Raw genomic sequence first — 57,671 nt, forward strand, 5'->3', positions numbered from 1 at the left:
CTCCCTGCAGAAAGCTGTCTTCGCCTTCCTGCATCGTACGTGATCGTAAATCGGCTTGTTGTAAACTCATGATGCTCCCCTTCGCAGCTATAAAGAGTGATTTCAAGGTGTTATAGTACTAACGACTATGAAAACGACAAAGAAAATACGGTTCAACTTACTTGAACCGTTTTCCCGTCACCACATGTACCAAGTCAGGTTTACTGCTCCAGAACGCTTCGATCTTTTCGGGACCGAAGGCATGGGCTACTTGCGCAAACATGATGTCATGCCGCAAGTATTCCATCGCGACGAGGACGAGTGCCGTGTCCTGCGTCTTGACCGCCCACGCCGCGCCGCCCGCGGTGGAGGCAAAATTGGCGATGAGCACCTCTTCGTTGTCCCGCGCGACAATGGTCAAATGCCCCCGTATACGCTCCTCGGCGACCTCCGGAGCCATATAATCGTGATGGGTGGTTACGCCCAATTGGGTGCCCGGGGAACCGAACAGACAGGAGAATACCTGAACGCCTTCTTTGACGCGACGGTCCACTTCATTTTTAATAAAGGGAACTTGAGGCGACCAAATGGATAACCATAGTTCCTCTTGCGCTTTACCGATCATATCGTTCATTTCCGCTATAACATGCTCGTCGCTGCTGATGCGCCGAATGACGTCCACTTCCTGTTCGCTTTCCAAAGCGGACAGCTTCTTCTCCAGGTAGTCGAAGGATTGCTCGAACGTGCTGCGCAGCCGGCCGATCAGCTCTTTTGCAGGCAACGGCGCATAGGTCACCGGCTCCGAGGGCACGGTGTAGACGGCTCCCTTATCCAGCAGCTTTCCCAGCACTTCATAGATCATGGACCGGGGAACGCCCGATCGTTTGCTGATCTCGTATCCGGTGATGGGAGAGTTTTTCAGCAGCCCGATATAGGCTTTGCACTCATACTGGGAGAAGCCTAATTTCTGAAGTTCCCTATAGATGTCCTCCATACAAGCTCCTTGTAGTAGTTAGTTGTATACTTACTATAGGACTGCGCTATTCATCTGTCAATCGATCGATAGGCAAAAACAGCCGGGGCGGAGAACAAACACCGGAAAATGGATCTCTAACCCTGACATACAGTTGTCAGTAAGGAGGGGTATGATAGAGCTATCCCCCGATGAAAGGGAAACAAATACACATACCTTGGAGGTACTTCGATGACTCATCATGCCGTACGCATGTACGATTTTAACGTATGGGCAACCAGAACGATCATTAACCGGTTAAAGGAGCTGCCGGAGTCCGTGTACACCCGGGAAATGCAAAGCGCGTTTACATCCCTTTCCAAGGCAATCTCTCATATTTATGTTGTTGAACGCGGCTGGCTGGCCATCCTCTCCGGTCAAGACATGAGCGAAGCGATGAAACATGCCGAGCCTTTGCAGAAGGAAATGGAGGCGCTAAGCTTGGAGCAGCTGGAAGCCAAGTATGAGTGCTTGTTCGAGGATTTCAAAACGGCATTGGCGCAGCATGAGGATTTGGACGCGTCGGTTACCCTGAACAACCCCTATGCGGGCGTGCGGGAAACGCGCCTATCGGAAATGGTCATCCAGGTGGTCAACCACGGAACCTATCATCGCGGGAATATAACCGCCATGCTGCGCCAGATGGGCTTCCCGTCCGTCATGACGGAGTACGCTTTATTCTGGTATTCGGAGTAAGCACGGCCGCGCGGGCAAGGCTTAGGACACCTGTAAGACCCCATAATGTTCCCCCGTCAAGGCCGCCGGCCTGGATGCGTTCCCTGCTTTTTCCCGGAATAATTCCTGCTTTATAAATACCGCGTATTTCGGTATGCTAGATTTCAGTGACCCTAAGCTGTCATGGAATCGGGGAAAAGGTGGTATCTTTCATGGATGCAAAGTTTTGTATGTCGTGCGGAACGGCTTTGGAAGTGCGGGAGGTTGACGGGGTATCCAGGAAAGCTTGCCCTGCATGCAGCTTCGTCCATTGGGGAAATTACAGCGTCGGCGTCGGCGCTTTGATTGAAAGAGACGGCAAGTTTCTGCTGGTCAGAAGAGCGATGGAACCGGGAAAAGGCAATTGGACGAATCCCGGCGGCTATATCGAGCAAACCGAGCTGATGCACAATACGATTAAACGCGAAGTGCTGGAGGAATGCGGAATCCGCGCGGAGGTCAAGCGCATTGTGGCCGTCCGCGACCAGCCGAGAAGCATTCATAACGTTTACGTCGCTTTCGCGATGGAGTACGTGTCGGGAGAACCGGTGCCCGACGGCGTGGAGGTGGATGCGGCAGGCTTCTACAGCCTGGAGCAAATGGCGGACATGAAGGTGGCCGGCTTTACGAAATGGCTGATCGACGTCGCGCTGAAAGGCGAAACGCGCGGATTGTCGGAGGACGAGGATCCGATCGTGCCGATGGAAGGCAGCGGCTTGTTCCGGGTGTAACGCCTGCGTCTTCGGATTGCCGCAATCGCATATTTGCGAGGATGGGACCGTACCTAACGAAAGCGAAAAGAGATCAAGCCCGTCGTGGGAATCGACAGAGCGTGATCTCTTTTATTATCTATCGTTACCTGTCTTGTTCAGACAGTAGGCTTCCGTGCGGACAAGTCCGTTCCTCATTCCATATGACGCGTTCCCCGTAGTCTTTGCCCCAGTTATACATCATTTTCAATACGGGCATCAGACTCTCGCCGTGCTCCGTCAAAGAGTATTCGACGCGAGGCGGTACCTCTGGGTACACCTTCCGGTGAAGCAGCCGGTCCTCCTCCAATTCGCGGAGCTGGTTGGTCAACATTTTCTGCGTGATGTGGGGAATCCGTTTCTTCAGTTCGCTGAATCGCTTGGTTCCTTCCAGACCCAAATGCCACAGGATGATCAGCTTCCATTTACCGCCTATGACCGCTAAGGTGAGTTCCTTCTCGCAATTGATTTCTTTAAGGTTGATTCGTTCCTTTACCTCGCTTGCCATGATCATCCTCCTTCTCTCGATAGTATACCATAGGAAACTACATAGCCAAAAAGAATGTACTCTCTCAAAGGATACTTAGAGGAAATGAAGGTACCGGCTGCCTGGCTTTATTTAAAAGGTCGTCCCAAACCGTACGAATGTTGCCGATTCCATCCTGTTTTACCTCCTGCAGCCGCATTTATGTGAAAAGCCCTCACTTATAAGCGTGAGGACTTTCAAAGGTTATTCGAGGGTGCGACTATTCCAGATTGGCATGTCTGCCGTACATCCGGCCGGAATCCAATCCCCGTTTATCCATCAGACCGAGAATAACGGCATCGTAAAAGATCAATAACGTCTGCTCGAATAAAGACGCCATGGGCTGGATCGTCGTTTTGGCGGAGCCTTCCCGATCCTTCGGAGAGCCGGGCAGTTTAACGGCGGCATCCGCTAAACGCCCGATCGTCGACTCGGGAGCGGTCGTGACGGCAACGACCGCCGCCCCGAGCCCCTTCGCCTTCTGAGCCATCGAGACGAGGCTTTTCGTTTCTCCCGAACCCGAACCGATGATCAGCAGATCGTTTTCGCCGATACCGGGGGTTACCGTTTCGCCGACCACATAAGCGTCAATTCCCGAATGCATCAGGCGCATGGCGAAAGCGCGGCCCATAAGACCCGACCTTCCGGCGCCCGCGACAAATACTTTCCCGGACCGCAGGATGCCATCGGCCAATTTCTCGGCATCTTCCTCGGCGATCCGTTCGATAGAGTCGTGGAGCTCCTTCACGATTTCGGCTGCATAAGCGGTTGTTTTCATCGGCCGTTACGCCCGTTCGATCAAACTTTTCATTTCGGCGGCCGTCGCTTTTTTATCCGCTTGGCCGGTAATGCCGCCCCCCACAATGACGAGATCGGGATTTGCTTTAATGACTTCCGGCAAGGTGTTCATCTTGATGCCGCCTGCAATAGCCGTTTTCGCATGCTTGACGACGCGTTTAATGGCCGTTAGCTCCTCGAAGGAGTTTTTGCCTGCCGCTTGGTGATCGTAGCCGGAATGGACGCAGATGTAATCAACGCCGAGCGCGTCGATTTCCTTCGCTCTTCCCTCGATGTCCTTTACGTTTATCATGTCCACCATAATTTTATTGCCTTGCTTCTTGGCTTCTTCTACGGCTCCCTTGATCGTCGAATCATCGGAAGCTCCGAGAACGGTAATGATATCCGCTCCCGCCTCGGATGCTTTCATGACCTCATAGCCGCCGGCATCCATAATTTTCAGGTCGGCGAGGACACGCAGAGACGGGAACGCCGCTTTGATTTCTTTGACGGCTCTCAGTCCTTCGTTGATCACGACCGGCGTACCGATTTCGACGATATCGATGTATGCCGCCACCTCCGCCACCACTTTTTTTGCTTCGGGAATATCTACAAGGTCCAAGGCCAATTGAAGTTCCATATGATTATCGCTCCTTTAGAAGGGTTCGTTGTTGTTGTTGTCGACACACGCTCATTGTAGAACCTAACTATCAGCTTAGGAAGTACGCACTTCAAAGTGGCGTAGTTACCTGGACGGTACTATTGGAGGACAACTGCTTGACCGAGTATGTACAAAAAAGTCAAAAAAAGCCGAAGGACAGCGCTCATTCGCTATCCTTCAGCCGTCTTTTGCCGCCTGCGATGCTTATAGATTCGAACGCTCGCGGCATTGCTCGCCAGAACGTTGCCCTGTTTGGCTTTGGCGGTTGCCGTCTGGTAAATTTTCACGATAAGGTAAGTATGTTTGCCGACACGATGCTTGTATGTTTGCACATGTGTCCGAATCATGCTTCGCCCTCCTGTTATCGCTGCCATCTTACGTTATGTAGGGGATGCTTCGATTGTCGCGGCGGTCGATAGGAGGGGCAGCAGCCGCTCGGGGCGGGCATTTCCGGGAGGGGTGAATAAAAATCATCCTACTCAAGGCTGGGGGATGGTCCTATAATCGCTTAGTAAGTTTCGATTCCGGCTTGTCCCAGACTAGCGGAACGGGAACGAAGCTTTTATTGAGATCGAGAGGAGAATCCATACCATGTTTATTTCTACGCAGCGAAGAACGGTCCGGCTGCTCGTTTGGGCGTTGGCCGGAATCCTTATGATGAACGGGTTTTCTTTGCTTGGCATACCCAAAAACGCGGCTGCGGCGGCTTCCGTAGAGACCGCGGTCGACGTGCAGGCTTCGCCTGTCGCGCCGGGCTCGGCGGCTTCGCTTCTTGCGAAGGTGACGGCTTCGGAGGATGCCTCCCTATTGGTCGATTTGGAAATATTCGACCCCTCCTTGAAGAAGGTTCACCAGGCGTTCGCCGATCGCATCGACGTGAAGGCCGGCGAGACAAGAACGGTTCCTTTCGTCTGGAACGTGCCCCCGGGGCTCAGCGAAGGCGAGTATATCGTCAGCTTGGGCGTTTTCGGCGCCGGCTGGAACGGCATGTATGATTGGCATGCCGGAGCCGCAACGCTGACGGTTTCCCTGGAAGAGGTGGCTTTCACCGGCAGCGTGAAGGCTGCTCCGGAGACCGTTCGGCCGGGCGGTACGGTGAATGTCGGCGTTACGGTAACATCGCGGGTATACGGCGATGCTCTCATAGAAGCCGTCATTATCGGGCCGGATGGAGCGAAATCGACGGCGGAGATCGCGAAGAGCCGGTTCGAGGCCGGGCAGGAGCGTCATTTCGCCGCAGACTGGACGGTGCCGCAGGACGCGAAACCGGGAGATTACCGCGTCGAGCTCGGCGCATACAGTCCGGACCGCAGCCAAACGAAGCGCGTAAGCGCCGAAGCCGGCAGGTTCGCCGTACTGCCGGACGAAACGCAAGCGTTGCCGGCACCGGAGTCCGTCAAAGCCGTGCCTGAGCTGCGCGCGATTAAAGTGACTTGGAATGAAGTTAACGGGGCGTCGGGCTACGATGTGGAGGCGGACGGCATCGTTGTGCCGGATGTCCGGGGAACCTCCTATGTTCATCAAGAGCTGCTTGCGAATACGCCTCACACATACCGCGTCAGAGCGAAGCGGGCCGGCGCAGCGGGGGTCTGGAGCGAGGCGGTAACCGCCCAAACCTCCGCGCCATCCGGTACGGCAGCCGTCAAAATTTTTTCGAAGACGGGAACGAGCAGCTGGTCGCAAATGCCGAGCCCGGGCTTCGAAATCGAAAGTGCGAGCGGTGAGCCGATCGATCTTAGCGAGCTGGCGCTGCGTTATTATTTTACGATCGAAGAGGAAAGTCCGTTGTCGATCGGCTTCTGGTCGACGGTTGCGAACCGGAACGTGACGACGAAGTTTGTCAAAATGCCGATTCCGTCCGAGACGGCGGATCATTACCTGGAAATCGGGTTCACGGCCGATGCCGGGCCGCTTAATCCGGGTGCGAAGGCGGGCGTTTACACCTGGATGAACAAAGAGAATTGGTCGATCTTCGATCATACGAACGATTACTCGTTTCTTTCGTCCTCGGATTATACCGATAACGGCAAAGTGACGGGCTACCGGTCCGGAGCTCTGGTGTGGGGAACGGAGCCTGCGCTGTTCGACATCCCTTCGTATCCGCAAGAGGTGACGGCGGTCCCTGCCGATGACGCGATCACCGTATCGTGGCAGCCGGTTGCAGGCGCAACGGGTTATGACGTCGAGGCGGACGGACGGCTGGTCGAGAGCATTACGGGAACGTCCTATAAGCACGACTGGCTAAGCCCGGGCACCCGGCATTCGTATAAAGTGAGAGCGAGAGCCGGAGACAAGCTCAGCATCTGGAGCTCCAAGCTGTCGCTCAAGACGACGGGGGAACAGGCGCTTCCGGCTCCCTCGGGCGTGAGAGCGAAACCGGCGGAAAGCTCGGTTGCGGTGAGCTGGAGCAAGCTTGCCGAAACGGTAACCGGCTACGAAATCGAGGTTGACGGCGTCATCACGGACGCGGGGATGCAAACGTCCTATATGCATGAAGGACTTGCTTCCGGCTCCCAGCATACGTACAGAGTGCGCGCCAAGGACGGGGTAACGCGCGGCATATGGAGCGCATTGCTGCGGGCGAATGCGAAGTTCGTCCCTGAGGGCAAGTTCGACGTGACCTTCTCGGTCGATCCATCCGCGGACCGGGCACCGATCAGCCCGTACATTTACGGCACGAACGAAGATTTGACGGGGACCGAGAATTGGACCGCGCGGCGGATGGGCGGCAACCGGTTGTCCACCTACAACTGGGAGACGAATGCGTCCAATGCGGGCGACGACTACTTTTTCCTAAGCGACAATTATGTGCCTTGGTTCTACGGAGGCGTCCCGTGGGGCGGCAACATGCAGGAGCCGGGCATCGGCATTGCGGGCTTTCACCAAAAGTCGCTCGACAAGGGCATGTTCTCCCTCGTTACGCTTCAGTCGGCAGGCTTTGTGGCTAACGATAGTAACGGAGAGGTAACGGCTGCGCAAACGGCGCCATCCTCCCGCTGGGTCGAAGTGAAGCCGTCCAAGGGCGCTCCGTTCAGCCTCGTTCCGAATTTGACGGACAACGCCGTCTATATGGACGAGTTCGTGCATTACCTGGTGAACAAGTTCGGCGGCGCCAAAACGGCGACGGGCATCAAGGCCTACCAGCTCGACAACGAGCCCGGCCTGTGGGGCAAAACGCATATGTACATGCATCCTCAGGCTCCGGGCAGCGCGGAGGTGGCGGATAAAGGCATCGCGCTCGCCAAGGCGGTCAAAAGCGTCGATCCGGACGCCGAGCTGTACGGTCCGGTTTCCTACGGCTTCGACGAAATGTACAACATGCACGAGGCCGCCGATTGGAACGCCGTTAAAGGTACGTACGACTGGTACATGGATTACTATTTGGACCGCTTCCGCGTGGCGTCGCTGCAGGAAGGCAAGCGGCTGCTCGATGCGCTCGACATTCACTGGTATCCGGAGAATACGGCGGGCGGCTACCGGATTACCGACAGCAACTCTAACGGCAATCTGGAAGCGAACAAGGAGCGCATGCAGGCGCCCAGATCGCTGTGGGATCCGAGCTACACGGAGAACACTTGGATCGGACAGTGGTTCAGCGGCTTCCTGCCGGTCATTCCGAGACTGCAGCAATCGATCGATACGTACAATCCGGGTACGAAAATCGCGATCTCGGAATACAATTACGGCGGCGAAAACAATGTGTACGGCGGCATCGCTCAAGCGGACGTTCTCGGCATTTTCGGCAAATACGGCGTTCATTTCGCCAGCTTCTGGAAAATGGTTAACGGGCTTAAAGAAGCGCCGTATATTACAGCGGCGGCGAAGCTGTACCGGAACTACGACGGGAACGACTCGGGCTTCGGCGACACGAAGGTAAAGGCGGAGACGTCCGATATCGAGAACAGCTCGATATACGGCTCCGTGTACGAGGATAGCGACAACAAGCTGCATCTGATCGTATTGAACAAAAACAACGATCATGCGATGAATGCCGTGTTCGACCTCGCCGGAGCAAATGGCTATACGTCGGCGCGCGTCTGGGCGTTCGACGGCCAAAGCTCCGCGATAACGGAACGGGAGCCGGTTGCGGCCATTTCCGGCAATACATTCACCTACGAGATTCCGAAGCTGACGGCCTGTCACATCGTGCTTAGCGCGGAATAGCTTCAGGGCAAAGCGTCCATTCGCAGCCGCTATCGGCGGCGGACGGACGCTTTTTCGATTGGCAAGTTGCCGATCAAGTCTCGCTTCAAGGCGCAGCTTTCCCTTCGCCGGGCAAATTCAAGAGGGGCGTTCGCTCCGGACGCGCAGGTGTGATACGATAGCGGAATAGCGTTGGATAAGGAACGAACCGGAGGAGAGACGATGAATCGTACAAACGGGCCGGAGACGGAGCGTCTGCTGGCCGAGCTGCTGCAGCGGCTTCGAGCCGCAGGCCATGAGGATGCGGAGCTGCTGGGCATGGTCGGAGACGCGATCGGGCATGCCGGCGAGCTGGCGGCGGAGAACGAGCGGCTGAAGCAGGAGGTCAAGCGGCTGCGCGGACAGCTGCAAATGAAAGCGGCCGGCTCCATGTCCAGCCGGTTGAAGGATGCGCTCCGGGAGTAGCTGCCGGGGGATTTCGGCAATGGACGGCGACAAGAGCCGAAGCTTCGGTCATCGTTTACAGACTGCTAGCCCTTCTCACGCTCAAGGAATGACTAGGCATCAGCAGGGTTAGCGGGTCGCGTTAACCAAAAAAAGGCTCTTCCGCACGGGTTTCCCGTTCATTGGAAGAGTCTTTCATTTATGCCTTTATTCCGGGTCGCTATCCGAGCCGGCTTGTCCGTTTACAACTTCCTTCAGCTCCGGAATCGCGTCGACCAGCCATTCCCTGCGGCGTATCGCCGTACCGCTGAGGGCCGGCTGCTTGCCGTATTCCCATTCGATGTCCGCATGCTTCGTGTAGGCCTTGATCAAGTCGATCAGCGCGTAGCCCCACTCGCTGACTTGATAGCCCGTATAAGGGATATCCGGGTAATAGTGCAAGTAGGCTTCCTTCAGCATGAAGCCGGCGGACATCATGACGATCTGCGGCAGCGGCTTCTCGCCGATTTTCTCCATAATGGCGGCGGCGTTGATTTGCGTAGGCTCGGCGGCAAGCTTAGCGAAGGAAGGACCGTCGATGACGCCGTTTTCCTTGGCCAGCCATGCGGCGACCCAGTTCATGATCGGCTCGAAAGCGTCCGGCAGCTTGTCCTCAAGCGGCGTTTCCGGGTTGTCGAGATCGACCGTCCAGGTTTTGCCGTTCTTGGCCACGCGGATGTTGCCCGAAATGCCGGCCTTGCGCAGCGTAATGAGAGCATGCGTCTGCAGCTTCGTGGACAGCTGCTCGTCGCGGCAGCATTTGCGCAAGATCGTCTCGGTGCGCGGCAGCGGGAACAGCGCCAGCGTTTGCAGCGCCTCGAGCGCGTTGGCGTACTCCATCGTAGCGATCGCTTCTTCGATACGGCTCAGCACGCCGTCGTCCGGCTGCTCCGCCCATAATTCCAGCGGCGTTTTGTAGGCGGCGATCCGCAGCAGCGGCATGATGCCCTTCTCTTCGAGCTGCTCGGCGTCGAGCTGTTCCGTAAGCTGAACGCAAGCATTGTCGACGTCCGCCTTCAGCGCGTCGAACATCTCCTTGCTGTCTTTATCCGCAACGCCGTTCGTTCGGGTCGTTTCGAGCCAGTCGCGCAGCGCCAGCGGGTTATTGCGGTATACGGTAGCTGCTGCCGCCGCGAACGGCGGGGCGAACGGAAGACCAAGCTGCGCGTAGCGCGCCAGCAGGATTTGCAAGTCGATTTGGCGATCCAGCTGCTGCAGGGAGACGAATAAATTCATCCATGCTTCAAGCTGGGCCGGATTCGTTTTGGCAGCTCCGAAAAAATAAAAAGCAGCCGCACCGAACGCTCCTTTATTAATCATCTCTGTGCCATTGCGCATCAGCTCGTTACCGGCGGTTGTATTCAAAGGGATATACCTCCAATCGTTGATAGACCCATTATACTACATCCGACATGTGGGCGCGATTGTAGGATTTTCTGGATTTCATTAGAGGAATCGGCCCTTCGACAAGAATCGCCGCTTTGTCGAATTATGAAAACTAATGCTGGACGGCAAACCTCTGCGGGCTGTATCATTTTAGGTAGATAAAGGAAATGTGGCGGAGTAGGTGGGACAGATGGACGAGCAATGGAGAAGGCAGGCGAAGTTCCTGATCGTGGACGATCAGGAATACAACATTTCGCTTCTGCAGCGGATGTTAGGCCGGTCGGGCTTCACGAACTTACATACGACGACGGACCCTCTTCGGCTTAGCGGGCTGTTTCAGGAAATTGAGCCGGATATCGTCCTGCTCGATTTGCATATGCCGGGCATGGACGGGTTCGCCGCCCTGAGGCTGCTGAAGGAGCTGATCGCGGAAGGCAATTACCTTCCGGTTCTAGTGCTGACGGCGGATGTTACGCAGGAGGCGAAGCAGCGTGCGCTGCAGGAAGGCGCGAACGACTTCTTGACGAAACCGTTCGATAAGACGGAAGTCATTCTCCGGATCGACAATTTGCTCAAGAGCCGGTACCTGCATCTGCAGCTGCAAAATCAAAACGTATTGCTGGAGGAAAGAGTCAGCAAGCGGACCTGGGAGCTGGAGAAGGCCAAGCTGGAAATTCTCGAGCTGCTTGCGCGCGCGTCGGAATATCGCGACGACATGACCGGTCAGCATACGCAGCGGGTAGGACAAATGGCGGGAAACATCGCCCGCGAATTAGGGCTGCAAGAGCAAGAAGCGGACCTCATCCGGAAGGCGGCGCCGCTTCACGACTTGGGCAAGATCGGCATTCCCGACGGCCTGCTGCTCAAGCCCGGGAAATTTACGCCCGAGGAGTTCGAGCAGATGAAGACGCATACGACGATCGGCGCGAGTATTTTGGCAGGCAGCTCGTTCTCGGTGCTGGAGGTGGCGGGGACGATCGCCTTGTCGCATCACGAGAAATGGGACGGCACCGGCTATCCGGAAGGGCGCAGAGGCGAGGACATCCCGCTGTCGGCGCGAATCGTCGCAATCGCCGATTTTTACGATGCGTTGACCCACGAACGGCCATATAAGGCGGCATGGAGCTCGGAAGAGGCGGTAGCGGAAATCCTGAGGCAGAAGGGCCTTCATTTCGACCCGCAGGTGGTCGAGGCGTTCCTAGCGGTATTGGAGCAAACGGCCGGCAAGCTCAAGACAGTCGATATATAAAGAACGTGCAAGCAGATAAAGAAGGGGTGTCTGGATGAAAGGCATGGTATTTACGGCTTTTCTGGAAATGGTAGAAAGCAAATTTTCGCTCAAAATCGCCGATGATATCATTGAGGCGTCCGATTTGCCGTCCGGCGGAAGCTATACGGCGGTCGGAACCTACGATCACGGCGAAATCATCAAGCTTGTCGTCCAGTTGAGCGAACGCTCCGGCATCCCGGCGAATGCGCTCGTAAAGACATTCGGCGAATACTTGTTCGGCGAGCTGGTCGGCATGCATCCGCGGTTTGCGGAAGAAAACGAAACCGTCTTCGAATTCCTGCAGAAGGTGGACGGTTACATCCATGTCGAAGTGTTGAAGCTGTATCCCGGAGCGGAGCTTCCGGGGTTCGAATACGACGCGTCGACGCCCGGAACGCTGGTCATGACGTACCGTTCCTCGCGGCCCTTCGCGGATCTGGCGGAAGGGCTCATTGCAGGCTGCATCAGCCATTACGGCGAAAATATCGAAGTAAAACGGGAAGATTTGAACGGCGCTTCCGGCACCTCCGCCCGGTTTACCTTGAAACGGATGTGACGGGCGATGCCGGAAAGAGCCGAGGAGCTTGAGCTGCTCCGCAGGCAGCTGGAGCGCGAGAAGAAGGCGCGCAAGGCCGCAGAGGAAATCGCAGAGCAGAAGACGCGCGAAATATACTATGTCAACCAGGAGCTTCGGCATCTGAACGATCAGCTGGAGGAGCTCGTCAAGGAACGGACCGCGGAGCTGTCGAGAGCGCGAGACGAAGCGATCGAGGCGAACCAGATCAAGAGCCAGTTTCTCGCCAATATGAGCCATGAGCTGCGGACGCCGCTCAACGCGATTATCGGATACAGCGAAATGCTGAAGGAAGAAGCGGAGGAGCTCGGCGAGCAAAGCTTTATCGATGATCTCGGCAAAATTCATACGTCCGGCAAGCATTTGCTGACGCTGATCAACGATATTTTGGATTTGTCCAAAATCGAAGCGGGCAAAATGGACCTTTATATGGAAACCTGCGACGTTTCGCATGTTCTTCAGGATGCGATCGCCACGGTCAAGCCGCTCTTGGAGAAGGGCGGCAATCGCCTAGAGGCGGATATTGCAGGCGGCGAGATGCGGACGGATATAACCAAGCTGCGGCAAATCATATTGAATTTGCTCAGCAACGCCGCCAAATTTACGTCGGGCGGAACGATTCGGATAACGACGGAGGAGCGGGCGTTCGCAGGCAAGAAGGGGATTGCCGTTCGCGTCAGCGATACGGGCATCGGCATGACGGAGGAACAGGTGGCGAGCCTGTTTCAGGCGTTTACGCAGGCGGATTCGTCGACGACCCGCAAATTCGGGGGAACGGGGCTTGGGCTTGCGATCAGCCAGCGTTTTGCCCAAATGCTGGGCGGCTCCATTACGGTCGAGAGCGAGCTCGGACAAGGCACATCGTTTGCCGTTTGGCTTCCTCTCCAGGAGGAGGTCATGCACCGCATGTCAGAGGCGGGGGCGGAAGGAGCGGAAGGCGCGGCGGAAGGCGCCTGTACCGTGCTCATCATCGACGACGACCCGGCTATGCTGGGCTTGCTGCAGCGCTTCTTAAGCAAGGAGAATTGGACGGTCGCGATCGCTCCTAACGGACCGGAAGGGCTGCGCCTCGCCAAAGAGCTGCGTCCGACGGTCATCTCGCTTGATGTGCTCATGCCGGGCATGGACGGCTGGAACGTGCTGACCGCGCTCAAGAACGATCCGGAGACGGCCGCGATCCCGGTCATTATGCTGACGATGACGGACGACAGAAGTCTCGGTTACGCGCTTGGCGCATCGGAGTTTCTGATGAAGCCCATTCAGCGCGAACGGCTTATTTCGGTCATGGACAAGTACATTCCCGAGCGGATGTCGGATTCCGTTCTGGTCATCGAAGACGATGTAACGACTAGCGAAATGATGACGAAGATGCTGGAGAAGGAAGGATTTCGCGTCACGCGGGCCGGCAACGGCCGCATCGCTCTGGACTGCGTTGCGAGAGCGGTGCCGAGGCTTATTTTGCTCGACTTGATGATGCCCGAAATGGACGGCTTCGAATTTGTCGCCGAACTGCGCAAACGCGAAGAGTGGTGCTCCATCCCGATTGTCGTAGTGACGGCCAAGACGATTACGGGAGAGGATCGCAGCCGGCTAAACGGTTATGTGGAGAACATCGTCCAGAAAGGGTCTTTTGACCGTGACGCTTTGCTTAGGGAAGTTCGCGATTTGATGGCCGCTCGCATCGATGAACGGAAATAATGGAGGCTGAGAACGTGCATACGATATTGCTTGTCGAAGACAACGAGATGAACCGCGATATGCTTTCCCGCCGTTTGATCCGCAAAGGCTTCGAGGTTGTGATGGCCGTAGACGGCGAACAAGGGGTGGCTGCCGCGAAATCGGCTTCACCGGACCTAATCCTGATGGATTTGAGCCTGCCCGTGCTGGACGGCTGGGAGGCGACGCGCCAATTGAAGGCGGATGAGACGACGCGGCATATCCCGGTCATCGTCCTAACCGCTCATGCGATGTCGGGCGACCGCGAGCGGGCGTTCCAAGCCGGCTGCGACGAGTTCGACACGAAGCCTGTGGAATGGGCCAGACTGCTCGGCAAAATGGAAGCCTTTTTGAACCGCTAAGACGTATGGATCGACGAAAAGCGCCTTTAGGGGCGCTTTTTCCGTTTTTTCGGCTGTGACTGGGCATTGCCTGTATCGGCCTTGCGTATCGGGTACGATTTTGACGAATACGACAGCGGTACCGCTCCATCAACGCTTCGTCCGTCTTCGATTGGAGGCTGCGAAGGATTTTCGGTCGATGTCCGGAGCTGTTGTTCCGGCTCGATAACCTTTTGCCGCCTCCTTAGGATGCAGCTTTTTCTAATAGACTATACGGCTGTCTCGAAAGCTGCACAGACAAGGGATTGATAGTCCGACATATGAGCCGCCCCAGACCGCAGGATTATTTTGCATGATGCCGGCAAGGGTCCCTTTGCTTGTGAAAAGAAGCTTTCCCGCTATAATAAGAGAATAACGGACAGCGTTTTCAACAGGAAACGGCGCAAGGATCGGAGGAGTCGGAGGATGGCGGAACGCAAAAGCTCGCTGCAGTCATGGAACACGATTCGCAATCGAATCTTCTTCTCCATTTTGCTGTTTCTGATCGTTCCTTTTTCGCTAACGTTCTACTACATCGACAAGCCGCTGGAAAGCGCCATCGAGCGTAAAATCGGCGATTCGGCAAGAGAAGCGCTGTACCAGGTCAATTTTAACGTCGGCCTGTTCCTTGATGACATGCTGAAATCGGTGGCCGGTATTTCGATGAATGCCAGCATAACCGCTATGCTCCAAAGACCGGAGGATTTCAGCGAGTATGACAAGCTGCGGCTACAGGATACGATTACGAACAAGCTGTACAGCTCGTATTTTACCGATACTTACGTGACGCTGATGGACATGCGCGGCAACTGGTACAGCTCCCGTTATATCGACAAAAATATGTACAACGAATATGTAAACGCTTCATGGTACGGCGATATGCTCAAAAGCCCGTATCAAATCAAATGGATGATCAACAACAAAAGCTTCACCTATGCGGACAAAGAGTCGATCATTACGATGGTCAAAACGGTAACCGACTTCCAGACGAGCCAAAATATCGGGATGCTCGTATTCAGCGTGCCGGAGAAAGATATCCGTAAATATTTTACGAATCTGGAGGGAGAGCTGTACTTGCTTGACGAAACTGGTACCGTCGTTTCCGGTTCGCATGCTTCCAAAGCGGGCGCCAGCTTCGCTTATCCGGCATATCTTTCCCAAATTTTCAGCGGCAAACGCGGGCAGATCATCATGGAGAAGGACCGGACCAAGTGGATCGCCAATTACGATACGGTAAGCCAGACCGGCTGGAAGCTCGTGCAGGTTACGAAGTATGACACGGTGTTCAAGGAAATCTTCGACATACGCCGGGCCAATATCGCCATTTTTGCGCTTATTTTCATTGTGTTTATCGGCATCACGTACTCGATTTCGTACAGTATCTCGAGGCCGGTCAAGCTGCTGAACAAACGGATGCAGGAGCTGGAGGAAAAGCAGTTCAATAGCGGGTTGTCCGAATCCGGTCCTCAGGAGATCGTGACGCTGATCGGTTCTTACAACAAGATGGTGAAGCAGATTCGCGAGCTCATTCAACGGCAGAAAGAGCAGTTTCAACAAAAAGAGGATATGCGGTTCCGGGCGCTGCAGGCGCAAATCAACCCGCATTTTATCCTGAACACGCTGAACAACATCAAGTGGATGGCGTACATCCGCAACAACCATGACGTCGGCGAAATGCTCTCCAGCCTCGGCAGTATTATGGAAGCGAGCATCGGGCGGGAGGGAAGCCTCATCACGCTGCGGCAGGAAATCGCTTATATCGAGAACTATATCGCACTGATGAAGCTGAAATACAACGAAAAGCTGTCCGTCCGTTATGAGATACCGGAAGAACTGTACGACTGCGAGGCGATCAAATTCATGCTGCAGCCGATCGTCGAGAACAGCATCGTGCACGGCATCGACCAGAGCAACGGGCTTGGTGAGATTACGATCGAAGCGATGCGGGAGCACGACAGGCTGATCGTCGTCGTCCACGACAATGGAGCCGGTATAGAACCGGACAAGCTGGCGGAATTCCGCCGTTCGCTGAGCGAACCGTCCGACGACAGGCCGCTGCAGCGGATCGGCATCCGGAACGTTCATGACCGGATCCGGCTGCAATATGGGGAAGCGTACGGTTTGGAAATCGAAAGCGACGGGGAAGCGGGGACAACGGTGAAGCTTGTCGTACCGTTCAAAACGCACATGGGAGGTGACGGCTATGCGGCTGAAGGTCATGCTGGTCGATGACGAAATATTGGTGCGGCTAGGCATTAAGTCGCTGATCGATTGGGATAAGCACGGCTTCGACTATGTCGGCGACGCCCCGGACGGCAAGCAGGCGCTGGAGGCGATGGAACGGTCCGCGCCGGACATCCTGCTGACGGACATCGTGATGCCGAATATGAACGGCCTGGAGCTGATCGAAGCGGTTCGCAAACGCTACCCGTACACCCGGATCATTGTGCTGAGCAGCCACAACGAATACGAATATGTGCGCACCGCCATGAAAAGGGGGGTCGACGACTATATATTGAAGGCTTCGATGAAGCCGGACGAGCTGCTCGCCCTGCTTGTCGAGACGGCGGATAAAATAGCGGCCGGGCGCCGGGAGGTTGAGCGTCGGCTCGGGGGCGAGACGCAGGAGAGCGGCGGGTCGGACGCCGAGGGAAGAGAAGCGGCCAAGCTTCGGCTGCTGCATGACTGGCTGGAAGGGCGCCGGCCTCAGGCTGGTACTGAGACTGGAGGCAGCGCGGGCACGGACGCGGCCGCTGGCTTGGAGTCGGGCGATAGGGCGCTGGCTATCGCGCTTGCCGCCAGCAATGCGGTTATGCTGCTGCAAGTTCATGGCGGCCAGCCGAGCTCGCCGAACGGCGGTCCGTCCATGCGGACGCTGCTCAATTTGCTCGAGCTGGAGCTGCAGAAATGGACGCCGGGCTGCGTCCTGCCCTATCGGGAGCATGAGGTCGTCCTGCTCATTCCATTCTCCTCCGCCCCTGCCAACGCGCAGGACATGCTCATGGCGATCGGCAGCGATCTTGCCAGCGCGGCTAAACGTTTTTTGAGCGTGACGGTCAGCGTCGGCATCAGCGGGGTGTTCGCGCAAGCCGAAGAGGTGCGAGCCGCTTACGGACAGGCGAAGCGGGCACTGCAGGCTTATTTCTACAACGGCAAGGGCAGCGTTTCGGTCAGTGCGGCAGCTGCGGCTGCTGCTGAAGGAGCCTTACCCGTTCCGATCTCGAAAGAGGACGAACAGAAGCTGAAGCTGGCAGTCGGCAGTATGGACGAGCAGGCGATGAAGGATATCGTTTCCGGCGTATTCGACAGGTTGTACGAGAGGAAGGAGCCTGTCGAAAGCGCGATCCGGATTTGCTTGGAACTGCTTCATTTTTTGCAGACGGAATGGCGGAAATACGACGAGCTTATGCTGGAGGGCTTGGAGGAGAAGGAGCCGCTATACAAGAAGGTACTTGCCTTCGAGGAGCTGGGGGAAGCGAGGGGCTGGTTCGACTGGCTGATTGCCGTATGCGGCAATCGTGCGCGCGAAGTGAGCCGCGGGACGTACCGCGAGGAAATCGGGCGGCTGCTCGCTTACGTCAAGGAGCATATTGCCGATGACTGGTCGCTGCGCAAGGCGGCGGAGGTCGTGAACATGAACGAAAGCTATTTGAGCTACTTGTTCAAGAAAGAGACGAACACCGGCTTCGTCGAGTACGTCAACCAGATCCGCGCGGATAAAGCGGCCGAGCTCCTGCTCGAGACGAATCTGCCGAGCTACGCGATCGCGGAACAGGTCGGCTACGACAATATCAACTATTTCGGCCGTGTGTTCAAAAAAATAAAAGGCGTCAGCCCGCAGCAGTACCGCGCCCAATTCCAGCCGAGGACGCCGACGTCATGAGGCTGCGGCCGGCAGGGGATGGCCTCCTTGACATCGCTGGGGCTAACCCGGCTGAGCGGATACTTGACTGCAACATGCCGCCTGATTCGAAACTATAAAAGCCGTCACCCTCACTCTGTGCGGGTTTGACGGCTTTTTCCGTTTAATAGCGGCGGGCTTATACAACGCCCCATATTCGAAGGAGTTTTGGCAGCTAGTCACTGCAACTAAGTACTCCTAGCTCCTCTGGAAACACGGGAACCCAGCCGCAGTGACTAAAGCATAGCACCCCCGGCAAGCCCGACCACCACAATAACCAAGTAACCAGATTGGCAAAAGTAACAACAAGGGAGAAGCCATGGTTGATAACCGGAGTAACTAAACTTGCATAGCATCCCCGGCAAGCCCGACCACCACAATAACCAAGTAACCAAAGTAGCCAAAAGTAACAACAAAGGAGAAGCCATGGCTGCTAGCCGGAGTAGCTAAACTCGCATAGCATCCTTGGCAAGCCCGACCACCACAATAACCAAGTAACCAGATTAGCCAATTCAATTAAAGAAATGCAAGTTTGTTGAAGGTTAGAGTGTTCTAGCCCATGTCGGCGGAAATAGTGAAGCTGGGTTCACTCCCTCTGTTCGTAGTGATTATCTCACGAATACTCGCTCATTCGCAGGATTTCACCATTCTTTGAAGCAGGCTTTCCGTAGAGGCAAGGACCTGACCCGTTGGGAGCATCATTTTGGGTATGCGGGAATAGAGGAAAGGCCTCAATCCCCAATCATTTCCGTTATGATGCACGTATACTCCACAATCGTCTTGGTGGTTTACCCTCCCAATTCTCAACGGGTCTTCGCCCTTACATTCCTTCGTTATACCTATCCAAGAGGTGGAGGCCGAAATGCTAGTGTAACGGGTCAGTGCCCTTTGTGAACCCACATTCGGTACTCCGTGCTTATGTGTTTTCCATCCTGCGAATGAGCCAAAATACGTACGCTAACCTTTGTGTTCCCATGCTACTTTCCTCTTGTGAAACATGTTGCCCAAGTGGGAGCCTCCTAGGCTGCAGCCTCTTGTACATCGTTCGCCCGAAAGGCTTCCCCTCGTTTTACCATACCTATCATGATCCGTGTTAGTTTACCGATCAGTTTAAAGACGGAGCGATGCTTTTTCATCTTCTTTTCTTTTACGTTTTGCTCGTGCCACCGTTTAAACTGCGGGTTATTTGTAATCAAGGACAAGGTTCCCAAATACAGATATTTGCGCAGCTGTCGCCTGCCTCGTTTTGAGATTCCTACTTTGCCTTCGTATTTCCCCGAGCTGTTATCCGTTAAGTTGAGACCCGCTTGGGAAAGGATCTGTTGTCCATGTGCATACTTGCTTATCTCTCCGCATCCGGCCAATAAAGCGGCTATGAACAGCGTGCTCAGCCCCTTTATGGTGCGAAGTAGGTTCACCACATCCGGTACCTGGGCAAGTAGGATGTCGAGCTCATGCTCCATCTCCTTTAGCCTTTCGGTTAACCGTTCATAGTCCTCTACAAGCCGCGCAATTTCTTTACGCGCTTCTTCACATCCAACCTTACTCCCAACAGAACTACGGGCTACAGCGAGGAGCCTGGCGGCCGTTTCTAGTCCTGTCTTCCCGCCTGCACGCTTCATGCCGCCTTCTTCCTTCCAGCCGGTAATCATCTGCTCAGCTGTCATCGGTGCGATATCTTCGGGCAGCGGGAAAGCCTTCAGCGTGGCGACTGACCGCGCAATCTCCCAGTCGGAAAATACCAGTCTGTACTCAGGAAAGTGAATATCCAGCCAGCGGTGAAGTCGGCCCTTCAAGCTTGTCAGTTGCTTGACCCAGTATTCGCGGTCGTTCATTACCATGCGCAACCGCCGATAGATGGCTGCGTGCCGATTGTAAGTGGTGTAATATCCACGGCTTACGGCATCGGCAATGACCAGCGCGTCTTTGATGTCGTTCTTGGATTGGCTGTTATCTCGGTTTTCCTTGTTACGTTTTGTGGTCAGGGGGTTAACGAGAACGACCTCATGGCCAAGGTCCATCAACCAATCGGCCAAGCTGAACCAATAATGTCCGGTCGGTTCAAGGCCGATGATGAGTGAGGAGAGGCCTTTCTGTTGTTGGAGTTGTCCGATCCATCGTAAAAGTTTCCCAAAGCCCTCTCCTTGATTCTCGAACGTGACAGGTCGGCCTATCTCTAATCCACGGTAAGTAACGGCACGAGCCACATGCCGCTCCTTGGCAATGTCGATACCGATAATGAGATGATTCGTAGAAATTCGTTCAATCCGTTGATTTTGTACGTCTCTTTGTTTAAACTTCATAGTAGAGCACCCTCCCATGTGGATCTGTTAGTCACTGCCCGTGACATGATCTACTATACAGAGGGTGCTCGTGCTTTACAAAGCCGATTTCTTAGCATCTACAGGAATGCTAATAATGAATGTAAGTTCACTAAAGACCCGGAAAAACAAGTGCACCGATCAAATAGTGAATCCAGCTTCACTATTAGTGAACAAAACGGCCAAATAGCGACATCTGATTCACTATTCACAGGAAAGCTCATTTTTGCACACAAATAGTGAAGTTTGCTTCACTATTTGTGAATCTAGGTTCATTATTTCTCCGTAAACCCCGAATGAGGGGCGTCATCCCCAGCCTTTGCGCAGCGGCTCAGCTCTCCCGGCCACAGCCAGTCTGCCTCCCGGCAAGTCCGCCGGCTTGCGCACCGGTCAAGCGCCAGCGCTGACGTTCTGCTCCCGGCCGCTGCCAATCTGCCTCCCGGCAAGTCCGCCGGCTTGCGCACCGGTCAAGCGCCAGCGCTGACGTACAGCACCCGGCCACAGCCAGTCTGCCTCGCAGCAGGCCCGCTTGCCTGTACACCGGTCAAGCGCCAGCGCTGACGTCCTGCGCCCGGCCGCTGCCGGTCCGAGGGGCGAGAACGCGCTTGAGCAGCACGTGGCCGAGCAGCGCGGTTGCGCAGCCGAGGACTCCGACGATGACGAAGCCTTCGCGCAGCGTCAGCCAGTCTCCGGCGATCCCCATGAACAGGGGACCGACAAACATGCCCAGCCCGTATATCGCCTGGTAGAAACCCATGGCCGTCGCGCGCTTCTCCGGGCTGATATGCTTGATGCTGAGCGCCATCAGCACCGGCGAGGTGAAGCCTCTGCCGAAGCCTGCGATCGATTGCGTGACGATCAGCAGCCACAGCGAATGGGTGAACGGAATAAGCACCGTAAAGGCGCCGCTGAGCGCCAGCCCGAGGATAATGACGTTGCGCTCTCCAAGCTTTTGCGCCAAATACCGTCCCCCGATCCAGGCGGCGATCGCCGTCGGCAGCGTCGAGCAGAAGGTGAGCAGCCCCATATCCAGCTTGCTGGCGCCGAGCGTCTGCGCATATAGCGGCGTGAAGCCGAACACCGTAGCGAACGTAAGCAGCTGGAATAGTATCGATAAGGACGACACCACCAGCAAAATACGGTCGCTAGCGACCTCGGCGATACCCTGCATCGTAATTTTCTGCTCGTTGTCCTCGAATTTCTCGACGATGAAGAAAGCCCCGACCATGCCGGCCAGACCGACCGCCGAGCCGATCAGGAAGGCCGACTCCCACCCGTAGTGATCCGCAAACCAACCGCCGCTCAATATCCCCAGCATCTGCCCAAGCGAATTGTACACGGAAATCGTCCCCATCGCGCGGGTCGTTTCCTTCTTGGCATAATAGCTCGCGAACAAGATCGTAAAGTCCACCCAAGTCGCCGCCGCCACCCCGGCAATGATCCGCAGCACCAATATCCACGTCACATCGTCGCTCAGCAGAATGCCTGCTCCCGCGATAACGGAGGCGAACATCCCCGAGATGATGAACATTTTTCTTTTGTGAAGGCGGTCCGAGACGATGCCTACCGGGATGCGAAGCAGCATTTGGCTCAGGCCGTACATCCCGACGATCAGGCCGGCCATTTTGTTGGAAGCGCCCAAGCTTTCGACATAAGCCGTCAAAATCGGGACGCATGTATACATGGAGAACCAGAAAAGCAGAGTAACCGCGCAAAAAAGCGGAATCCGATAGCCGGTCGATTGAGGTTGAGCGCTCATGATCGTTGTTCCATCACCTTTCGGTCAAAGCTTGTCGCTTGTACGGCTGTTGCGATTATTCCATTATAAACCTTTAGCTGACGGACAGGAGGCTTTTTTCTCGAAATAATGAACATGCTCTAAAAATCGTGAATACTGACCGAAAACTTCGAACGGAAGTGAACAATGGCACAAAGATCGTTCCTGTCCCCGGCTAAAATGTAAGCGTATAATTCATTGATGTAAACGCTTTATTCTATACAGAAGATTGGAGTGATGGTGATGCCGACTAAAGCGTTGAAACGAATCCGCGCCGTCCGGGGCGATTATTGGGGATATTTCTTTATCGCGCCTTTCGCGTTGTTTTTCTTCCTGTTCGAGGTATATCCGATGCTGCGGGCTTTTTATATCAGCCTGTTCGATTACGGACTTGGCTCGCAGACGTGGATCGGCTTCGACAACTACACGTATTTGCTGAAAGACGATGTGTTTCTGCGATCGATCGCCAACACGTTCGGCTTTGTCGCCGGCACCGTGCCGCTGACGTTTCTGTTCGCTCTGTTCGTGGCGCAAATGATTTACCGGAAAAACAAGCATATCGCTTCTTTTTTCCGCGGCGCCTTCTACCTGCCTGTGGTGACGTCGCAGGTTATCCTCTCGCTCGTTTGGGCGTGGATCTATAACCCCGTAAACGGGATGGCCAACTACATGCTGACGTCCTTCGGAGCGTCTCCGATCATGTGGATGGCGGACGAGCGTGCCGCGCTTCCCGCACTGATCATTATCGTCGTAACGTTTAACGTCGGGCAGCCGATCATTCTGTTTTTGGCGGCGATGGGCAACATTTCTCCCGATTATTACGAGGCGGCCGATCTCGACGGCGCGAACGGCTGGCATAAGTTCCGCAACATTACACTGCCGCTGCTGAAGCCGACGTCTTTGTACATTCTAGTCATGTCGACGATCTGGGCTTTCCAAACGTTCGTCGTCGTCCAGCTGATGAGCGGAGGCGGCCCGAACTACGGGACGTCCACGATTATGTATTTGCTGTATAATACCGCATTCGTTTACGGCAAGCTCGGCATGGCTTCGGCGATGGGCATTCTCATTACGGCACTCATTTCGGTCGTCGCAGTCGTGCAGTTCCGGCTTATGAAAGCCGATGTCGAATTTTAAGCGGAGGAGGGAACCGTCATCATGGCAAGCGCTGCGACTCATTCGTTAAAATTCGTCGCGAATCTTATTCTATATTTATTCGCCGCATTGTTCCTGTTCCCGTTGTACTGGATGGTAACCGGCGCGTTCAAGGATCAGTCCTCTGCGGTCAAGTTTCCGCCCGAGTTGTTTCCGTCGGTGCCGACCACGGTCAATTTCGATAAGCTGATCGAAGCCGGGCAGGTGTTCAAATGGCTGGGCAACAGCGTGATCGTATCGGTAGCCGCTACGGCCGGCGTATGCCTGGTCGCTTCGATGGCGGGCTACGCGCTGACCAAAAAACGTTTCGTCGGAGCGAAAACGCTCTTTACGGCTATCGTCATCGCGATGTTCATCCCGCGGCAAATTACGCTGGTTCCGCTGTTTACGATGATGAAGGAGATGAGCCTCGTCAACAATTTGGCGAGCGTCATTTTACCGGTGATTTCGATTCCGTTCGCCGTGTTCCTGATGAAGCAGTTCAGCCAATCGGTACCTACGGAGCTGCTTGAAGCGGGAAAAATGGACGGCTGCTCGGAGCTGGGACTGTTTTTCCGGATTTTCTTGCCCGTCGTGAAGCCGGCGATCGGAGCGCTTGCGATTTTCGCCTTTACTCAAAGCTGGAACGACTATTTATGGCAGCTCATCATGCTGAGCGACAGCAATAAAATGACGATCAACGTCGGCATTTCAACCCTGGTCACCGAATACGTGGCGAATTACGGGCTGCAGATGGCGGCCGCGACGCTCGGGTTTATCCCGGTCTTCATCGTGTTTCTCGTTTTTCAGAAATATTTTGTCAAAGGCATTACGCTGGGCGGGGTCAAGGGATAACAACTAACGGGTAACAGCAGAGAGGAAGAATACAGGATGACGCGTTACGATTTGGAAAAGTTTAAAGGTGTGATCGTCGCCATGTACAGCTGCTATGACGGCGAAGGCGAAGTCAGTGCGCAAGCCGCGCGGAAGCTGGCCCGCCATTATGCGAACATCGGGGTCAAAGGACTTTATGTCGGGGGCAGTACGGGCGAGGGCATGCTGCAAAGCGTCAGCGAGCGCAAAGCGACGCTGGAAGCGGTTATGGCGGAGATTGGCGGCGAACTGACGGTCATCGCTCATGTCGGCGCCCCGTCGACCCGCGACAGCGTCGAGCTGTCGAAGCACGCCGAAGCGGTCGGTGCGGATGCGATCTCGGCCGTGCCTTCGATCTACTACCGGCTGTCGCCGGACGCGGTGGAGCGGCACTGGCAGGCGATGATCGACAGCACCTCGCTGCCGTTCATCATCTACCATATACCGCAGACGACGGGCTTTCAGCTCTCCGCCTCGCTGCTCGCCAAGATGGCGGCGCAGGACAAGGTGATCGGCGTCAAGATTTCGGCGGAAAGCACGTTCGAGCTGCAGCGCTTCAAAGCGGTCGGCGGATCCGATTTTCTTGTGCTTAACGGGCCGGATGAGCAATATTTGGCCGGACGGAGCATGGGAGCGGACGGCGGAATCGGCGGGACGTACGGCGTCATGCCGGAGCTGTATATGGAAATCGAGCGCTGTCTGGCCGAGGGCAAGCTTGACGAGGCCCGCAAATGGCAGTACAAAGTGAATGAAATTATCGTCTCTCTGCTTGCTCTGCCGTCGTTGTATGGGGGCTGCAAGGCGATTATGAAAATGCGCGGATTGGACATCGGGGAACCGCGTATGCCGATGCTGCCGATTCCGGAGCACGGACTTGCCGAAGTGTCCGAGCTGAACGACAGAATCGTTCGTTTTATTGAGGAGACGAAGCAGCGGTAGGTTATTCTAGGGTAAGCGCAGCTCATCGTTTCGTTTAAGCTTTTAACGCCATTATGTTCCAAATCTAATGAGGGCTCAACCGTTATTTCTTGTGTCCGGCATTGCAAGGGTATACTAAGGTGGTTCGACCGTACAGGTCTTATCCATAGATCATTCATTCTGGGGAGGTCGCATTGATGAAAAAACAGATTATGGCACTGGTAGCATCGGCACTCGTGGTCACATCGCTGGCAGGCTGCGGAAGCGGCGGCGATACAGGCAGCAAAAGCGGAACGGACGCCGGCGGCAAGGCCGGAGCGAGCGCCAGTCCGAGCAAAGAGAACGTCGAGCTCACATGGTGGATCGATACCCGCGAGGATGTACAGAAAGCGTACGAGGAAATCAAGGCCGATTTCGAGAAAGCGAACCCGAACGTCAAGATCAATATGGTAAAGACCCCGGACGATAAAATCAACGAACGGATCAGCATAGCCGCCAATACGGCAGCGCTGCCGGATGTCCAGCAAGGCTCGATTTTTTGGCCGCTGTCCTATGCGCGCAAAAACCTGCTCGTTCCGCTCGACGAAATGGTCGACAAAGCGGATTTCGAGGAGAAGACGTTGAAGAACGTCTCGGTGGACAACAAGCTCTATATTTATCCGAACAGTACCGTATCGATCGGTCTGCTGATCAACAAGGATCTTTTTAAGGATAAGAACGCGCTTGATCTGCTTCCGAAAAGCGGCGAGACGTGGTCGACCGAGCAATTCATGAAAGCGGCTAAAGCGGTTACGGATCCTGCCAAGCAGGTTTACGGCTACGGCCTGTACGCGGCGGATACGGGCGGCGACCAAGCGCACCACGCCTGGATGTGGGGTTACGGAGCGAAAACGTGGAGCGAGGACAGCACCAAGGCTGTCATCAACTCGGCGCAAGGCGCGGAAGGCATGCAATTCCTTGTAAAGATGGTCGACGAAGGCGTCGTACCTCCGGGCGCGGCGGGGCTCAAGGCAAGCTCCGTGCTAAACGATATGTTCCTGCAAGGGAAGCTCGGCATGGCATTCGGTAATATCGCCAACGTCGCGGCGTTCAATAAGGCGTTTACCGAAGGTACAGCCAAAAAATTCGACATCGACCTTCTTCCGTTCCCGTCCAAGGACGGCAAATCGTCGAACACGGTTCTGTTCGGCTACGGCACATGGGTGTGGAACACGAAAAACGAGACTAAAATGAAATGGGCCAAAGAGTTCACCAAGTTCATCAATTCCAAAGACAATATGGCCAAAATGGCGCAAGCGTCTTCCGTTATCGCTACCCGCAAGTCGCTGGCTAAAAACTATGCCGACGGCACGCTTCAGTCGAAGACGATTCAGCTGTTCAAGTATGCCGGCGATATCGGTTTGGCGGTTCCCGGCTATCCGGAAACGCGCAATGCATTCTTCCCAGAGCTTCAAGCCGCGCTGACCAAGAAGAAGACGCCGCAGCAAGCGCTGGACGACTGGACCAAAAAAGCGAACGAAATTATCGCGAATTCTTCGAAGTAACACACCGTACAACCCCCGGACTAACGGCATGGCCGCCAGCCCGGGGTTTTTGCCGTTCGCCGGTGGCGTTTGGAATGCGGAGCCGTCAAAATGGCTGCGTTAACTGGGGTAGAGAGGAAGTCTCCGCTTGTAACCCGGCCGACAAAGAATGACTGCGCCAGCTTGAATCGTTATGACGACTCCAACTTGTACCTCGGCCGGCCGTTAGCTGGTTAACCCGCTGTACATAGAAGAAGCGGCTAACTGGAAAACCTCCAGCTCATTTCAGCGGATTACGCTAGAAAGAGGAGTAACTGGAAAACCTCCAGTTATTCCTCTACTTCCTCCGTGAAAAAGCCCCAATCTGCTGAATTAACGGCATATTATCCATCTAGCTGAGCACATTATTGCCGAATACGAGAAAATTGATGGATAATTTCCAGTTAATCCAAGCTATCCAATTCCCCGCATACGAGTGTATAGCAGAGAATCCTTTCACCTTGGCCTAATTTCCAGTTAGTCCATGTTATCCAGTCCCCCGCGTACAAGTATATAGCAGAGAATCCTTCACCTTGGCCTAATTTCCAGTTAGTCCAAGCTATCCAGCACCCCGCGTACAAGTGAGCAGAGAATCCTTTCACCTTGGCCTCATTTCCAGTTAATCCAAGCTATCCAATTCCCCGCATACGAGTGTATAGCAGAGAATCCTTTCACCTTGGCCTAATTTCCAGTTAGTCCATGTTATCCAGTCCCCCGCGTACAAGTATATAGCAGAGAATCCTTAACCTTGACCTCATTTCCAGTTAGTCCAAGCTATCCAGCACTCCGTGAACGAGAGTATAGCTGAGAATCCTTTCGCCTTGGCCTCGAATGCAGGGCTGCAGCCAGCCTTTGGCGCACAGCTTTCGCAGCATCTGGACGGCAGTACGATGATCGACCTCAAAATGCCGTTCCACATCCTTAGGCCGAATCGGCCGTGCGAGCTGGATCGCAAGCCGAATCAGTTCTTTTTCGGCCAGCAGGGCGCGCGAAACCGGCGTCTTGCTTGGCTGATAACGGCTCAGCACCATGCGGAGCAAGGTGATGCAAAGCTCCGGACGCTGCTCGACATCGTCGTAGGCGAACGAGATGACGCGGTAACCCATCGCATGAAGGAACGTTTCGCGGTTTAACTCATTGCGATATTTTTGCCGGTCCATTTCTTGCACGTGCGCAGCAAAGCCCTTGATTTCATAGAGAAGCCTAGCATGACCCGGCAGCCAAGCAAAATCGGCAAAATAAGACCTGCCCCGCCAATCGAGCACTTCGTACTCCGGATGCAGATCGTCGAAGCCGCCTGTTAACGGCCACCAAACGTTCTGAAGAAACTGCTGCTCGGCGTGACGATGTCCTCTCTCCAGCCGCCCTCGGCGTTCTCCAGTCCGGTTCTCAAGATGCCGGCCAATCCAAGCCGCATGCGCTTGTTCAAACGTCACATTTCTCCCTCCTTTTTTAAATAAAAAAACGCCCCGCTCCACTCGCAGGAATGGAAAGGGACGTTCTTCGCCTCATAGCTCTTATTATAAAGAAAGGACGGATCGGATTCCAGTCTCTTCATAAAAAGCGACGGCGCTCGTGCCAGTTGCGGCGGCGTATTCTATGACGATGCAAAGCCGAGCCATCTCAATTAATGGTATATTCAGAGCATAAGCCGAAAGGGGAGTGCGCCGGTGTCCGATCCCATCGTTGTCGTTTCTTATAGCGAAGAATGGCCCCGCGAATGTGCAAAAATCGGGACTGCGCTGCGGCAGACGCTAGGCGGGCTGGCCGTTCGGATCGACCATAGCGGGTCGACTTCGGTTGCGGGGCTTGCCGCTAAGCCGGTTATCGACATCCAGATATCGGTCCAGCAGTTGGAGCCTGTCGATAGCTATAAGCTGCAGCTGGAGAGCGCGGGTTTCATCCATAAAGCGCAAAACCCGGATCTGACCAAACGTTATTTCCGCGAAGCGCCCGGAAGCCGCCGCACCCATATCCATGTGAGGGAAAGCGGAAGCTGGCCGGAGCAGGCCGCGCTCATGTTCCGAGACTATTTGCGGGAGCACGCCGACGATTGCGCCACATATGCCGAAGTGAAATACCGGCTGGCAGAGCTGTTCCGTGACGATCGGCACCGCTATGTGGAGGAGAAAGGAACCGTCGTCTGGGAGATCATGAGAAGGGCAAGCGAGTGGAGCCAGCGGACGGGATGGAAGCCCGGAGCCAGCGACTATTAGCCGTTACATAACGAACGAATTGCGGGGGGACTTCATATGAACAAGCAGGAACTAATCGAATATTGTTTAACCAGAACGGGGGCGGCCGAGGACTTTCCGTTCGGGCCCGAGCCTTCCGTCATGAAGGTGGGCGGCAAAATGTTTGCGCTTATCTCAAGCGGAGACGTGGCATCCATATCGCTCAAATGCGATCCGTTCGAGGCCGATCTGCTGCGCGCGCAGTACGAAGCGGTCAAACCGGGATACCATCTGAACAAAAGGCACTGGAATACGGTAACCGTCGACGGTTCCGTGCCTGAACAGGAACTGTTTGCGATGATCGATCAATCCTATGGTTTGGTCGTCCGTAGCTTGACTAAGGCGGAACGGGAAAAGCTCGGAGCGGGGGCGGTTACTGTCCGTAAGCGGAACTAGTCCCCAATGATCGATCATCCAACGGCCTAGTCGTCCGTAGCCGGTTCCGTCAAGCGGAACTAGCCTCAGGATTCGGCTAGGCGAAGCATCGTAACGGGAAGCAGAACGCATTGCCGGACACTTCATTCGAAGCTCTCTTATAAGTGAGAGAGTGTTTCACGATAACGACGCATATCGCTGTATTCCGACAATCTCCGGGAAGCGGCCGACGGGAAGGCTTACCCTATTACCGCGTATGCCGGCTTATCCGACAGGGTGCGACAAAATGCTTCACAGCCCCAGGAAAATCCAGTAAACTAGACCTAACAGGAAACTAGCGGAAATTTCCATGCGGAACGAAGGAGGGCACACCTCCTTTGGAAAGGAGCCTTACGGATGGCCGAGATGAAAGCACCCGGTAAAGGAAACCGGGGAGCGGCGCTCACGAAGTCCCCGGCGCAAGCGTCGATGAGCGGACAAGGACAGGCAGGGGAAGGCCGGCGGAACGGATTCGGGCCGAACGCGTTGATAGCCCTGCAGCAAACGTACGGCAATCAAGCGGCTCAGCGTTACGCCAAGCGGCTGGCTGGCGGTTCGGAAGCGGGCAAGACGCAGCCGGGGCCGGGAAGCGGCGGAGCCGTTCAGATGAAAGAAGCGCTCATGTCCTCGATGATGGGCGCTCATATGCGCGCGTTTACCGAGGATAACGATCCGGCCGATTCGACGGGAAATACGAAGCTATATAAGGTTAAAGAGCAGCAGACGGTCGGCAAAAAAATCAGCTACCGGACGAAGTTCGAGGACAAGGAAAAGCAGGACGAGACCGGCAAATGGGAAATGATCGAGCATAACGGCGTTACCGGCTTCGTTCGCAAGGAGAAGGTGAAGGAGACCGCGACGCTTGCGAATATGCGCGGGAAGCTGAGCGCGAACAAGGCGAGCACCGGCCAAGTCGGCGGTACGGCTGATCCTCACAAGGCGGAGGGCTTTGACGAAGCGGCCGAGCAGACGGGCGATGCGATCGGGTATACGGATGACACGCTGGGCGATACGTCGGACGAGCTGGGCGAGCTGGGCAAAAAGGAGAAAAACGACAAGCTCGAGGCGGACAGCGACAAGATCGGTGTCGCCGGCTCGGTGACGGGACTTCTCAGCGGCGGTCTGGGCGGTCTGATGGCGATGAAGAAGGGTGTCTCCGCCTTCCGGAGCACGACGATGACGACCGGCGAGAAGGCAGGGGCCATCGGCGAAGCGGGCGCCGAAGGCGTGGAGAGCGTCCATAAAACGTTCGATGGCGTCGCCAATATGGTGGACAGCTCGGCCAAGGTGGCCGGGCATTCCGATGGAATCGGCGCCTCCGATGCGGTAGCCGGCTGGTCGGGCTCGGTGGGCGATGCGATCGGGGCGATTAAAAGCGCTTTTTTCACCGTAAAAGATATTTATACGATGTTCAAAGAAGCGTTCAGCACGGAGGGCATCACGCTCGATGAGGTTGTGGAAGGCTCGCTCTCGGCGATTAGCCACGCCTTGCAAGCCGCGAAATCGGTTGTGAAGACGGTAAAGTCGATTCTGGACATTCTGAAGATCGGAACGAGCGCACTCGGAACGGCCATACCGGCGATAGGCATTGCGATAAGCGGTATCGAAATTACGCTGAAAGTGTACGGGATGATCAAATCGTCGATCAATCATTACCGAATGACGAACATCAAGCGCGATTTCAAGAAAAAATATGCGGCAAGCAGCTTCATTAAAGAAGAACGAAAGCTGCAGGTGCGCGGCAAAACGCTCTGGTCCGGCAACACGGGCGTTCATAAAGACAAGCTGGACGATCGTAAGAATGCGCTGTCGGGATCGGCTGCAAGGACGGACGACGAGCAGCAGGAGCTTAACGACATCCGGGAATACGAGCTCGCCAAGGAAATGAAAAATATCAACAACAAGCGGCTCATCCGCGCCGGCATGCAGATCGGGTTCGAAATGGTCAACATTGCCGGCGAGATTGCCACGCTGTCCGGCGTCGGCGCGAAAGTCGGTCTGCCGCTGAAAGCCGTAGCCGCAGGAGCGGGCGTCTCCATGAGCATCGCCCGGAAAGTGAAGCAGCTGGGACGCGACCGCGCCGCGAAGCCGGGAGCCTGGAGCGTCACGAAGGCCGTGTTTAACGCGGAGAAATCCTCGGAGAAAAAACATGCGAAGCGGGCGCAGGATGCCGACGTGATCATGAACATGATTGCCGAGCTTCCGGAGTTCGACAATAGCGAAGAAGTGAAGAAGCAGTACGAGCATATCGAGCATTTTATAACGGCGAGCGGATGCAACCCGAAATCGCTGTACAGGCTGAACGGCGATCCGAGCGCTCAGCGTAATTTGCTTATTGAAGGGATGAAGAAGCGCCCGTAAGAGCTAAGGCGGCGGCAGGTCGTCTTGGCCGCACAGGAATGCGAATTGGGCTCATCTTTACCGCACGCGGTTTAGGAAATCCCGGAATGGAAAACACTACTAAGAATGCATAAGGACGCGTATGTCCGACAGGAAGGGTGAAGCAGATGGTACCGGAGGTCGTGCATGCCCGGCATTTGGCGGAATTCGGATTTTTGAAGCGGGATTTGGAGCAGGCCGGCTACCCGTCGACGATCGTCGAGAAATCGGAGGCGATCCCGCTTAACGTACTGCTGGCGGCAATCGAGAAGGATCATAAGGAACGGGACCGTTATATCAACTTCAGCTTCGTTCCGCTCGATGAGGACGATTTGTCTTACATTCAGTTGCTTCAGATTTATACGACGGTTCCTTGCGAGATCCGGCCGGAGTTTGCGGAGGACGTAGGGAAGCTGCTGCTTGCCATCAACTGCCGGCTGGCGATCGGGCATTTCAGCGTCAAAGACGACGGGGAAATGTATTACCGCTATGTTCACTGCGCCTCCTATGCGGAGAAGCTGCGCCGGGACGAAATTATGGAAATATTGGCGCTGTTCCTCTTCATGCTGAATACGTTCGCCAAACGGATCGACGAAGTCGCAACCGGCGCCGTAGGTTTGACTGAAGCGCTTGCCGATTTGGGATAAGCAAAGCATGCCAAGGGATAACCCCGAGGCGATTCTCCCGATCGGACCGGGCTAACGAATAAACCTCCAAAACCATGGCGATGGGATTGGAGGTTTATGTTTTGTCCAAGTCTCAGAAAGGATATCCTCCGCTGATTGTTCGACTTCTCGGTAAACGCGCCGTCAAAAGACGGCGAAGCCGTTTTTCCTTGGGCGTTAATGCTCGGTCCAGCTCTCCAGATAAACCTGCTGCTCGTCCGTGAGCCGGTCGATCTCGATCCCTAGCGAGCCCAGCTTATGCAAGGCGACCCGTTCATCCAATTCGAACGGTACGTTCACGACCTTGCTGCCGATGCTCCGGTAATGCTCGTTCACGTACTTCAGCGACAGAGCCTGAAGCGCGAACGTCATATCCATGATCTCGGCCGGATGCCCGTCGCCGGCCGCCAGATTGACGAGCCGACCTTCCGCCAGCAGGTAGACGCTTCGGCCGTCGATGAACGTGAATTGCTCAATGTTTTTTCTGACGGTTCTGCGGGACACCGCAATATCCTCAAGGTCCCTGACATTGACTTCGACATCGAAATGTCCGGCATTCGTCAGAATGGCGCCGTCCTTCATCAGGAAATAGTGTTTCCCGCAGATGACATCCTTGCTGCCGGTCACCGTGACGAAGATGTCGCCGATCTTCGCGGCTTCCTGCATCGGCATGACCGCGAAGCCGTCCATATACGCTTCGACGCCCTTAATCGCGTCCGTTTCCGTCACGACGACCGTCGCGCCCAAACCCTTGGCCCGCATGGCGACGCCTTTGCCGCACCAGCCGTAGCCGGCGACGACGACCGTCTTGCCCGCCGCGACCAGATTCGTCGTCCGGTTAATGCCGTCCCATACCGATTGGCCCGTGCCGTACCGATTGTCGAACAAATACTTGCAAAACGCATCGTTCACGGCGACCATCGGGAACGCAAGTTTTCCTTCCTTCTCCAGCGCCCTCAAGCGCAAAATTCCCGTCGTCGTTTCCTCCGCTCCTCCGCGCACCTTCGCCAGCAAATCGCGCCGTTCCGCATGCAGGATACCGACCAAATCTCCGCCGTCGTCGATAATCAAATCCGGCTCCGTTTCCACCGTATCGATCAGAAGCCTCTTGTATTCGAGCGGGTCCGGATTGTATTTGGCAAAGACGGTGATGCCGTCCTCAACGAGCGCCGCGCATACGTCGTCTTGGGTGGATAACGGATTGCTGCCGGTAATCGTCACTTCCGCGCCGCCTGCCTGTATCACCTTGGCGAGATAAGCGGTTTTCGCCTCCAAATGCAAGGATATGGCGACCTTCAAGCCTTTAAAAGGCTGCTCGACAACGAACCGTTCCTTGATCCGATTCAGCACGGGCATATGGGCGCTTGCCCAATCGATTTTGAGCCTTCCTTCACCGGCTAGCGCGATATCCCGTATTTTGCTCCGTTCCATGGCGTTTCTGTTCATATAAACTCATCGCTCCCTTTATATTTAGTCCGGCTGTCCGCTCTCGGCAGCTCGATAAAAAAGGTGAAGTGCCCGCTTTTATGCTTCAAGCCCATTCGCCCCCCGTGCAGCTCGACGATATGGCTTGCAATCGATAATCCGAGACCCGCGCCGGAAGGCATATCGCGGTCCCGCCGCGAAGGCTCCGCTTTATAAAACCGTTCAAACAAAAGCTTCTCTTGATCTTGGGTAATCGGATTCGCCCAATTCTCGACGGCCAGAACAAGGCGATTGTCGCGCTCCTCCAGCCGAATCGCAATCTCGCCGGGCTTATGTGAAAACTTGAGCGCATTCATCAGCAGGTTGTCGACCGCCCGGACGAATTTTTCGACATCCACATGCGCGAATGCGGGCGTTTGCCCCCATTCCTTCTTCACCGTGAGGGACAGCTCCTGGGCAATCGGCTCAAATTCGGTTACAATCTGCTCGAGCAAGCCGTTGAGGTCGATTTGCCGGAAGGAGAGGTTCACTTCTCCGCTTGTTAAACGGGTATATTCGAACAGATCGTCGATCAGCTTTTTTAGCTGCTGCGATTTATTAAAGGCGTTAACGATGTAACGTTTATGTTCGTCGAGGTCCTGATAATCGTCGTTTTTGAGCAAATTCAAATAGCCGATAATGCTCGTCAAAGGGGTGCGCAAGTCATGCGAGACGTGCGTGATCAGCTCCATTTTGGACGTCTCCAGCTGGCGCTCCCGCCTCATCATGTTCTGCAGCTGTTCGGCCATGTAATTGATGTTCTGCGCGACAACGCCCAACTCGTCTTGACTCGACAAGGGCACCCGGTATTCGAGATTCCCCTTGGCGATGGCCATGAGGCCGTCGGCCAGCGTTTGCATATGGTGGACGATGTGACGCATGAGAAAGAAAAAGATAAGAAAGAAGAAAAAGATGCAGGACAGAAAGGACGAGATCAGGCCGAATACTTGCGACATAACAATCTGCGGCAGGACGAAGTTAAAAAATAAATTGATCGCCGACGTGCCGAGGATCGAAACGATAAGGCTGAAGAGAAGCGAGCCGAGCAGGCGCAGCCGGATGCTTTTTTTCCAGTTGAACAGGGTGAGGAAGTCTTCATTCAATTTTATAGCCTACCCCCCATACCGTTTTGATAAATCGCGGATCGCGCGGATTGTCCTCGATCTTCTCGCGGATATTCCTGACATGAACCATCACTGTGTTATCGGACAAAAATTTGTCTTCCTTCCAAACGTTCTTATAGATTTGCTCGACGTTGAACACCTGTCCCCGGCGGCCGGCTAGCAGCTCAAGGATGGCAAACTCGATAGGGGTAAGCGGCACCTCTTTTCCGCGTACGGTCACCAGATGCTTGTTCTTCGCGATGATCATGTCGTCGATCTCGATGAGACTTCCGTCGTTGACGCTTTTCCCCGTACCGGTTTCGCCGGCTCCGGTGAACGTCTGTCTGCGAAGCTGCGCCTTGACCCTTGCAACCAGCTCCAGCGGATTGAACGGTTTGGCTACGTAATCGTCGGCTCCGGTCGTAAGGCCCGTTATTTTGTCGATATCTTCGCCTTTAGCGGAAAGCATGATGATCGGGACTTTGGTCAATTCCCTAATTTTGAAGCAGGCTTTAATCCCATCCATATTCGGCATCATGACATCCAGAATGATGACGTCGATCGCTTCGCGGCGTAGCAGGTCCAGCGCTTGAATCCCGTCTTCGGCTTCGAATACGCGGTAGCCCTCGTTCTGCAAGTAAATGCGAATCACGTCGCGAATTTCCGGATCGTCATCGGTGACCAGAACGTTCGTCGTCAATAGGAATCCCTCCCGGGTTTAGTATGGTGTTTGCGGGACAAACGAATAATCGCCCAGACTGCGGCAAGCACGAAGGGAAGCCATAGGAAACGCAAGCCATAGTAGTAAAACAGGCTGCCGATCGCCTCCGCATGGTCGCCCACGTACCGGCCGATCAGGAAGAACAGGAGCGTCCAGATTAGCCCGGTCGAATAGGAGAAGAGTGCGTAGCGCTTGAACGACATGCGGTGTACGCCTACTACATAAGGCATCACATGCCGAACGATCGGAAAAAAATAACTGATGCATATAGCAAAGCTACCATATTTTTGCACGAGCGTCTCCGCCATTTGCAAATATTTATCCATTTTTTTCTTGCGTCGCAATCTTGTCAAAATTGGCGTTCCCGCATACCGGCCCAGCACGAATCCTAACGATAATCCCGAAACGACGCCCAGATACGTCAGCACGAACGCAGGCACGGGATGCAGCAGCGCGTTCGCGGTAACGGCCCCGCCGGTCATGACGACGACTTCGTCCGGAATCGGCATGCCGACGATGCCCAGCCACAAGGCGAAAAACAACGCCGCGTAGCCGTACTGCTGGATGAGGGACAACAGCGATTCATAGGTCATGAGCGGCAGGCTCCTTTCGCTGTTGTTTACGTTCCGAAGAGATAAGCTTCATGACGGCCATAAGCGCCTCGGCCAGCAAAACGGCTCCTGCAAGATCAAGGATGGCGTGCTGTTTGACGAAAAGGGTGGAAACGATAATACTCCAAGCGGTTAGAGAGACCGCCGTTTGCGCCATAGGCTTGAGCCTGCAGGAATAAGAGGCTTTCATCACGATATAGCTGGTCAGGACGTGAATACTCGGAAAGCAGTTATAAGGCGCGTCTGTGGCATACACGAAAGTGACAAGCCGGTTAAGCCATCCGTCAGAAGCAAGCTCGGGCCTCGGAACGGTCGTCTGAAACAGCGCGTAAATCAAGTAGCAGACAAGGAGACCGGCGCATAAGGCGATCAAGCTGCGGTAATAGACCGTTCTATTTTTCAGGAAGAAGACGATAAACATGGCGATAATGAACGGATACCAGATCAGATAGGGAATAATGAACAGCGGAACAAAAGGAATCTGATTATCCAAGTCGGTCATAAGGCTGCCGACGCTGCCTCCGCGCCCGTGATTCAAGATGCCGTAAAACACATTGACGGCCGGAATGGCAAGCAGCCATAGCAGGGGTAAGCTGGCCTTCAGCCTAGATGCCGAACGGACGCGGGCGGTTCCGGGCGGGTTCATGAAGATTCTCCCCTCTTGCGGCAGACATATACGAATGCGGGCGGGACGTTTAACGGTACAAAATGAACGCGTTCGATCTCGAATTGCCGGCTGATCCGTTTGCGCATTTGCTGCGAGTACTGGAAGGCGATGAAGAGGCCTCCCGGTTTCAGCGACGCTGCGATTTGATCCATCAGCTGTTCGCGCAGCTCCGGCGGAAAATTGAAAAACGGAAGTCCGCTCAAAATGCAGTCGAGGCCTTCGAGATCAGCCCGATTTACCGCCGACTGAAGCTTGCACGCATCGGGATGGCAGTCATACTCGGGAAATTGGTCTGCCAGCTGGTTGCGCAGATAAGGGTCCTTTTCGAATAGCAGCACCTTCGTTTCTTTAGTCAGGACCGCTGCCAGATGTCTCGTGATAGCGCCTGTGCCCGCTCCAAGCTCGGCGACGCTTGCAACCCGGTTCCAAGGAACCGGCTGAAGCATTTTTTTGGCGAGAAATACGGAACTGGGCGTCACGCTGCCGATTTGCCGCGGCGCGCGCATGAATTTATATAAAAACAACATCTTTTCTTGCATCGCTCTGATCATGATAGGGTTTTCTCCTTTCGCTTCGTCCGATGCACTCATCGTAACGAAACTTTCTGCAGAACGAGCGAAGGAAAAATTAAAGGATTTCTGAAGAAATGCTGAAGAAGGTTAGCATCGGGTGCAGGGAGGGTGGAAGCGAGAGCGGAAATGAGAGCGAGAGCGGGGGAGGGCGAGTGAGCACGCATCGAGGCGGGAATGAGTTATCTCAAGTCAACCGTATCGGGTATGAACTTTCCGGCGGGATATGGTACGATGGAAGAGAACTGAAGTGACTTTATTATGACTAAAAAGGAATGAGATGCGATGAAATTTACGTTCGGCCAACCATCATCTGCCGCGAAAGTAACGATATATGTCGTAAGCAAGGGGCATTTGCCGGCTAATCCGCTCAACGGCTACGAGCTCAAGGAGCATGCGGGGGACAAAGGCGCAGTGACGTGGTTGTACGGCCGCCAATCGGAGGCGCACACGCTGCTCGTCGGTCTCGGCGACGAAGCGAAGCTGGGGCTCGATCAAATCCGCGCCGCAGCGGGCGTCGCGGGCCGCGCGGTAGAGAAGGAGCAGTTGACCTCGGCGGCAGTCGACTTCAGCATGTTGTCTGGCGTAATCGGCAGCCGGATCAGCGAAGCGGAAGCGGCAACCGCCTGGGTTGAGGGGTGGCTGCTTGGAACGTACGCATTCGATAAATACAAGTCGAAGAAAAAGCAGCGCCATACGGATACCGTCGAACTGCTGCTGACGGCATCCGAGGAGCTGGAGGAAGCGCTCCGGCTCGGCGAGGTGCGGGCCAACGGCACGATACTCGCGCGCGATCTCGGCAACGAGCCGCCGAATTTCCTGCGTCCGACCCATCTGGTGGAGCGCGTAATCGAGCGCTTCAAAGATACGCCGGTGCAGGTGACCGTGTTCAAGGGCGAGCAGCTCGAAGAGCATCAAATGAACGGTTTGATCGCCGTGGGCAAGGGCAGCAAATATCCGCCGGCGCTGATCGAGATGTGCTACTGCACCGATCCTTCGAAGCCGCTTATCGCGCTCGTCGGCAAAGGCATCACGTTCGATACGGGCGGCATCAGCCTGAAATCGGGACGCAATCTTAGCGACATGCGCATCGACATGGGCGGCTCGGCTGCCGTCATCGGAGCGCTGGACATCATCGTCGGAAGCAAGCTGAAGGCGAATGTCGTCGTGTTCGTAGCCACGGCCGAGAACATGCCGGACGGCGCGTCCATGCTGCCGGGCGAAGTGATTCGTTACGCCAACGGGCTGACCGTGCAGGTCGGGAACACCGACGCGGAAGGGCGCCTTGTGCTCGCCGACGCGTTGATTCGCGCATGCAAGCTCGGCGCCGAGCAAATCGTCGATATCGCGACGCTGACCGGAGCATGCGTATCCGCGCTTGGCAACAAAATGGCCGGCGTATGGGGGACGGACGATATGGCCGACGTGCTGAAGCAGCTCGGACAGCAGAGCGGCGAACGTGTATGGCCGATGCCGCTGGAGGACGAGTACGACGACCTGCTGAAAAGCCAGTACGCCGACCTGTGCAACATTACGGGCGTCGCATATGCCGGTGCGATTACGGCTGCGCTGTTCCTTCGCCGCTTCGTCGAAGCCGGCACGAAATGGGCGCACGTGGATATGGCCGGACCGATGGATGCCGGCTCTACGAGCGGCTACGTCGTGGAAGGACCGACAGGCTACGGAGCTCGGCTGTTGGCCGATTTCGTGGCGGAACGATCGAATTAATAGGAACTGCCCCGAGAGCCCGAGGAAAGCCGGATACAACCGGTATCCCGGGCTTTTTGCCTATGCGTTCCTGGGTTGCGGGAGTATGGATCGATGAGTTCCTTGGGTGCGCGGCGGGGCTGTACCGTAGCGGACGACGGGGACACGGGACATGGGAGAGCTTTGAACGACGCGGTTAGGCGAGGTTGCCGGCATACGTTTACGTTTTGCGGCGATCGAGAAGATTGCAGCGGGAGTCGAAAGCGTGTAATGTAGCGGAATTTGGCATGAGACATGGGGAATAAGTATGTAGTTCGATACAATACGTCTATTTTCTAACTTTTTTTCGCTTGACACGATACAATATGTATCATAACATAAGACATGTGGTCCTCATTCAATCAAGGAGTTGGAGGTGAACAGTTTGACCAAAAAGCAGTATGCAGCACCAAGCGTTTTGTCTCACACCAAGGTGAGCTTTGAAACGAAAGCGTCCAGCGGCAATGGCGGCGGTGGCGGCGGCGGTGGCGGTTTTTGGTTCTAGTATTGCCTGACCGGGGTGGTTGAAGGCGCCGCGATGCCCGGTTCGGGCGATCCGGCTGTAAGAGGGGACGCTACCGGAACAAAACGCGACGGTTCGCCCCTCTCTCCTTCATCTCGCAAGGTTCGGTAGCTGCGCACTTCTTTCTATTTCTTTAATACTTCCGGTCCCAGGCTGGATCGAGATCCTATAAATCGTAAAAGAGGATAATCCTATGCATCTTTTCAGAATCGATATTGGCGAGCATTCCGCGATCGTCCGCACCGAATCGGAAGCCATTGCTTCAGCCATCGAGCAAATGTTCGAAAAAGCGAAAGCCGATGCGGAAGCCGTGCTTTCCGCCGACCTTGTCGTGGAAGCCGAGCTCGGCTACGGGGAGCCTTCGCCCGATTATGCCGTAACGATCAGCACGGAAGGAACATCGGTCATTTATTCCCGCCTTGACTACCGGATCGTAACCGATGCATCTTATCGGAAGGCCAGCATAGTCGCCTATAACGAGCTGTCCCTCAAGCATGCTTTCATGAATTTTTATAGCGCCTTTATCGTCCATTCGGGCTGGGGCTTGATGATTCATTCCTCTTGTGTCGTCGAAGACGATAAAGCCTATTTGTTCGCAGGGCAATCGGGCGCCGGCAAATCGACGGTGGCCAAGCTTTCCGCTCCGCGGCCGCTGTTATCCGATGAGGCTTCTCTTGTCAAAATAACGCCTGACGGCATATTCGTCTACAACTCTCCTTTTCGCAGCGAGCTGATGACCATTAACGAGGGCCGCGTATGCCGGCTGGGTGGCATTCATCTGCTGATTCAGTCGGATCAGGTGGAACGTACGCCCATTCGATCGTCCGAGGGGATCATGCATTTAATGGACAAAGTGTTTTATTGGGGGCACGACGCCAAGGAAACGGGCAAGGTGCTCGGCATGCTGCGGGAGATGGTACTCGGGGTTCCCGTTTATGAACTTCATTTTCAAAAAAACAATACGTTCTGGGAGAAAATTTCATGAATATGACAAGCGTGTATAAGCGAACGACGCAGATCGAAGCGGTTGAAGTAGGCGAAGAATGGATTGTGATGCATACCGCCAAGCTGACCGTAACCAAAATGAACGAAGTGGGCGGCTTCATCTGGTCGGAGCTGAAGGAAAGCAGCGATGTGGCGTCGCTCGTGAGGAAGCTTCAGGAGCGTTACGACATAAGCGAAGAGATTGCTCTGCGCGATGTCCAACTGTTTCTGGCCGAACTGGAGATCGCCGAATTGATCGAGCATGCCAGCTAGAGCGAGGGCGATTGAAACGCAGCTGCTCTCCCAGCATTTGGCCAAGCAAGGATATTTGGAGATTGCTTCGGTTGGCGACAGTATGTATCCATTGATACGCGAAGGCGATATGTGCCGGTTCGAGCCGGTCTTGCTGGAGGCGGTTCGCAAGGGCGATGTTCTGTTGTTCGCTACGAAGGCAGGCCATCTGGTCGGCCACCGCTTCTTGAAGCAATATGGCGAGCGCGGCGAATGCTTCTATGTGTGTAAAGGGGATACGAATAAATTCCCGGACGAACCGATTCGTCCGCAGCAAATTATCGGCAGGCTCACGCTTATTCGCACGGCATCGCGCCGGCTTATCCGCGTGGACGGTTTGCTGCCTCAAATGTGGGGCGTTCTGGCGATTCATATCCCCCAAATGTGGCGGATGCTGAGATGGGTAATTGCCTATAAAAGATGGAAGCCTGCCAAACGCAGCGCTTCGGACCGACAAGCCGGGGGGTGAAGGCGATACTCCGCTTATACGAGTTGTATCGTCCCCTGGTTCGGCTGCTTCCCTATTTTAGGCGGTTCGGCTGGATGTATATGCTACTGTTCCTCTTTTTATTCTTGGACATAGGAAGGTCGTTGTTCTTTGCATGGCTGATGATGCACCTGACCGATGCGGCGGTCCTTGCAGACGCAGAACGGCTCAAGCTGCTGCTGGCTGCCGGTGCGGTATTCGTCGCGGTGAGCGGGTCTATCATCTACGCGGATTCGTACCTGAAGTCTATGACCGTGAATAAAGTGAGGAAAAGGGTAAGCAACGACGTTTATCGGCATCTGCTTAAGCAGCCCGTTCGCTTCTATTCGGAGCGGCATTCGGGAGATCTGCTTTCCCGGCTGACGAACGACATTCAGCTAATGGAAGGGGCCATGGGGTACGGCATTCTGACGCTTGTCCAAATGCCGCTCATGGCAGGGATGGCGCTCGTTTATTTGTTTATGCTTAATTGGCAGCTTGCGGCGGTATGCTTGCTGCTTGGCCCGCTCGCCGTTGGCGGGGGCGCGCTTATGGGGCGCTGGCTGCGCTTAAACGGCAGATCCGTACAGAGCCAGCTGGGACGGATGAACAGCTTTGTAGGCGATACGATCGCCGGACAGCTGATCGTGCGGACCTTCGCGCTTGGCCGGCAGTTTGCCGGTCGTTACGACCACGATACCCGGCAGTTGTACGCATTGGAGCGGAAGGAAGCGAGGGCGTCCGCGCTCTATGCCGCGGGCAGTTCGACCTTCGGGTCGGCGGTATTCCTGTCGAGTCTCGGCATAGGCGCCATTTTTATCGCCCAAGGGAAGCTTACCGTCGGCACTTTAATGGGCTTCGTCATGCTGATCCGCCAGCTTGTGACGCCGCTGTCCGGCTTGTCCGGCGCGTGGAACGGGATGCAGCGTTCCCTTGCTGCGTCGGAGCGGGTATTCGAACTGCTCGACGCCAAGCCTGAGGTAAGCGAGCTGCCGCAGCGCGTATCGCCGGAGCCTCTTGCAGAAAGCATTCGTTATGAGCAAGTCAGCTTCGGCTACGATGACGCCTCGGCGGAGTCACGCCCGGTGCTGGACGGCTGCTCGTTCGAAGTGCCGGCCGGACAGACGGTTGCGCTCGTTGGCCCCAGCGGTGCGGGGAAAACGACGCTTTTTCACCTGCTTCTCGGCTTGTACGAGCCGCAGGCGGGGCGCATCACGCTGGACGGGAAGGAGCTTGCCGAAATCGGCCGGTCGGAGCTGATCAGCCGGCTCGCTTACGTCCCGCAGGATACGTATCTGTTCAGCGGCAGCATACGGGATAATTTATTGTACGGCAAGCCGGATGCCGCGGAGGAAGAACTGATCGCTGCGGCGAGGCATGCCAACGCGCACGACTTTATCGTGTCTCTTCCCGAAGGGTACGACACGGAGGTGGGCGAGCGCGGGAGCAAGCTGTCGGGCGGCCAGCGGCAGCGGCTTGCGATAGCGCGGGCGCTGCTGTGGGACGCGCCGGTGCTGCTGCTGGACGAAGCGACAAGCGCGCTCGACGGCGAGAGCGAGCATCTCGTGCAGGAGGCGCTGACGCGGCTTGCCGCAGGGCGGACGACGCTGATGATTGCGCACCGGCTCTCGACGATCCTAAGCGCAGACCGGATCGTCGTCCTTGAAGCGGGGCGCGTCGTCGATCAAGGCCGGCATCTCGAGCTGCTCGCCCGCTGCCCGCTTTACGCGCGGCTCTACGAGCGGCAATTCCGCAGCGAGCAGCTCCCGGAGAAGACGGCTGCAGCGGCGGCAGGTTGACCGCGACGCGAAACAGGCTGACCGGAAGCAAATGATTTTGCTTCCGGTCAGCCTGTTCGGTTATGCGGGGCTAGGGCGTTGAGTGTACAAAACCAACTTTTTAAACAGTGAACCTTAGTTCATTATTAGTGAACCTAATTTCACTAAATACTGCTGACATCGAGCCTAAGGCCGTTTACTGAACTAAACGTCACTAATAGAGGTTGTTTAAAAAGCCCCCTTTTGATAACGAAGCAGAACAGTGGGTTATTCGACATCGAATCTTGAATTCATCCGGTAACTGCGGTACTCACGTAGGTTTTGCCTACGCTCCGTGTCCTCGTTCCTCGGATTCATCCAACCTTCTCGGTTCTGAAAAGTGGCCTTTTTAAACACGCACTATTAGTGAATCAAATGGGAGTTATAGTGACGTCTGCTTCACTATAGCTCAACATTTTCGTTTAGCAAAAGGTAATAGTGAACCTCGGCTGATGATGTTAGCTGTATTGCCTGCTCCTCATGAAGTCCTACCCCGCCAACGTCCTGCATAAACCAACGTACAGCACACGCCAACAACCTGATCCGCGCCCCCGTGCCTGCGCATTGCTTCTAGTCTTACGCTCCGCTAACCGTTCTACCCTTCACTATCCTTGCCCAAGCCTCACACCTTGGCTTTACGCGGCCACAAGGTGAAGCTGAAGCTATAGAGGAAGTCAATGCCGACGACGACCGACCATAGCCGGAGCGTGCCGAGCAGCGTTTCCGTGCGGGCGGCATCGCCTACAAGCCAAATCATGCCGTATAACACGAGGCATCCGATCGCCCATGCGAGAAGATGCAGGAGCCACATGCGCCGCTCGTAGCCCGCATGCTCGGCTCCGTGTTTGGGCTTGGGAACCGGCTTGGGACCGCCTGCGAAGCGGTGCGCGAACCGTTCGTCCGCCCAGCGGATCATCTTGTGTCCGTAAGCGACGGAAACGCCGATATAAATGGCCGAGATGCCGTGGACCGTGGTCGCGGTCGCCCCGTTGCGCAGATCGACCACCGTTGCGACGATCAGAATCAGATCGACTACCGGCGTGCATAGGAGCAGGATCGCGCCCAGCGGCTTCAACCGAAGCACGTAACGGCATACGAGCCCCGCGAGCACCAGCACCCAGAAACCAATTTCGCAACCGATAATAAAAGCGGTTATCATTCCAGTCACTCCTTAGCGGACGATTTTAATAATACAAGTGTACTATAAAAGTGGCGAAGTTTATTTTCGCACAATTGTATTAAAAAAGCAATCCATGCTACACTATGAACATGCCTAAAATTGTGAATCACGATCAACGTCGGGAACAGCTCGCGGAAGCGGCTTGGCGCGTTATACGCCGGGAAGGGCTGGAAGGAGTATCCGTGCGCAGCGTCGCGGATGAAGCCGGGATGTCGCTCGGCTCGCTGCGGCACTATTTCGTTACGCAGTCCGAGCTGCTTGCCTTTTCGATGCGGCTGGTTTCCGAGCGGGTCAAAAACAGGGTCTTGAGCATGAACATGAGCGGAAACCCCAGAACGGATATGGAAGCCATCCTCGGTGAACTGGTTCCGCTGGATGAAGAGCGTCTGGCCGAATGCGAGGTGTGGCTCGCTTTCGTCGGCAGCGCGCTCGCTAATCCGAGCCTTCGTTCGCTCAGCGAGGAAGTTCACGATTCGCTTTACGCTTTTTTTCGAAAAATCGTGGATTCGCTTATCCATCTAAAGCTGGCTAAGCCCGGCATCGACGCCAAGCTGGAGGCGATGAGGCTGCATGCCTTGGTGGACGGCCTCGTCGTTCATGGCGTGATGCGATCGCCCAAAGTAACGCCCGATGAGATCACCCGTATCGTTTCTTACCATCTGGACAGCATAACGGAGCTTAAGGGAGATTATCGGCAAGAAAAGTAGCATCTGCCTATAAGTCAAAGCAAGCCGATGCTGCTTTTTTTAAAATGTCAGAAAGTATATCCTCCGCTGATTGTTCCATTTCTCGGTAAACGTCTGGCTTCAAAAGTAGCCGAATGGCGGTTATCCTTGTTTTTCTTTCCTGCGACTTGTGGTAGAATGCAGACGTCACCACTGTGAAACGGCTGAAGGCCGTTTTACTGGAAAAGACGATTTCTGTACAGGCAGAGGCAATAGGGAAAGAGGGGAAACGACATGTTGCTGGAAGTGATCGCAACGAGCGTAGCGGATGCCAGGCTGGCCGAAACGCATGGAGCGGACCGGATCGAGCTCATTTCGGGCATCCGGGAGGGCGGCGTTACGCCTAGCGCGGGTTTGATCGAGCAGGTGCTCGGCGCGGTAAGCATTCCGGTTCACGTGATGGTCAGGCCGCACGCGAACTCTTTTTGTTATGACGAAGACGATCTGCAAACGATGCTGAAGGATATTCAACTTATCCGCAAGCTTGGAGCGGCGGGTATTGTGGTTGGCGCTCTGACCGCGGAACGTCGTGTAGACGAAGCGGCGCTGAATAGGCTTTTAGATGCAGCGGAAGGGTTATCGATAACCTTCCATCGGGCGATTGATGAAGCGGCTGACCAAGAAGAGGCGCTGCGCGTGCTCGGACGGTATCCGCAAATACGGCGTATTTTAACCTCGGGCGGCAAGCCAAGCGCTTTGGATGCGCGCGAGCAGATTGTAAAATTGGATGGCTTATGCAAAGAACTGTCGATTACGCTGCTGGCGGGAAGCGGTTTGACCGTCGATACGCTGGACGCCTTCATTCGCGACACGGGAGTTTCCGAAGTGCATATGGGGACCGGCGTTCGCCTGCAAGGCGATGCGCTGCGGACGATCGACCCGGAGAAGCTTAGAGCTGCGGCGAATATCGTCGCAAACGCGCAAAGCGGACAAGCATAGCAGCTGAACATACACGATAACATTACGATTCGGGAGGATCACAACATGAGCAAGAGCGAGCTGTTAATCGAGGAATGCCGGGGCGGGATCGTCGAGTGCGAATATTGGGGGCACGTTAGCGTGGTTTCGTATTCGGGAGAGGTGAAGTATCAGACGGGTAACCCGCATCACATGACCTATTTGCGTTCGTCGGCAAAGCCGTTTCAAGCCATTCCTTCGTTCCGTCACAACACCGGGGAAACGTTCGGCTTTACCGGCAAAGAAATGGCGATCCAAACCGCTTCGCACCGGTGCGAGGCGTTTCATGTCGAAGTGCTGGAATCGATGCTCGGCAAAATCGGCGTAACGGAGGACGATCTCGTCTGCTGTCCGTCCTATCCGCTGAATGCGAAGGCGCGGGACGCGGTAGTTACGGAAGGACAAAAAGAGCGGCGTCTGTATCATAACTGCTCGGGTAAGCATCTCGGCATTTTGGCGTATTGCAAAAGCAAGGGCTACCCGCTGGAAGGCTATGCGGACCCGAATCATCCGGTACAAAAGGAAATTTTGGAGACGCTGGCCCTGCTGTCCGAGGTTCCGGCGGAGCAAATTCACATCGGTATCGACGGCTGCGGCTTCCCGGTTTTTGCGATTCCGCTGTCTAATCTCGCGAAGGCGTATTTGAAGCTGGCACGGCCGGAACTGATCGCGGACGAGCCGACGCGCAAAGCGGTCGAACAAATCACGCCGCTTATGAACGCTCATTTCGAAATGGTTTCGGGCACGGACATGATTTGCTCGGCGCTGCTGATGGACGACAACATCGTCGCGAAGGGCGGTGCGAAAGGCGTTTACTGCGTAGGTCTGCGCAAGGAACGGATGGCATTCGCGCTTAAGGTAATGGACGGCTCCGAAGACAAATGGCCGATGATCGTCGCATCGGTTCTGGAGCAGCTCGGCTACGACCGCAAGGAAACGATCGAGCGTTTGTACAAGCTGTGTCCGAAGCAGTTTGCGAACGGAAGCGGAACGATCGTCGGCGAAAACCGCGCGGTGTTTCGCTTGCAAGAGAACGGTTAACGCCGTTCTTGTAAACAGGTTTCAAATATGCATCCCTACCCATGGCATAATGGATAGGGATTTTTTTATACGATCGGGACCGGATAACCGTCCAAGATAATCCGCTGCGAAAAGCAAATCGAACCCGGTTACTCCTTCCTCCTCGCTTTGGGCAGCCGGTAAACGACGTTCGTGCCTCTGCCGTGAATGCTGTCCAGCGTGATGCCGTACTCGCTGCCGTAATGCAGCTGCAGGCGTTCCAGCACGTTGGCGAGGCCGAGATGATCGGCATAATCGATCGGTTCCCGCATACTTGTGCGGATGCGGGCCAGCTCCTCCTCCGGCATGCCGCCGCCGTTGTCGAACACCTCCATGACGACGCCGTCCGCCGTTTCGTAGGCGGTGATCGCGACGATCCCTTCGTCGGGAATCATTTCGAGGCCGTGGTAAACGGCATTTTCGACGATCGGCTGCAGCGTCAGTTTCGGTATTCTGTAATCTAGCAGCCTATCCGGAATCGACAGGAATAGGCTGAATTTGTGGTCGTAGCGGATTTGCTGAATTTCGACGTAACGCTTCACCTGATTCAGCTCCTCGCGCAGCGGGACAACCTGCTCGCCCTGCGAAATGCTGTAGCGGAACATATCCGCCAGCATTTTGGACATCCGCGACAGCAGAGGCACGTTCTCGAGCATGGCGATGGCGTTCATCGAGTCTAGCGTATTGTACAAAAAGTGCGGATTGATTTGCGAATGCAGCGCTTTAAGCTGCGCTTCCTTGCGAATAATCTCGGATTTGTAAACGTCGTTAACGAGCGTTTCCACCCGGTCGGTCATCTGATTGAAGCTCTGCGTCAGCTGGCCGACCTCATCAGATCGGGTAACGTCCAAGCGGATATCGAAGCGGCCTTCTTGCACCTGTTTCATGTTTTTTTGCAGAGTGCGAAGCGGCCTTGTGATGCGTCCGGCGATATACGTCGAGATGAGCAGCGCGAGGAGCATCCCGATCAGGCCGACGCCGACCGTTACGTTGCGGAAGGCGACGGAATAGGCGGACAGCGAGCTGAGCGGGTCGAGACTGACGAAGCGCCAGCCCGTTGCCGGGAGCTCCGCCGTGTTGACGAACATCCGCTCTCCGTCCAGATCGATCCAGCCTGGTTTGCCGCTTAGGAGGTTCGCGCCGTGAGGCCAGATTTGGCCGATTTCTTCCTTGCGGTCCGTGTATACGACCGAGTTGTCCGCATTCAGAAGCGTCATATTGCGCAAATTCAAGCTGGTCATAAGCCTGGCTATGTCCATGACATTGATGTCGACGACAATGCCCCCGAGATCGGCGCTGCCGAGCGTGTTGTTGATTTTGCGGACAAGCGAGAACGTATGGGGCGACGAAACGGTTTGCGCATTCGCAAAAGGCCGGATGAACGGGCCGGCGATGACGACTTCACCCTGTCGCGCTACGGCGTTTTTGTACCAGGCTTGCGTGATGACGGTCAGATCGGAGCGGTAAATCGACTCCTTCGAAATTTCCGTCCCGTTCGGAAGCACGATCATGACGTTCTGGATCGCCGCCTTGATGTTCATGTAGCCGTACCATTCCTCGAACTGCTGGAAAAGCGCGCTTCTCCAGCGGGTCAACGCAATCGGATCGGAGGGAGGGCCTGCATTCAGCAGCTGCTGCACCTCGCCCGTATAGATAACCCTTGAATAAAGCTCCAGCTGATCGGTGTATGCTTGCAGCTGCTGCGACACGAGCTTCATTTCGAGCGCCCGGTTGTCGAGCGTTTGCCGCTCCGTAATGGCAAGCATCGAGACGAACAGGATACTGCCGATCAGCAGCAGCGGGAGCAGGATGACGACGAAATAGGAGAGCAGCAGCTTCTTGTGTATGCTGCGGCTGACGCTGCGGACGATTTTGCCGATCACCGGGCGGCATCCTCCTTAAAGCTGAGCGGCGTGATGCCGGTATGGCGCTTGAAAAGCTTGCGGAAATATTTCAAATCCTGATAGCCGCACAGCAGCGCGACGTCCCCGATTTTGCGTTCCGGGTTCGCGGCCAACAGCCCCTTGGCATGTTCGATGCGCAGGTGCGTGACGTATTCGAGAAAGTTGCTGCCCGTATGCTGGCGAAACAGCGAGCTGAAATAGCCGGGGCTCATGTAGCTGCTTTGGGCGAGCTCCGATAAATTGATCGTCTCGCAAAAGTGAGCGTCGATATAAGCCTTGGCCTTCTCCACCGCCTGGCGGGTTTCCAGCGCTTGTTCTTCCTCGGGGGCTTTCAGCCGGCTGCGGAAAAAATCCGCCACCGTCCGCTGCTTCTCCTCCAGCGAAACGACGGATGGCAGCGAGCGCGCGATGCGGCAGGCTTCGAGGAAATCCGGCTCGCGGATGAGGCCGGACTCGTACAGCTCGCGTGCGCCGCGCAGCAGCACGTAATGAAACGAGCTGTCGGCGATGTCCGGATGAGCCGACGTGCCGTCGCGCAGCAGCTCGGCGAGCTTGCTTAGCGCCGCGTCGCGGTTGCCTTGGCGCAGATGGAATGCCCACTCCTGCTCCCAAGCCGCGCTGAGCGGAACGAGGTCCGCCGCCTCCGCTTCCAGCCGCTCGTAGGTGGCCGGAACCTCTTCGGCGCTTGCAGGCCGGCTTGTCAGGATCGTGTAAGCGTCGAACGCTTTGCCGACCGACTCGCGAACGTTCGCTACGCCGAAGACCGCCGTGCCGACGCCGATCCGCCGCAGCGCCTGAGCTTGGGGTGCCGGGGGCTCTGCGCCGTCACCGTTCGCGGACGCCATCGCTTGCCCACCATCCGCGTCTCTGGTCTCCACACTTGCCGCCGCCGCGGCTTGCCGCCAAAGCGCTTCGGCGACCTCGTCCGCCGTCAGCGACGAACCCGCGGCCAGCAGCACATAAACGCCGCGCGTGCGAAGGACGCAGACGGCCATCCGCTGCTCCAGCGGCCGGAGCGCTTCGTAGACGGCCTGCTTGTCCAGCGCGCTTTCGAACACGGCGGATACGAAACTGTCGTCCGCACCCGCGAAGCGGATTTCGGCGAACGCCTCCAGGAGCTGCGCCTCATCCTGCTCGTAAACGCCTTCAATCAAAAAATGAAAAAACTGCTCGCGCCATTTGCGTAAATCCGCTTTCGCCTGCCTGTTTTGCTCGGCCATCCTCCCCACCAGCTTCTCGAGCAGCGCATTCAGCTCCTGCGAATCGACCGGCTTCAGCAAATAATCGGCTACGGTCAGCTGAATCGATTTGCGGACATATTGATAATCGTCGTAGCCGCTGATGACGACATACGAGAGGCCGGGATATTGCTCCTTCGCCTTCTCGATCAGCTCGAGTCCGCTCATGACCGGCATGCGTACATCGGTAATGACGATGTCGGCCTCCACGTCTCCGATCCGCTCAAGCGCCTCGCGACCGTTGGCGCATTCCCCGGCCAGCGTCAAGCCGAGCCGCTCCCATTCGATCATTTTGACGATGCCGGCCCGCGAAAGCCGCTGGTCGTCCACGATCAGTACGTTCATGTCCGTTCTCCCTCCCGATCAAAGTTTGAAATTGTCTCTTAGTATAGCATACGTCCGCCGTCCGCAACCTATAGAGAGTTTCTTCCTCGACCGAAAGGATGATTTTCGCACAAGATTATCGCAAAGATAGGGCAGCCCGGCGAGTGCGCAAAAAAATGTACCCCCTCAGCTTCAAAGAATGTCACCTCGTCATGTAAAACGTTTTCACGTACAGTTAGAGCTATCAACAAGTACGTTATCGAAACGAAAACCGATAGACGGGGGGGCAAGCCATGGCTGCGGCCGCATCACGAATTTTGCGCAAACATTGGAAGGGCTATGCTTTTCTGCTCCCGGTGTTTGCCATCCTAGCGACATTCAAATACGTTCCCTTTTTCCAAGCGCTGATCATGTCCTTCTACGACTGGAACGGCGCCAACGTCAAAACGTTCGTCGGGCTCGACAATTTCGTCGCCCTGTTCAAGGACAAGACGTTCTACGCATCGCTCAAAAACATCTTGATCTTTACCGGCTCCGGGGTGCTCATTCAATTGACCGTTCCGCTGCTAGCGGCGGTGCTCGTGTTTCACGTCAAGGGCAAACGGCTTCAGAACGTGTTCAAGCTTTGGTTCGTCATTCCGCTCGTCATTCCGAGCATCGTCATCTACTTGACGTGGCAGTGGATTTTCGCGGGAGACTACGGGGTGTTGAACGAACTGCTTGAGCGGATCGGACTCGAATCGTGGACGCATGCCTGGCTCGGCGAAAGCAAAACGGCGATCTGGTCGGTCATTTTCGTCAATTTCCCTTGGATCGGCGGCATTACGTTCCTGATTTATTTGGCGGGGCTGATGGGCATTTCGAGCGAGCTGTTCGAGGTGGCCAAGCTGGACGGCATGACCGTTTGGCAGCGGTTCATCCATTTGGAGCTGCCGCTCGTGCGCAGTCAAATGAAGCTCGTCATGGTGCTGACGATCATCCAGCAAATCCAGAGCTTCGAGAATATTCTCGTGCTGACGAACGGCGGTCCCGGACAATCGACGATGACCCCGGCGCTCTACTTGTACCTGCAAGGCTTCTCGTATAGTAAAATGGGGTACGCTTCGGCCATCGGCTTGGTTCTATTCCTGTTCCTCCTGCTGCTCACTTGGGCGAACAACCGGTTCGTCAAAAATACCGAAACGATCGACTAGAAAGGAGGGACTCGCTCCCATGCGCAAAAAACTGGCTGCCGTACCGCATTACGCGGTGCTGGCCATTCTGCTCGGACTGACGCTGTTCCCTTTCTATATGCTGATCGTCAGTTCTCTCAAATATACGGAGCAAATGATTTTGGATTTCTGGGGCATCGGCTTTCCGCTTCACTTCGACAACTATACGTCGGCTTTCAAACAGATCGGGCCTTATATTTTAAACACGATTTTTATTTCGAGCTGTATCGTGGCCGGCGTTCTTTTCATCTCCTCGCTGGCGGGCTACTCGTTCATGCGGTTTTCGTATCCGGGCAAAAACGTGCTGTTCATGCTCATCCTGTCGCTGATGATGGTGCCGGGGTTCCTCATCCTCATCCCGCAGTTTCTGCTCGTGCAGAAGCTGGGCATGCTGAATACGTACCAGGGCCAAATTTTCCCGCCGATGGCGTTCGGCGCCTCGATGGCGACGTTCCTTATGCGGACGTTTTTCGAAGGGCTGCCGCGCAGCCTGATGGAAGCGGCCGAGACGGAAGGGGCGGGGGAGCTGCAAATCTTTTGGCGCATCGTGCTGCCGCTGTCGATGCCGGTCATCGCGACCGTCGCGATCATCAATTTCCTGTCCGGCTGGAACAACTACATCTGGCCGCTCGTTTCAACGACGGGCGACAGCGTAAAGCCGGTCATTCTCGCGCTCAGCACCGTAACCGGCAACATGGATCAAGGCGTCAGCGTGAAGCTGGCGGGCTACATCATTTCTTCCATTCCGCTTTTGGCTTTGTTTATGGTCGCTACCAAGCCTTTCATCTCCGGCATTACGTCGGGTGCGGTGAAAGGGTAGGATAGATGCTTGCCTTGTTTTATCCATCATACCAGAGGGGTGTTCACGTATGTTCAACGAGAAAAAAGGGCTCGTCTCCAAAGGCCTGACGCTGACGATGGCGCTGTCCGTCGTGCTCGCGGCTTGCGGCACGTCGAAACCGGAGGCTAACAAAACGGATAACGGCGCTGCGGGAAGCGGGGACAAGACGGTCAACCTGACTTTTGCCGTAGAGACGCCGAAGCAGGAAGAAATCAAAGCCGTATGGCAGGAAATCGTCGACGGCTACGCCAAGAAAAAACCGAATGTCAAAATCAAGCTCGACTACGCGCCGAACGACGGCGACGCGTTCCGCACGTGGCTGACCACCGGTCTGATCGGCGGCACCGCTCCGGAAATCGTTCCGAGCCGTTATACGTGGACGCATGAAGACTTGAACAAGGATCTGCTCGTTGACCTGACGCCGGAATATGACAAGCCGAACCCGTACACGGACAATAAAGTGTGGAAAGACACGTTCACGCCGACGATTCTTAACGAGATGAAGAATCCGATATCCGGCAAGCTGTCGGGGGTCGCGCTCCAAACGCTGGCGATCCGCGTGTTCTACAACCAGGATCTGTTCAAGAAAAACAACCTGCAAATTCCAAAAACGTGGACCGAATTCATCGACGTCCAGAAAAAGCTGAAAGCTGCGGGCGTGACGCCTTTTGCCTTCGCCAACTCGAAGCCGGGCGACAACCACTTGCTGTGGGTCGTCAATCTGATGACGAACCAGCTGTCCGCGGAGAAAGTGAAATCGTTCGATTGGAACGCAAACCGTCAGCTGGAGCTGAACGAAATCGCGGGAGCGGTCGATCAAGGCGCCATCAACCTGGAATCGGCGGACTGGAACGCGATGATGCCGATCATCAAGGACTGGTCGCAATACTGGGCCAAAGGCTACAACGGCATGAACGGCGACACTGCCAAAGAAATGTTCATCCGCGGCGACGTAGCGATGGTCATGGCGGGTAACTTCGAGCTGAAGACGATCCAAGACTCGAAGGCGCGTAAATTCGAATACGGCACGTTTGCGCTGCCATACTTGACGAAGAACGAAAATCCGAACGCAGCCGAGAAGTTCTATGAGCTGGGCGGCTATCCGGATATGGTTTATACGATTCCGAAGAAGGTAACCGGCGACAAGCTGGAAGCGTCCGTAGACTTCCTAAAATATTTGTCTTCGCCGGAAGTTGCAACGATCATGGGCAACAAAATGTACACCGCGACAACGCTCGTCAATGTTAACCTGCCGGATCACCTGAAAGGGTTCCAGTTCGTAGGTGACCGGATTTTGGTCAACTTCTATGCCGCGCATATCAGCAAAAAGCTGAATGAAGATCTGGTGCGTATCGGTCAGCTGTATCTCGAAAATTCGGTCACGATCGACAAATTCACGACCGAAATGCAAAATACGCTGAAGAAGGACATGGCGGATGTCATGAAGGCCAACAACTGGAGCAAGGACAACCAGTACGGAACGAAAAAATAAGACGTTCGTTTGATTGCCATACTGTACCCTGCGCTGCGGTGCGCAGGTGTATGAGGCCGTAGAACGAAAGCGGAATCGATTGAGAGTGTAGAAGAGGGTAGAACGAAAGCATAAACGATTGGGTTCGATCGCCGGCATAGCGCCGGCCGCTACGCGCGCAGGGGACTGTGAGCGTCGTGCCGATCCGGCCTCGACGCCCCCTGTCCGCCGCCGCTTGCGGCAGCGGACAGGGGGTATCGTTTGAAGCGGGCTTTATGAAATTGCGAATGGAAAATGAATCCACCGATCGGAGGGGAACGACGGATGAACACCATCGTTATCGTTTGCGACACGCTGCGTGTCGATCATTGCGGGCCTTATCACCAAGGGCGTCCGCTCAACCAAGTGATGAGCGCGGAACAGCCGGACTGGATCGTGCCGACGCCGAACATGGACCGGCTCGCCCAGCGGGGAACGGTGTTCGACCGCGCCTGGGCCGGGTCGACGCCCTGCATGCCTGCCCGGCGGGATATTTATACCGGGCGGTACGAGTTCCTGGAACGCGGCTGGGGGCCGCTTGAGGAGGGAGACCTCGACCTGCCGCGGCAGGTGTCGGGTCCGCCGAATCAGTCGCTGACCTGGCAGCTGCGGCAAGGGTATCCGGTCAGTTATATGGTGACGGATCATTTTCACCTGTGGGAGCAGGGAGCCGGCAATTACCATATGGGCTACACGGGCTTCGAATTCGTGCGCGGCCATGAAGCCGATGCGTGGCGGACGGATCCGGTCGAATTTCCTTGTCCCGACCCGGTCGACCATAAAGTGGAGCGGCATCACCGGAACGTCCATTTGACGCGGAAGACGGAAGAAGATTATTTCTGCGCGCAGGTGTTTACGCAGGCTGCCGATTGGCTCGAAGCGAACAATGCGCATCGGGATTTCTACCTGCATATCGATTGCTTCGATCCGCACGAGCCGTGGGATCCGCCGGAGGAGTTCCTGAAAATGTTCGATCCGCGAGGCTACGACGTAGATAGCTGGACATCGATGGTCCCTTATGACAAATGGGACAACCACTATACATCCGAGCAACTGCGTCATGTGCAGGCAAGGTATGCCGCCATGGTCGCGTTAACCGACAAATGGCTCGGCAAGCTGCTAGACAAGGTAGACGAGCTCGGTCTGTGGGACGAAACGATGATCGTCTTCACATCGGATCACGGCACGTACAACGGGGACCACGGCCGCATCGGCAAGCTGCAGACGCATCAGCACGACGCGTGCGGACATATTCCGTTCATCGTCGCGCATCCGCAGTATGGCAAGGGCGAACGGCGCAGCCAGCTCGTGCAGCTCGTCGACATTTACCCGACGGTGCTTAGTGCCGTGGGCCGTCCGTGTCCGCCGGACCGGCACGGCGTCGACCTGCTGCCGGTGCTGCAAGACGCAGGGGCGGTAACGCGCAGCCATGCGATTCTCGGGATGTTCGGCCGCAGCGTAACGCTCACGGACGGGGATTGGATTTTGCACCAATCGCCGGTGCCGGACAATAAGCCGTTATACTGGTACGGCTACAGCCTCGCCAAGTTTATCCCGTACGATCTTGGACCGTACGAGAACGGGCGGCGGGCGGTCGATTGCCCGTCCTGGCCGACGCCGACCTGGCTGAGCGACAAACGGTCGGACCCGAACGAGCACGTCAACCTGGCCGAGGAGCGGCCCGATAAACTCGTGGACATGCAGCGCGCGCTCGTCAGCAAGCTGCTTGAGCTGGACGCACCGGAGGAGCAGCTCGAACGGCTCGGCTTGAAACAGCGGGCTCGCGTCGAAAAGTAAGCTTAAACTTGCCGTCATAGCTCGAATGTTACCCGGAGCATAAATAGTAGGCTTTTATATTCGAAGTAACTATTGAGCATAAACTTGCCGTTATAGCTGGAATATTGCCCGGAGCATAGGCAGTGGGGGCCTTATACTCGAAGTAACTATTGAAGCATAAACTTGCCGCTATAGCTGGAATGTTGCCCGGAGCATAGGCAGTAGGTTTTTATACTAGAAGTAACTAGAGCATGTAAACTTGTCGCCGCAGGTAACTAAATAGTGATCTTACGTTCATTATTAGTGAATCTAAATTCACTATTGGAGTTCTAACATGACTCCCTAACTCATTTAGTGAATGAAACCTCACTAATAGTGCGTGTTTAAAAAGACCACTTTTCAGAACCGAGAAGGTTGGATGAATCCGAGTAAATCCCCCACAAAGTGAAGCTAATCTTCGTAGCGTTTTCCGATTACTTTGCGGGGAGCCCCGAGGAACGAGGACACGGAGCGTAGGCAAAACCTACGTGAGTACCGCAGTTACCGGATGAATGCAAGATTCGATGTCGAATATCCCACAGTTCTGCTTCGTTATCAAAAGGGGGCTTTTTAAACAACCTCTAATAGTGAACGAGACAGGAATAATAGTTACCTTTGCTTCACTATAGGGCAGCCGGCGCTCTTTTTAAGCCGAAATAGTGAATTGAGCTTCACTAATAGTGAACTTTGGTTCACTAACGGCATGGCTCGGGGCGAACGTTGAACGATTAGCCTTTTAGGCTTTATTTTTGGGAGGTTATTATGAAGAAAGATAGTTGGTTTTGGGATCGGATGCGGCAGGTGCATATCGATTTTCACATGCCGGAGTTTCCGCGGGACGCGATCAAAAACTTCGACGCAAAGTCGTTCGTCGGCCAATTCGTAGAGGCGAAGGTCAACGTCATAGGCGTGTTTACGAAATGCCATTTCGGAAACGCGTTCTATGACAATACGGTCGGGCACAAGCACAGCGGGTTGAAGGAGGACTTCTTCGGCGAGGTGCTCGAGGAAGCGCGCAAGCATGACATCAAGGTCATCGCGTATTACTCGCTCGGAACCGATGCGAAGGCCGTGCTGGACAATCCGGACTGGTATCAGGTGGACGAGTATGGCAAAGTGCGCGGCGCCGAGGGTACCGTGTGGGAGCTGCCTTGCATCAACAGCCCGTACCGCGAGGAACTGGTCATTCCGCAAATCAAGGAAATCACCGAGAAATACGACATGGACGGCTATTTGCTGGATATTCCGTATCTGCACAACCATTACTGTTTCTGCACGTATTGCAAAAAGAAATTCGCCGAGGAATACGGCCGCGCGCTGACGCCCGAGCTGCTTGAAACCGATCGCGAAACGGTCATCCGCTTCGGCATCGATTCGGCGGCGCGCTGCATGGAGGA

At 55.4% G+C, this 57,671-nt stretch carries 50 protein-coding genes and 1 pseudogene (2 of these 51 only partly in view); 31 read left to right on the plus strand and 20 right to left on the minus strand.

Annotated elements, in window-relative coordinates; translation table 11 throughout:
- Together ACKGJP_RS03650 and ACKGJP_RS03655 are read right to left on the minus strand one after the other, a co-directional pair.
- Positions 1–70, minus strand: a pseudogene (locus ACKGJP_RS03650) (AzlC family ABC transporter permease); it reaches 667 nt to the left of the window's first position.
- Positions 71–157: 87 nt separating this feature from the next.
- Positions 158–973: a TrmB family transcriptional regulator gene (locus ACKGJP_RS03655; RefSeq protein WP_409344334.1), complete on the minus strand. Its 816-nt coding sequence runs from the start codon at positions 971–973 to the stop codon at positions 158–160.
- Between the two features lie 210 nt (positions 974–1,183).
- Between ACKGJP_RS03655 and ACKGJP_RS03660 the strand changes: the two genes are divergently transcribed.
- Together ACKGJP_RS03660 and ACKGJP_RS03665 are read left to right on the plus strand one after the other, a co-directional pair.
- Positions 1,184–1,687, plus strand: coding sequence for a DinB family protein (locus tag ACKGJP_RS03660; RefSeq protein WP_409344335.1), 504 nt, complete (start codon positions 1,184–1,186; stop codon positions 1,685–1,687).
- A 191-nt stretch (positions 1,688–1,878) separates the two neighbouring features.
- Complete coding sequence (locus ACKGJP_RS03665) at positions 1,879–2,436, plus strand: NUDIX domain-containing protein (RefSeq protein WP_409344336.1); 558 nt, start codon at positions 1,879–1,881, stop codon at positions 2,434–2,436.
- Between the two features lie 124 nt (positions 2,437–2,560).
- Here the strand turns inward: ACKGJP_RS03665 and ACKGJP_RS03670 are convergent, their stop codons facing one another.
- From ACKGJP_RS03670 to ACKGJP_RS03685, 4 genes are all read right to left on the minus strand, one after another.
- Positions 2,561–2,962, minus strand: coding sequence for a winged helix-turn-helix transcriptional regulator (locus tag ACKGJP_RS03670; protein ID WP_409344337.1), 402 nt, complete (start codon positions 2,960–2,962; stop codon positions 2,561–2,563).
- Positions 2,963–3,200: 238 nt separating this feature from the next.
- Entirely contained in the window at positions 3,201–3,758 is a 558-nt protein-coding gene (hxlB, locus tag ACKGJP_RS03675; protein WP_409344338.1) for a 6-phospho-3-hexuloisomerase, read from the minus strand.
- 6 nt (positions 3,759–3,764) lie between these two features.
- Entirely contained in the window at positions 3,765–4,397 is a 633-nt protein-coding gene (gene hxlA, locus ACKGJP_RS03680) for a 3-hexulose-6-phosphate synthase (RefSeq protein ID WP_409344339.1), read from the minus strand.
- A 191-nt stretch (positions 4,398–4,588) separates the two neighbouring features.
- On the minus strand, positions 4,589–4,765 hold the full coding sequence (locus ACKGJP_RS03685) for a hypothetical protein (RefSeq protein ID WP_409344340.1): 177 nt from the start codon (positions 4,763–4,765) through the stop codon (positions 4,589–4,591).
- A 244-nt stretch (positions 4,766–5,009) separates the two neighbouring features.
- Here ACKGJP_RS03685 and ACKGJP_RS03690 point away from each other — a divergent pair, with 244 nt between their 5' ends.
- Positions 5,010–8,582 (plus strand): glycoside hydrolase family 44 protein, encoded by a 3,573-nt coding sequence (locus ACKGJP_RS03690; RefSeq protein WP_409344341.1) that lies wholly within the window; start codon positions 5,010–5,012, stop codon positions 8,580–8,582.
- A 201-nt stretch (positions 8,583–8,783) separates the two neighbouring features.
- A complete protein-coding gene (locus ACKGJP_RS03695; protein ID WP_409344342.1) occupies positions 8,784–9,026 on the plus strand; it encodes a hypothetical protein in 243 nt (80 codons plus the stop codon).
- 186 nt (positions 9,027–9,212) lie between these two features.
- On the opposite strand, the gene ACKGJP_RS03700 is transcribed toward ACKGJP_RS03695, so the two are convergent.
- Positions 9,213–10,409 carry a hypothetical protein gene (locus ACKGJP_RS03700; RefSeq protein WP_409344343.1) on the minus strand — a complete coding sequence of 399 codons (1,197 nt, stop codon included), beginning with the start codon at positions 10,407–10,409 and terminating at the stop codon, positions 9,213–9,215.
- A gap of 211 nt (positions 10,410–10,620) precedes the next feature.
- Between ACKGJP_RS03700 and ACKGJP_RS03705 the strand changes: the two genes are divergently transcribed.
- The 6 genes from ACKGJP_RS03705 (at position 10,621) to ACKGJP_RS03730 (ending at position 18,253) form a co-directional block, all read left to right on the plus strand.
- Entirely contained in the window at positions 10,621–11,679 is a 1,059-nt protein-coding gene (locus ACKGJP_RS03705) for an HD domain-containing phosphohydrolase (RefSeq protein ID WP_409344344.1), read from the plus strand.
- 34 nt (positions 11,680–11,713) lie between these two features.
- Complete coding sequence (locus tag ACKGJP_RS03710) at positions 11,714–12,256, plus strand: heme NO-binding domain-containing protein (RefSeq protein ID WP_409344345.1); 543 nt, start codon at positions 11,714–11,716, stop codon at positions 12,254–12,256.
- Between the two features lie 6 nt (positions 12,257–12,262).
- Positions 12,263–13,972: a response regulator gene (locus ACKGJP_RS03715; protein WP_409344346.1), complete on the plus strand. Its 1,710-nt coding sequence runs from the start codon at positions 12,263–12,265 to the stop codon at positions 13,970–13,972.
- 14 nt (positions 13,973–13,986) lie between these two features.
- Positions 13,987–14,352: a response regulator gene (locus tag ACKGJP_RS03720; RefSeq protein ID WP_409344347.1), complete on the plus strand. Its 366-nt coding sequence runs from the start codon at positions 13,987–13,989 to the stop codon at positions 14,350–14,352.
- Positions 14,353–14,796: 444 nt separating this feature from the next.
- Entirely contained in the window at positions 14,797–16,602 is a 1,806-nt protein-coding gene (locus ACKGJP_RS03725; RefSeq protein WP_409344348.1) for a sensor histidine kinase, read from the plus strand.
- Positions 16,574–18,253, plus strand: a complete 1,680-nt coding sequence (locus ACKGJP_RS03730; protein WP_409344349.1) for a response regulator — start codon at positions 16,574–16,576, stop codon at positions 18,251–18,253. The genes ACKGJP_RS03725 and ACKGJP_RS03730 overlap by 29 nt, the downstream gene beginning before the upstream one ends.
- Positions 18,254–19,290: 1,037 nt before the next feature.
- Here the strand turns inward: ACKGJP_RS03730 and ACKGJP_RS03735 are convergent.
- The 3 genes from ACKGJP_RS03735 to ACKGJP_RS03745 form a co-directional block, all read right to left on the minus strand.
- Complete coding sequence (locus ACKGJP_RS03735) at positions 19,291–20,574, minus strand: IS110 family transposase (RefSeq protein ID WP_409342688.1); 1,284 nt, start codon at positions 20,572–20,574, stop codon at positions 19,291–19,293.
- Between the two features lie 293 nt (positions 20,575–20,867).
- Positions 20,868–21,056, minus strand: a complete 189-nt coding sequence (locus ACKGJP_RS03740; protein WP_409344350.1) for a hypothetical protein — start codon at positions 21,054–21,056, stop codon at positions 20,868–20,870.
- An 80-nt stretch (positions 21,057–21,136) separates the two neighbouring features.
- On the minus strand, positions 21,137–22,351 hold the full coding sequence (locus ACKGJP_RS03745; protein WP_409344351.1) for an MFS transporter: 1,215 nt from the start codon (positions 22,349–22,351) through the stop codon (positions 21,137–21,139).
- Positions 22,352–22,612: 261 nt separating this feature from the next.
- Between ACKGJP_RS03745 and ACKGJP_RS03750 the strand changes: the two genes are divergently transcribed.
- The 4 genes from ACKGJP_RS03750 (at position 22,613) to ACKGJP_RS03765 (ending at position 26,838) form a co-directional block, all read left to right on the plus strand.
- Positions 22,613–23,506: a carbohydrate ABC transporter permease gene (locus ACKGJP_RS03750; RefSeq protein ID WP_409344352.1), complete on the plus strand. Its 894-nt coding sequence runs from the start codon at positions 22,613–22,615 to the stop codon at positions 23,504–23,506.
- 21 nt (positions 23,507–23,527) lie between these two features.
- A complete protein-coding gene (locus ACKGJP_RS03755; protein WP_409344353.1) occupies positions 23,528–24,358 on the plus strand; it encodes a carbohydrate ABC transporter permease in 831 nt (276 codons plus the stop codon).
- Between the two features lie 36 nt (positions 24,359–24,394).
- Complete coding sequence (locus ACKGJP_RS03760; protein WP_409344354.1) at positions 24,395–25,315, plus strand: dihydrodipicolinate synthase family protein; 921 nt, start codon at positions 24,395–24,397, stop codon at positions 25,313–25,315.
- Positions 25,316–25,491: 176 nt separating this feature from the next.
- Positions 25,492–26,838 (plus strand): ABC transporter substrate-binding protein, encoded by a 1,347-nt coding sequence (locus ACKGJP_RS03765; RefSeq protein WP_409344355.1) that lies wholly within the window; start codon positions 25,492–25,494, stop codon positions 26,836–26,838.
- Positions 26,839–27,620: 782 nt separating this feature from the next.
- Here the strand turns inward: ACKGJP_RS03765 and ACKGJP_RS03770 are convergent.
- Positions 27,621–28,292: a DUF559 domain-containing protein gene (locus ACKGJP_RS03770; RefSeq protein WP_409344356.1), complete on the minus strand. Its 672-nt coding sequence runs from the start codon at positions 28,290–28,292 to the stop codon at positions 27,621–27,623.
- A 234-nt stretch (positions 28,293–28,526) separates the two neighbouring features.
- Here ACKGJP_RS03770 and ACKGJP_RS03775 point away from each other — a divergent pair, with 234 nt between their 5' ends.
- The 4 genes from ACKGJP_RS03775 (at position 28,527) to ACKGJP_RS03790 (ending at position 32,530) form a co-directional block, all read left to right on the plus strand.
- The gene (locus tag ACKGJP_RS03775; RefSeq protein WP_409344357.1) at positions 28,527–29,072 is read left to right on the plus strand and encodes a GrpB family protein; all 546 of its coding nucleotides are present in this window, start codon (positions 28,527–28,529) and stop codon (positions 29,070–29,072) included.
- Between the two features lie 36 nt (positions 29,073–29,108).
- A complete protein-coding gene (locus tag ACKGJP_RS03780; RefSeq protein ID WP_409344358.1) occupies positions 29,109–29,486 on the plus strand; it encodes an MmcQ/YjbR family DNA-binding protein in 378 nt (125 codons plus the stop codon).
- Between the two features lie 375 nt (positions 29,487–29,861).
- Positions 29,862–31,865 carry a hypothetical protein gene (locus ACKGJP_RS03785; RefSeq protein WP_409344359.1) on the plus strand — a complete coding sequence of 668 codons (2,004 nt, stop codon included), beginning with the start codon at positions 29,862–29,864 and terminating at the stop codon, positions 31,863–31,865.
- Positions 31,866–32,011: 146 nt separating this feature from the next.
- Entirely contained in the window at positions 32,012–32,530 is a 519-nt protein-coding gene (locus tag ACKGJP_RS03790; RefSeq protein WP_409347063.1) for a YbjN domain-containing protein, read from the plus strand.
- Positions 32,531–32,725: 195 nt separating this feature from the next.
- Here the strand turns inward: ACKGJP_RS03790 and ACKGJP_RS03795 are convergent, their stop codons facing one another.
- From ACKGJP_RS03795 to ACKGJP_RS03820, 6 genes are read right to left on the minus strand one after another with little or no spacing between them, the layout of a single operon-like run.
- Positions 32,726–33,994, minus strand: a complete 1,269-nt coding sequence (locus ACKGJP_RS03795) for an adenosylhomocysteinase (protein ID WP_409344360.1) — start codon at positions 33,992–33,994, stop codon at positions 32,726–32,728.
- Complete coding sequence (locus ACKGJP_RS03800; protein WP_409344361.1) at positions 33,991–35,115, minus strand: sensor histidine kinase; 1,125 nt, start codon at positions 35,113–35,115, stop codon at positions 33,991–33,993. The genes ACKGJP_RS03795 and ACKGJP_RS03800 overlap by 4 nt, the downstream gene beginning before the upstream one ends.
- Positions 35,108–35,815: a response regulator transcription factor gene (locus ACKGJP_RS03805; RefSeq protein WP_409344362.1), complete on the minus strand. Its 708-nt coding sequence runs from the start codon at positions 35,813–35,815 to the stop codon at positions 35,108–35,110. Before ACKGJP_RS03805 ends, ACKGJP_RS03800 begins: the two co-directional genes overlap by 8 nt.
- Positions 35,812–36,429 (minus strand): DedA family protein, encoded by a 618-nt coding sequence (locus ACKGJP_RS03810; protein ID WP_409344363.1) that lies wholly within the window; start codon positions 36,427–36,429, stop codon positions 35,812–35,814. Before ACKGJP_RS03810 ends, ACKGJP_RS03805 begins: the two co-directional genes overlap by 4 nt.
- Entirely contained in the window at positions 36,419–37,093 is a 675-nt protein-coding gene (locus tag ACKGJP_RS03815) for a phosphatase PAP2 family protein (RefSeq protein ID WP_409344364.1), read from the minus strand. Before ACKGJP_RS03815 ends, ACKGJP_RS03810 begins: the two co-directional genes overlap by 11 nt.
- Positions 37,090–37,665, minus strand: coding sequence for a class I SAM-dependent methyltransferase (locus ACKGJP_RS03820; protein ID WP_409344365.1), 576 nt, complete (start codon positions 37,663–37,665; stop codon positions 37,090–37,092). Before ACKGJP_RS03820 ends, ACKGJP_RS03815 begins: the two co-directional genes overlap by 4 nt.
- 303 nt (positions 37,666–37,968) lie before the next feature.
- On the opposite strand from ACKGJP_RS03820, the gene ACKGJP_RS03825 reads away from it, so the two are divergent.
- The 5 genes from ACKGJP_RS03825 (at position 37,969) to ACKGJP_RS03845 (ending at position 43,492) form a co-directional block, all read left to right on the plus strand.
- A complete protein-coding gene (locus ACKGJP_RS03825) occupies positions 37,969–39,411 on the plus strand; it encodes a leucyl aminopeptidase (RefSeq protein ID WP_409344366.1) in 1,443 nt (480 codons plus the stop codon).
- A 734-nt stretch (positions 39,412–40,145) separates the two neighbouring features.
- Complete coding sequence (locus ACKGJP_RS03830) at positions 40,146–40,937, plus strand: hypothetical protein (protein WP_409344367.1); 792 nt, start codon at positions 40,146–40,148, stop codon at positions 40,935–40,937.
- Entirely contained in the window at positions 40,934–41,209 is a 276-nt protein-coding gene (locus ACKGJP_RS03835) for a PqqD family protein (RefSeq protein WP_409344368.1), read from the plus strand. Before ACKGJP_RS03830 ends, ACKGJP_RS03835 begins: the two co-directional genes overlap by 4 nt.
- Positions 41,199–41,696 carry a signal peptidase I gene (locus tag ACKGJP_RS03840; protein ID WP_409344369.1) on the plus strand — a complete coding sequence of 166 codons (498 nt, stop codon included), beginning with the start codon at positions 41,199–41,201 and terminating at the stop codon, positions 41,694–41,696. The genes ACKGJP_RS03835 and ACKGJP_RS03840 overlap by 11 nt, the downstream gene beginning before the upstream one ends.
- An 80-nt stretch (positions 41,697–41,776) precedes the next feature.
- A complete protein-coding gene (locus ACKGJP_RS03845; protein WP_409347064.1) occupies positions 41,777–43,492 on the plus strand; it encodes an ABC transporter ATP-binding protein in 1,716 nt (571 codons plus the stop codon).
- Between the two features lie 640 nt (positions 43,493–44,132).
- Here the strand turns inward: ACKGJP_RS03845 and ACKGJP_RS03850 are convergent.
- A complete protein-coding gene (locus ACKGJP_RS03850; protein ID WP_409344370.1) occupies positions 44,133–44,669 on the minus strand; it encodes a hypothetical protein in 537 nt (178 codons plus the stop codon).
- Between the two features lie 122 nt (positions 44,670–44,791).
- Between ACKGJP_RS03850 and ACKGJP_RS03855 the strand changes: the two genes are divergently transcribed.
- The 3 genes from ACKGJP_RS03855 to ACKGJP_RS03865 all read left to right on the plus strand — a co-directional run bounded on the left by ACKGJP_RS03855 (position 44,792) and on the right by ACKGJP_RS03865 (position 47,413).
- The gene (locus ACKGJP_RS03855) at positions 44,792–45,397 is read left to right on the plus strand and encodes a TetR/AcrR family transcriptional regulator (protein ID WP_409344371.1); all 606 of its coding nucleotides are present in this window, start codon (positions 44,792–44,794) and stop codon (positions 45,395–45,397) included.
- 252 nt (positions 45,398–45,649) lie between these two features.
- On the plus strand, positions 45,650–46,354 hold the full coding sequence (locus ACKGJP_RS03860) for a copper homeostasis protein CutC (protein WP_409344372.1): 705 nt from the start codon (positions 45,650–45,652) through the stop codon (positions 46,352–46,354).
- A 45-nt stretch (positions 46,355–46,399) separates the two neighbouring features.
- Entirely contained in the window at positions 46,400–47,413 is a 1,014-nt protein-coding gene (locus tag ACKGJP_RS03865; protein WP_409344373.1) for an asparaginase, read from the plus strand.
- A gap of 128 nt (positions 47,414–47,541) precedes the next feature.
- Here ACKGJP_RS03865 and ACKGJP_RS03870 read toward each other — a convergent pair whose 3' ends face one another.
- Both ACKGJP_RS03870 and ACKGJP_RS03875 read right to left on the minus strand, forming a co-directional pair.
- The gene (locus ACKGJP_RS03870; RefSeq protein ID WP_409344374.1) at positions 47,542–49,314 is read right to left on the minus strand and encodes a sensor histidine kinase; all 1,773 of its coding nucleotides are present in this window, start codon (positions 49,312–49,314) and stop codon (positions 47,542–47,544) included.
- Positions 49,311–50,918: a response regulator gene (locus ACKGJP_RS03875; protein WP_409344375.1), complete on the minus strand. Its 1,608-nt coding sequence runs from the start codon at positions 50,916–50,918 to the stop codon at positions 49,311–49,313. The genes ACKGJP_RS03870 and ACKGJP_RS03875 overlap by 4 nt, the downstream gene beginning before the upstream one ends.
- A gap of 272 nt (positions 50,919–51,190) precedes the next feature.
- Between ACKGJP_RS03875 and ACKGJP_RS03880 the strand changes: the two genes are divergently transcribed.
- From ACKGJP_RS03880 to ACKGJP_RS03900, 5 genes are all read left to right on the plus strand, one after another.
- Positions 51,191–52,090, plus strand: a complete 900-nt coding sequence (locus ACKGJP_RS03880) for a carbohydrate ABC transporter permease (RefSeq protein WP_409344376.1) — start codon at positions 51,191–51,193, stop codon at positions 52,088–52,090.
- 19 nt (positions 52,091–52,109) lie between these two features.
- A complete protein-coding gene (locus tag ACKGJP_RS03885) occupies positions 52,110–52,928 on the plus strand; it encodes a carbohydrate ABC transporter permease (protein WP_409344377.1) in 819 nt (272 codons plus the stop codon).
- A gap of 49 nt (positions 52,929–52,977) precedes the next feature.
- On the plus strand, positions 52,978–54,441 hold the full coding sequence (locus ACKGJP_RS03890) for an ABC transporter substrate-binding protein (protein ID WP_409344378.1): 1,464 nt from the start codon (positions 52,978–52,980) through the stop codon (positions 54,439–54,441).
- Between the two features lie 303 nt (positions 54,442–54,744).
- Positions 54,745–56,256, plus strand: a complete 1,512-nt coding sequence (locus ACKGJP_RS03895) for a sulfatase (RefSeq protein ID WP_409344379.1) — start codon at positions 54,745–54,747, stop codon at positions 56,254–56,256.
- 780 nt (positions 56,257–57,036) lie between these two features.
- Positions 57,037–57,671: the start of a family 10 glycosylhydrolase gene (locus tag ACKGJP_RS03900; protein WP_409344380.1), read on the plus strand. Its footprint extends 1,387 nt past the window's final position; only the first 635 of its 2,022 coding nucleotides appear in the window; its start codon is at positions 57,037–57,039; its stop codon lies beyond the right edge, outside the window.

The organism is Paenibacillus litoralis, assembly GCF_046244365.1.
GTDB lineage: Bacteria > Bacillota > Bacilli > Paenibacillales > NBRC-103111 > Paenibacillus_V.

Excerpts from the sequence above, each read along its gene's own strand:
- ACKGJP_RS03655 (WP_409344334.1), bottom strand. The coding sequence starts at position 973 with ATGGAGGACATCTATAGGGAACTTCAGAAATTAGGCTTCTCCCAGTAT.
- ACKGJP_RS03660 (WP_409344335.1), top strand. The coding sequence starts at position 1,184 with ATGACTCATCATGCCGTACGCATGTACGATTTTAACGTATGGGCAACC.
- ACKGJP_RS03665 (WP_409344336.1), top strand. The coding sequence starts at position 1,879 with ATGGATGCAAAGTTTTGTATGTCGTGCGGAACGGCTTTGGAAGTGCGG.
- ACKGJP_RS03670 (WP_409344337.1), bottom strand. The coding sequence starts at position 2,962 with ATGGCAAGCGAGGTAAAGGAACGAATCAACCTTAAAGAAATCAATTGC.
- hxlB (WP_409344338.1), bottom strand. The coding sequence starts at position 3,758 with ATGAAAACAACCGCTTATGCAGCCGAAATCGTGAAGGAGCTCCACGAC.
- hxlA (WP_409344339.1), bottom strand. The coding sequence starts at position 4,397 with ATGGAACTTCAATTGGCCTTGGACCTTGTAGATATTCCCGAAGCAAAA.
- ACKGJP_RS03685 (WP_409344340.1), bottom strand. The coding sequence starts at position 4,765 with ATGATTCGGACACATGTGCAAACATACAAGCATCGTGTCGGCAAACAT.
- ACKGJP_RS03690 (WP_409344341.1), top strand. The coding sequence starts at position 5,010 with ATGTTTATTTCTACGCAGCGAAGAACGGTCCGGCTGCTCGTTTGGGCG.
- ACKGJP_RS03695 (WP_409344342.1), top strand. The coding sequence starts at position 8,784 with ATGAATCGTACAAACGGGCCGGAGACGGAGCGTCTGCTGGCCGAGCTG.
- ACKGJP_RS03705 (WP_409344344.1), top strand. The coding sequence starts at position 10,621 with ATGGACGAGCAATGGAGAAGGCAGGCGAAGTTCCTGATCGTGGACGAT.
- ACKGJP_RS03710 (WP_409344345.1), top strand. The coding sequence starts at position 11,714 with ATGAAAGGCATGGTATTTACGGCTTTTCTGGAAATGGTAGAAAGCAAA.
- ACKGJP_RS03715 (WP_409344346.1), top strand. The coding sequence starts at position 12,263 with ATGCCGGAAAGAGCCGAGGAGCTTGAGCTGCTCCGCAGGCAGCTGGAG.
- ACKGJP_RS03725 (WP_409344348.1), top strand. The coding sequence starts at position 14,797 with ATGGCGGAACGCAAAAGCTCGCTGCAGTCATGGAACACGATTCGCAAT.
- ACKGJP_RS03730 (WP_409344349.1), top strand. The coding sequence starts at position 16,574 with ATGCGGCTGAAGGTCATGCTGGTCGATGACGAAATATTGGTGCGGCTA.
- ACKGJP_RS03735 (WP_409342688.1), bottom strand. The coding sequence starts at position 20,574 with ATGAAGTTTAAACAAAGAGACGTACAAAATCAACGGATTGAACGAATT.
- ACKGJP_RS03745 (WP_409344351.1), bottom strand. The coding sequence starts at position 22,351 with ATGAGCGCTCAACCTCAATCGACCGGCTATCGGATTCCGCTTTTTTGC.
- ACKGJP_RS03750 (WP_409344352.1), top strand. The coding sequence starts at position 22,613 with ATGCCGACTAAAGCGTTGAAACGAATCCGCGCCGTCCGGGGCGATTAT.
- ACKGJP_RS03755 (WP_409344353.1), top strand. The coding sequence starts at position 23,528 with ATGGCAAGCGCTGCGACTCATTCGTTAAAATTCGTCGCGAATCTTATT.
- ACKGJP_RS03760 (WP_409344354.1), top strand. The coding sequence starts at position 24,395 with ATGACGCGTTACGATTTGGAAAAGTTTAAAGGTGTGATCGTCGCCATG.
- ACKGJP_RS03765 (WP_409344355.1), top strand. The coding sequence starts at position 25,492 with ATGAAAAAACAGATTATGGCACTGGTAGCATCGGCACTCGTGGTCACA.
- ACKGJP_RS03780 (WP_409344358.1), top strand. The coding sequence starts at position 29,109 with ATGAACAAGCAGGAACTAATCGAATATTGTTTAACCAGAACGGGGGCG.
- ACKGJP_RS03785 (WP_409344359.1), top strand. The coding sequence starts at position 29,862 with ATGGCCGAGATGAAAGCACCCGGTAAAGGAAACCGGGGAGCGGCGCTC.
- ACKGJP_RS03790 (WP_409347063.1), top strand. The coding sequence starts at position 32,012 with ATGGTACCGGAGGTCGTGCATGCCCGGCATTTGGCGGAATTCGGATTT.
- ACKGJP_RS03795 (WP_409344360.1), bottom strand. The coding sequence starts at position 33,994 with ATGAACAGAAACGCCATGGAACGGAGCAAAATACGGGATATCGCGCTA.
- ACKGJP_RS03810 (WP_409344363.1), bottom strand. The coding sequence starts at position 36,429 with ATGACCTATGAATCGCTGTTGTCCCTCATCCAGCAGTACGGCTACGCG.
- ACKGJP_RS03815 (WP_409344364.1), bottom strand. The coding sequence starts at position 37,093 with ATGAACCCGCCCGGAACCGCCCGCGTCCGTTCGGCATCTAGGCTGAAG.
- ACKGJP_RS03820 (WP_409344365.1), bottom strand. The coding sequence starts at position 37,665 with ATGATCAGAGCGATGCAAGAAAAGATGTTGTTTTTATATAAATTCATG.
- ACKGJP_RS03825 (WP_409344366.1), top strand. The coding sequence starts at position 37,969 with ATGAAATTTACGTTCGGCCAACCATCATCTGCCGCGAAAGTAACGATA.
- ACKGJP_RS03830 (WP_409344367.1), top strand. The coding sequence starts at position 40,146 with ATGCATCTTTTCAGAATCGATATTGGCGAGCATTCCGCGATCGTCCGC.
- ACKGJP_RS03835 (WP_409344368.1), top strand. The coding sequence starts at position 40,934 with ATGAATATGACAAGCGTGTATAAGCGAACGACGCAGATCGAAGCGGTT.
- ACKGJP_RS03840 (WP_409344369.1), top strand. The coding sequence starts at position 41,199 with ATGCCAGCTAGAGCGAGGGCGATTGAAACGCAGCTGCTCTCCCAGCAT.
- ACKGJP_RS03845 (WP_409347064.1), top strand. The coding sequence starts at position 41,777 with ATGCTACTGTTCCTCTTTTTATTCTTGGACATAGGAAGGTCGTTGTTC.
- ACKGJP_RS03850 (WP_409344370.1), bottom strand. The coding sequence starts at position 44,669 with ATGATAACCGCTTTTATTATCGGTTGCGAAATTGGTTTCTGGGTGCTG.
- ACKGJP_RS03860 (WP_409344372.1), top strand. The coding sequence starts at position 45,650 with ATGTTGCTGGAAGTGATCGCAACGAGCGTAGCGGATGCCAGGCTGGCC.
- ACKGJP_RS03865 (WP_409344373.1), top strand. The coding sequence starts at position 46,400 with ATGAGCAAGAGCGAGCTGTTAATCGAGGAATGCCGGGGCGGGATCGTC.
- ACKGJP_RS03875 (WP_409344375.1), bottom strand. The coding sequence starts at position 50,918 with ATGAACGTACTGATCGTGGACGACCAGCGGCTTTCGCGGGCCGGCATC.
- ACKGJP_RS03880 (WP_409344376.1), top strand. The coding sequence starts at position 51,191 with ATGGCTGCGGCCGCATCACGAATTTTGCGCAAACATTGGAAGGGCTAT.
- ACKGJP_RS03885 (WP_409344377.1), top strand. The coding sequence starts at position 52,110 with ATGCGCAAAAAACTGGCTGCCGTACCGCATTACGCGGTGCTGGCCATT.
- ACKGJP_RS03890 (WP_409344378.1), top strand. The coding sequence starts at position 52,978 with ATGTTCAACGAGAAAAAAGGGCTCGTCTCCAAAGGCCTGACGCTGACG.
- ACKGJP_RS03895 (WP_409344379.1), top strand. The coding sequence starts at position 54,745 with ATGAACACCATCGTTATCGTTTGCGACACGCTGCGTGTCGATCATTGC.